At 54.2% G+C, this 55,958-nt stretch carries 58 protein-coding genes, 1 tRNA gene and 1 pseudogene (2 of these 60 running past the window's edge); 33 read left to right on the top strand and 27 right to left on the bottom strand.

Annotated features, from left to right (window positions below):
- Positions 1-607 carry the 3' portion of a DAK2 domain-containing protein gene (locus tag H8693_RS07695; RefSeq protein WP_249280489.1) on the top strand. Its footprint begins 8 nt before the window's first position, so the window shows 607 of its 615 coding nt (coding positions 9-615); its start codon lies beyond the left edge, outside the window; its stop codon occupies positions 605-607.
- Between the two features lie 185 nt (positions 608-792).
- Here the strand turns inward: H8693_RS07695 and H8693_RS07690 are convergent, their stop codons facing one another.
- A complete protein-coding gene (locus H8693_RS07690) occupies positions 793-1,152 on the bottom strand; it encodes a helix-turn-helix domain-containing protein (protein ID WP_249280488.1) in 360 nt (119 codons plus the stop codon).
- Between the two features lie 140 nt (positions 1,153-1,292).
- Here H8693_RS07690 and H8693_RS07685 point away from each other — a divergent pair, with 140 nt between their 5' ends.
- Positions 1,293-2,390 carry an NADH:flavin oxidoreductase gene (locus H8693_RS07685; RefSeq protein ID WP_249280487.1) on the top strand — a complete coding sequence of 366 codons (1,098 nt, stop codon included), beginning with the start codon at positions 1,293-1,295 and terminating at the stop codon, positions 2,388-2,390.
- Between the two features lie 789 nt (positions 2,391-3,179).
- On the opposite strand, the gene H8693_RS07680 is transcribed toward H8693_RS07685, so the two are convergent.
- Positions 3,180-4,451 (bottom strand): DNA polymerase Y family protein, encoded by a 1,272-nt coding sequence (locus H8693_RS07680; protein WP_249280486.1) that lies wholly within the window; start codon positions 4,449-4,451, stop codon positions 3,180-3,182.
- Positions 4,452-4,460: 9 nt separating this feature from the next.
- Entirely contained in the window at positions 4,461-6,464 is a 2,004-nt protein-coding gene (locus H8693_RS07675) for a hypothetical protein (RefSeq protein ID WP_249280485.1), read from the bottom strand.
- Positions 6,465-6,918: 454 nt separating this feature from the next.
- Between H8693_RS07675 and H8693_RS07670 the strand changes: the two genes are divergently transcribed.
- From H8693_RS07670 to H8693_RS07660, 3 genes are read left to right on the top strand one after another with little or no spacing between them, the layout of a single operon-like run.
- Positions 6,919-7,674, top strand: coding sequence for a DUF5131 family protein (locus H8693_RS07670; protein ID WP_249280484.1), 756 nt, complete (start codon positions 6,919-6,921; stop codon positions 7,672-7,674).
- Positions 7,662-8,090: an acyl-CoA thioesterase gene (locus tag H8693_RS07665; RefSeq protein WP_178619914.1), complete on the top strand. Its 429-nt coding sequence runs from the start codon at positions 7,662-7,664 to the stop codon at positions 8,088-8,090. Before H8693_RS07670 ends, H8693_RS07665 begins: the two co-directional genes overlap by 13 nt.
- A gap of 19 nt (positions 8,091-8,109) precedes the next feature.
- Complete coding sequence (locus H8693_RS07660; protein ID WP_249280483.1) at positions 8,110-8,472, top strand: SdpI family protein; 363 nt, start codon at positions 8,110-8,112, stop codon at positions 8,470-8,472.
- Positions 8,473-8,799: 327 nt separating this feature from the next.
- Here H8693_RS07660 and H8693_RS10815 read toward each other — a convergent pair.
- Together H8693_RS10815 and H8693_RS07655 are read right to left on the bottom strand one after the other, a co-directional pair.
- Positions 8,800-8,889 (bottom strand): annotated as a pseudogene (locus tag H8693_RS10815) (Maff2 family mobile element protein); the annotation flags it as partial.
- A gap of 21 nt (positions 8,890-8,910) precedes the next feature.
- Positions 8,911-10,527 (bottom strand): recombinase family protein, encoded by a 1,617-nt coding sequence (locus H8693_RS07655; protein WP_118101863.1) that lies wholly within the window; start codon positions 10,525-10,527, stop codon positions 8,911-8,913.
- Between the two features lie 252 nt (positions 10,528-10,779).
- Between H8693_RS07655 and H8693_RS07650 the strand changes: the two genes are divergently transcribed.
- Positions 10,780-11,148: a DUF4180 domain-containing protein gene (locus H8693_RS07650; RefSeq protein ID WP_087988644.1), complete on the top strand. Its 369-nt coding sequence runs from the start codon at positions 10,780-10,782 to the stop codon at positions 11,146-11,148.
- A 90-nt stretch (positions 11,149-11,238) separates the two neighbouring features.
- Here H8693_RS07650 and H8693_RS07645 read toward each other — a convergent pair whose 3' ends face one another.
- The 11 genes from H8693_RS07645 to H8693_RS07595 all read right to left on the bottom strand — a co-directional run bounded on the left by H8693_RS07645 (position 11,239) and on the right by H8693_RS07595 (position 20,674).
- Positions 11,239-11,433 carry a transposon-encoded TnpW family protein gene (locus H8693_RS07645; RefSeq protein WP_087988643.1) on the bottom strand — a complete coding sequence of 65 codons (195 nt, stop codon included), beginning with the start codon at positions 11,431-11,433 and terminating at the stop codon, positions 11,239-11,241.
- Positions 11,434-11,445: 12 nt separating this feature from the next.
- Positions 11,446-12,279 carry an ATP-binding protein gene (locus H8693_RS07640; protein ID WP_087988642.1) on the bottom strand — a complete coding sequence of 278 codons (834 nt, stop codon included), beginning with the start codon at positions 12,277-12,279 and terminating at the stop codon, positions 11,446-11,448.
- Positions 12,276-13,037: a replication initiator protein A gene (locus tag H8693_RS07635; protein WP_087988641.1), complete on the bottom strand. Its 762-nt coding sequence runs from the start codon at positions 13,035-13,037 to the stop codon at positions 12,276-12,278. The genes H8693_RS07640 and H8693_RS07635 overlap by 4 nt, the downstream gene beginning before the upstream one ends.
- Complete coding sequence (locus tag H8693_RS07630) at positions 13,034-13,195, bottom strand: hypothetical protein (protein WP_195494817.1); 162 nt, start codon at positions 13,193-13,195, stop codon at positions 13,034-13,036. Before H8693_RS07630 ends, H8693_RS07635 begins: the two co-directional genes overlap by 4 nt.
- A gap of 274 nt (positions 13,196-13,469) precedes the next feature.
- On the bottom strand, positions 13,470-15,083 hold the full coding sequence (locus tag H8693_RS07625; protein WP_136890944.1) for a relaxase/mobilization nuclease domain-containing protein: 1,614 nt from the start codon (positions 15,081-15,083) through the stop codon (positions 13,470-13,472).
- A complete protein-coding gene (locus H8693_RS07620) occupies positions 15,055-15,456 on the bottom strand; it encodes a plasmid mobilization protein (protein WP_008980720.1) in 402 nt (133 codons plus the stop codon). The genes H8693_RS07625 and H8693_RS07620 overlap by 29 nt, the downstream gene beginning before the upstream one ends.
- 550 nt (positions 15,457-16,006) lie before the next feature.
- Positions 16,007-16,219 (bottom strand): helix-turn-helix domain-containing protein, encoded by a 213-nt coding sequence (locus H8693_RS07615; protein ID WP_002586615.1) that lies wholly within the window; start codon positions 16,217-16,219, stop codon positions 16,007-16,009.
- Complete coding sequence (locus H8693_RS07610; RefSeq protein ID WP_002586616.1) at positions 16,212-16,634, bottom strand: sigma-70 RNA polymerase sigma factor region 4 domain-containing protein; 423 nt, start codon at positions 16,632-16,634, stop codon at positions 16,212-16,214. Before H8693_RS07610 ends, H8693_RS07615 begins: the two co-directional genes overlap by 8 nt.
- A gap of 171 nt (positions 16,635-16,805) precedes the next feature.
- Positions 16,806-17,573 (bottom strand): class I SAM-dependent methyltransferase, encoded by a 768-nt coding sequence (locus H8693_RS07605; protein WP_002586626.1) that lies wholly within the window; start codon positions 17,571-17,573, stop codon positions 16,806-16,808.
- A 50-nt stretch (positions 17,574-17,623) separates the two neighbouring features.
- Positions 17,624-19,543, bottom strand: coding sequence for a tetracycline resistance ribosomal protection protein Tet(W) (gene tet(W) / locus H8693_RS07600; protein ID WP_002586627.1), 1,920 nt, complete (start codon positions 19,541-19,543; stop codon positions 17,624-17,626).
- Between the two features lie 711 nt (positions 19,544-20,254).
- Positions 20,255-20,674: an RrF2 family transcriptional regulator gene (locus H8693_RS07595; RefSeq protein WP_249280482.1), complete on the bottom strand. Its 420-nt coding sequence runs from the start codon at positions 20,672-20,674 to the stop codon at positions 20,255-20,257.
- 390 nt (positions 20,675-21,064) lie between these two features.
- Here H8693_RS07595 and H8693_RS07590 point away from each other — a divergent pair, with 390 nt between their 5' ends.
- The 5 genes from H8693_RS07590 (at position 21,065) to H8693_RS07570 (ending at position 25,899) form a co-directional block, all read left to right on the top strand.
- The gene (locus tag H8693_RS07590; RefSeq protein ID WP_249280481.1) at positions 21,065-22,360 is read left to right on the top strand and encodes an O-acetylhomoserine aminocarboxypropyltransferase/cysteine synthase family protein; all 1,296 of its coding nucleotides are present in this window, start codon (positions 21,065-21,067) and stop codon (positions 22,358-22,360) included.
- 15 nt (positions 22,361-22,375) lie between these two features.
- A complete protein-coding gene (cysK, locus tag H8693_RS07585) occupies positions 22,376-23,308 on the top strand; it encodes a cysteine synthase A (RefSeq protein WP_249280480.1) in 933 nt (310 codons plus the stop codon).
- A 142-nt stretch (positions 23,309-23,450) separates the two neighbouring features.
- Positions 23,451-24,254, top strand: a complete 804-nt coding sequence (locus tag H8693_RS07580) for an inositol monophosphatase family protein (protein ID WP_249280479.1) — start codon at positions 23,451-23,453, stop codon at positions 24,252-24,254.
- On the top strand, positions 24,251-24,538 hold the full coding sequence (locus H8693_RS07575) for a Dabb family protein (RefSeq protein ID WP_178621605.1): 288 nt from the start codon (positions 24,251-24,253) through the stop codon (positions 24,536-24,538). Before H8693_RS07580 ends, H8693_RS07575 begins: the two co-directional genes overlap by 4 nt.
- Positions 24,539-24,786: 248 nt before the next feature.
- Positions 24,787-25,899: an EVE domain-containing protein gene (locus tag H8693_RS07570; RefSeq protein WP_178621607.1), complete on the top strand. Its 1,113-nt coding sequence runs from the start codon at positions 24,787-24,789 to the stop codon at positions 25,897-25,899.
- Between the two features lie 789 nt (positions 25,900-26,688).
- Here H8693_RS07570 and H8693_RS07565 read toward each other — a convergent pair.
- A tRNA-Leu gene (locus tag H8693_RS07565) sits at positions 26,689-26,777 on the bottom strand.
- Between the two features lie 138 nt (positions 26,778-26,915).
- A complete protein-coding gene (locus H8693_RS07560) occupies positions 26,916-27,131 on the bottom strand; it encodes a hypothetical protein (RefSeq protein WP_178619207.1) in 216 nt (71 codons plus the stop codon).
- Between the two features lie 361 nt (positions 27,132-27,492).
- Here H8693_RS07560 and mreB point away from each other — a divergent pair, with 361 nt between their 5' ends.
- Positions 27,493-28,542, top strand: coding sequence for a rod shape-determining protein (gene mreB / locus H8693_RS07555; protein ID WP_178619209.1), 1,050 nt, complete (start codon positions 27,493-27,495; stop codon positions 28,540-28,542).
- A gap of 520 nt (positions 28,543-29,062) precedes the next feature.
- Here the strand turns inward: mreB and H8693_RS07550 are convergent.
- The 3 genes from H8693_RS07550 to H8693_RS07540 all read right to left on the bottom strand — a co-directional run bounded on the left by H8693_RS07550 (position 29,063) and on the right by H8693_RS07540 (position 30,930).
- On the bottom strand, positions 29,063-29,794 hold the full coding sequence (locus tag H8693_RS07550; protein ID WP_249280478.1) for a class I SAM-dependent methyltransferase: 732 nt from the start codon (positions 29,792-29,794) through the stop codon (positions 29,063-29,065).
- 78 nt (positions 29,795-29,872) lie between these two features.
- Positions 29,873-30,199: an AzlD domain-containing protein gene (locus tag H8693_RS07545; RefSeq protein WP_249280477.1), complete on the bottom strand. Its 327-nt coding sequence runs from the start codon at positions 30,197-30,199 to the stop codon at positions 29,873-29,875.
- A complete protein-coding gene (locus H8693_RS07540) occupies positions 30,199-30,930 on the bottom strand; it encodes an AzlC family ABC transporter permease (protein ID WP_249280476.1) in 732 nt (243 codons plus the stop codon). Before H8693_RS07540 ends, H8693_RS07545 begins: the two co-directional genes overlap by 1 nt.
- A gap of 231 nt (positions 30,931-31,161) precedes the next feature.
- Here H8693_RS07540 and rpsF point away from each other — a divergent pair, with 231 nt between their 5' ends.
- The 10 genes from rpsF to H8693_RS07490 all read left to right on the top strand — a co-directional run bounded on the left by rpsF (position 31,162) and on the right by H8693_RS07490 (position 39,656).
- Positions 31,162-31,452 carry a 30S ribosomal protein S6 gene (rpsF, locus tag H8693_RS07535; RefSeq protein WP_178619222.1) on the top strand — a complete coding sequence of 97 codons (291 nt, stop codon included), beginning with the start codon at positions 31,162-31,164 and terminating at the stop codon, positions 31,450-31,452.
- 12 nt (positions 31,453-31,464) lie between these two features.
- On the top strand, positions 31,465-31,899 hold the full coding sequence (locus tag H8693_RS07530) for a single-stranded DNA-binding protein (protein ID WP_178619226.1): 435 nt from the start codon (positions 31,465-31,467) through the stop codon (positions 31,897-31,899).
- Between the two features lie 51 nt (positions 31,900-31,950).
- Complete coding sequence (rpsR, locus tag H8693_RS07525) at positions 31,951-32,184, top strand: 30S ribosomal protein S18 (protein WP_178619256.1); 234 nt, start codon at positions 31,951-31,953, stop codon at positions 32,182-32,184.
- Positions 32,185-32,737: 553 nt separating this feature from the next.
- On the top strand, positions 32,738-33,862 hold the full coding sequence (locus H8693_RS07520; protein ID WP_249280474.1) for a DUF2232 domain-containing protein: 1,125 nt from the start codon (positions 32,738-32,740) through the stop codon (positions 33,860-33,862).
- Complete coding sequence (locus H8693_RS07515; RefSeq protein WP_249280473.1) at positions 33,855-35,822, top strand: DHH family phosphoesterase; 1,968 nt, start codon at positions 33,855-33,857, stop codon at positions 35,820-35,822. Before H8693_RS07520 ends, H8693_RS07515 begins: the two co-directional genes overlap by 8 nt.
- A gap of 14 nt (positions 35,823-35,836) precedes the next feature.
- Positions 35,837-36,280 (top strand): 50S ribosomal protein L9, encoded by a 444-nt coding sequence (gene rplI / locus H8693_RS07510; RefSeq protein ID WP_178619235.1) that lies wholly within the window; start codon positions 35,837-35,839, stop codon positions 36,278-36,280.
- A gap of 19 nt (positions 36,281-36,299) precedes the next feature.
- Positions 36,300-37,637, top strand: a complete 1,338-nt coding sequence (gene dnaB, locus H8693_RS07505; RefSeq protein ID WP_249280472.1) for a replicative DNA helicase — start codon at positions 36,300-36,302, stop codon at positions 37,635-37,637.
- Positions 37,638-37,649: 12 nt separating this feature from the next.
- Complete coding sequence (locus H8693_RS07500; protein WP_249280471.1) at positions 37,650-38,150, top strand: GNAT family N-acetyltransferase; 501 nt, start codon at positions 37,650-37,652, stop codon at positions 38,148-38,150.
- A 1-nt stretch (position 38,151) separates the two neighbouring features.
- Entirely contained in the window at positions 38,152-39,069 is a 918-nt protein-coding gene (locus H8693_RS07495) for a pseudouridine synthase (RefSeq protein WP_249280470.1), read from the top strand.
- A gap of 59 nt (positions 39,070-39,128) precedes the next feature.
- A complete protein-coding gene (locus H8693_RS07490) occupies positions 39,129-39,656 on the top strand; it encodes a GNAT family N-acetyltransferase (protein WP_249280469.1) in 528 nt (175 codons plus the stop codon).
- 318 nt (positions 39,657-39,974) lie between these two features.
- Here the strand turns inward: H8693_RS07490 and H8693_RS07485 are convergent, their stop codons facing one another.
- Entirely contained in the window at positions 39,975-40,853 is an 879-nt protein-coding gene (locus H8693_RS07485) for a substrate-binding periplasmic protein (protein ID WP_249280468.1), read from the bottom strand.
- Between the two features lie 137 nt (positions 40,854-40,990).
- Here H8693_RS07485 and H8693_RS07480 point away from each other — a divergent pair, with 137 nt between their 5' ends.
- From H8693_RS07480 to H8693_RS07430, 11 genes are all read left to right on the top strand, one after another.
- Positions 40,991-41,557 carry a TetR/AcrR family transcriptional regulator gene (locus tag H8693_RS07480; protein ID WP_249280467.1) on the top strand — a complete coding sequence of 189 codons (567 nt, stop codon included), beginning with the start codon at positions 40,991-40,993 and terminating at the stop codon, positions 41,555-41,557.
- 55 nt (positions 41,558-41,612) lie between these two features.
- Positions 41,613-42,338, top strand: a complete 726-nt coding sequence (locus H8693_RS07475; protein WP_249280466.1) for an SGNH/GDSL hydrolase family protein — start codon at positions 41,613-41,615, stop codon at positions 42,336-42,338.
- A gap of 451 nt (positions 42,339-42,789) precedes the next feature.
- Complete coding sequence (gene spoIIID, locus H8693_RS07470) at positions 42,790-43,047, top strand: sporulation transcriptional regulator SpoIIID (protein ID WP_178620142.1); 258 nt, start codon at positions 42,790-42,792, stop codon at positions 43,045-43,047.
- 156 nt (positions 43,048-43,203) lie between these two features.
- Entirely contained in the window at positions 43,204-44,139 is a 936-nt protein-coding gene (locus H8693_RS07465; RefSeq protein ID WP_249280465.1) for a sugar kinase, read from the top strand.
- Between the two features lie 21 nt (positions 44,140-44,160).
- Positions 44,161-45,096, top strand: a complete 936-nt coding sequence (locus H8693_RS07460) for an acetamidase/formamidase family protein (RefSeq protein ID WP_249280464.1) — start codon at positions 44,161-44,163, stop codon at positions 45,094-45,096.
- Positions 45,097-45,124: 28 nt separating this feature from the next.
- On the top strand, positions 45,125-46,564 hold the full coding sequence (gene gnd, locus H8693_RS07455) for a decarboxylating NADP(+)-dependent phosphogluconate dehydrogenase (protein ID WP_249280463.1): 1,440 nt from the start codon (positions 45,125-45,127) through the stop codon (positions 46,562-46,564).
- Between the two features lie 86 nt (positions 46,565-46,650).
- Complete coding sequence (locus tag H8693_RS07450; RefSeq protein WP_249280462.1) at positions 46,651-47,475, top strand: 4Fe-4S binding protein; 825 nt, start codon at positions 46,651-46,653, stop codon at positions 47,473-47,475.
- A gap of 635 nt (positions 47,476-48,110) precedes the next feature.
- A complete protein-coding gene (locus H8693_RS07445; RefSeq protein WP_249280461.1) occupies positions 48,111-48,569 on the top strand; it encodes a TspO/MBR family protein in 459 nt (152 codons plus the stop codon).
- A 187-nt stretch (positions 48,570-48,756) separates the two neighbouring features.
- Positions 48,757-49,341, top strand: a complete 585-nt coding sequence (locus tag H8693_RS07440) for an ECF transporter S component (protein WP_178620491.1) — start codon at positions 48,757-48,759, stop codon at positions 49,339-49,341.
- A gap of 14 nt (positions 49,342-49,355) precedes the next feature.
- Positions 49,356-50,153 carry a type III pantothenate kinase gene (locus H8693_RS07435; RefSeq protein ID WP_178620494.1) on the top strand — a complete coding sequence of 266 codons (798 nt, stop codon included), beginning with the start codon at positions 49,356-49,358 and terminating at the stop codon, positions 50,151-50,153.
- A complete protein-coding gene (locus H8693_RS07430) occupies positions 50,150-51,418 on the top strand; it encodes a homoserine dehydrogenase (protein ID WP_178620497.1) in 1,269 nt (422 codons plus the stop codon). The genes H8693_RS07435 and H8693_RS07430 overlap by 4 nt, the downstream gene beginning before the upstream one ends.
- A 382-nt stretch (positions 51,419-51,800) precedes the next feature.
- Here the strand turns inward: H8693_RS07430 and tadA are convergent, their stop codons facing one another.
- The 5 genes in view from tadA to H8693_RS07405 are tightly spaced (at most 15 nt apart) and all read right to left on the bottom strand, a layout consistent with a single transcriptional unit that may run on beyond the window.
- Positions 51,801-52,259, bottom strand: coding sequence for a tRNA adenosine(34) deaminase TadA (gene tadA, locus H8693_RS07425; RefSeq protein WP_249280460.1), 459 nt, complete (start codon positions 52,257-52,259; stop codon positions 51,801-51,803).
- On the bottom strand, positions 52,256-52,693 hold the full coding sequence (locus tag H8693_RS07420) for a hypothetical protein (RefSeq protein WP_249280459.1): 438 nt from the start codon (positions 52,691-52,693) through the stop codon (positions 52,256-52,258). The genes tadA and H8693_RS07420 overlap by 4 nt, the downstream gene beginning before the upstream one ends.
- Entirely contained in the window at positions 52,694-54,679 is a 1,986-nt protein-coding gene (locus H8693_RS07415) for a fructose-1,6-bisphosphatase (RefSeq protein WP_249280458.1), read from the bottom strand. It lies immediately after the preceding gene.
- A 12-nt stretch (positions 54,680-54,691) separates the two neighbouring features.
- On the bottom strand, positions 54,692-55,492 hold the full coding sequence (locus H8693_RS07410) for an HAD-IIA family hydrolase (RefSeq protein ID WP_249280457.1): 801 nt from the start codon (positions 55,490-55,492) through the stop codon (positions 54,692-54,694).
- A 15-nt stretch (positions 55,493-55,507) separates the two neighbouring features.
- Positions 55,508-55,958 carry the 3' portion of a hypothetical protein gene (locus H8693_RS07405; protein ID WP_249280456.1) on the bottom strand. The gene runs 161 nt beyond the window's last position, so 451 of the gene's 612 nt are visible here — the last part of the coding sequence; the start codon falls outside the window, past its right edge; the stop codon is at positions 55,508-55,510.

Below are 55,958 nucleotides of genomic sequence, written 5' to 3'. Positions count from 1 at the left end.
GGCAAAAGAAGTAAAGGAATTTCTCGAAAAGCTGGCGGGCCTGCTCCATGAAAACGTGGAGGAGCTGGCGCGGCTGGATGGGCAGTCGGGCGACGGCGATCTGGGTGCCAGCATGGACAGCGCCGCCGGTGCCATGGCGGAAACGGCCCGGGCAGAGGCCGGGGCGGATCTGGGAATGCTTCTCATGAAGGTGGCCATGGCCTGCAATAAAGCGGCTCCCTCCACCATGGGGACGTTGGTTTCCAGCGGCATTATGGCGGTTGCCAAGGCATGGAAGGGCAAGGAGCAGGTGGGCGACGCCGAGCTGGCGGCAGTTCCCCGGCAGTTTGCCGATGCCATGATGGCCCGGGGCAAGGCCCAGGTGGGAGATAAGACAATTTTGGATGCTCTGGTGCCTATGGCGGAAGCCGTGGAAACGGAATTTGCCCAAAGCGGCGATCTGGCGGCGGCTTTTGCCGCCGGGGCGGAGGCTGCCCAAAAGGGAGCCCAGGCGACCTGCGGCATGCTGGCAAAAACTGGACGCGCCCGTTGGATCGGTGAACGGGCCCGGGAGAATATGGACGGCGGCGCGGCACTATGCGCCCTGGTGGCGCGGGGCATTCTTTGAGCGGCCTGCCAAAAGCAAAACTAAACCCGGCGCATCTTTGGGATTTCGCCGGGTTTTTGCTAAATAAAAATACCGCATGCGGAGCGCAGCGCGCCAGAAGAGAAGGTATGGCTTTCTCACGCTAATACGGCCTTATGCGGCTTAAGGGGTGAAAGAGAACCTTGTGCATGGAGCATAGATGCCTCTCATTTTTCCGGACGGCGCGTCAGCGGCAGAATATCGTTGACCATGCGAAAAACGCACTCGGCCTCGGCATCCGTAAGCAGGTCGATGGTATCCTTTAACACCTGGCGCTTAGCCTGGCTGGCAAGATCAGCTGCGTCGCCAAACAGGAGCGTATCCAACGGAACAACCAGGGCGACGCTCAGCCGATAGGCGGCCTGCAGGCTGGCCATTTTCTTCCCGGATTCCAGATCGCAGAGATAGGTACGGGAAAGATTTGCCAGTTCGGCAAGCGTTTCTGTGGTATAGCCACGGAGCTTTCGATATTGATGTACGTTCTTTCCAAAGTTTGGGAAGTTTTGGTTTTTCTGATTATCTGGCAACGTTTGATCCCCGCGTTCCAATAAATACTATGGTATTATGTTTTATTATACGCGAACCCATACAATTTCATATCATCTGAAAGACCAATAAAAATAAGGTCTTATAGAGAAAATTGTTTTAAACAAAGAGGAGGATAAAAATGCAGGGGAAAGAAAGAGATGCACAAATGGAAACACTGTTTTCACCGTTTCGTCTAAAGGGTCTGGAGCTGAAGAACCGGATTTGCGTGCCGCCCCTGGTCTGCTATACCTGGAGCGATGACACAGGGCGGGTCAGCGAAAAGAATATTGCCCATTACCGGGCCATTGCCCAGGGCGGCCCCGGCCTGATTATCCAGGAGGCCACCTGCATCAGCCGGGAAGGCCGCCTCAGCGGGGACCAGCTGGGCATTTGGGAGGACGGACAGATAGAGGGCCTGAAAAAAATCGTGGATGCTGCGCATAATGAAGGCTGCCCGATTTTTATCCAGCTGCACCATGCCGGGATTATGAGCATTGGGGAGGAAAATCTCTGCCCCAGTGACTATTCCTGCGAGAAGAACGGAAAAGCAAAAATAGGGCGGGCCATGACCGAAGAGGAGATTCAACAGGTAAAACAACAGTTTGTAGAGGCGGGACGGCGCGCCTTTGCCGCCGGATATGACGGCATTGAGATTCACGGCTGTCATCAATATCTGCTTTGCCAGTTTTTCAACACCCGGATCAACCGGCGGCAGGACGCCTATGGAAGAGAACCAAGCCGCCTGGCTTTGGAGGTATACCGCGGCATCCGGGCGGCGACATCGCCGGACTATATCATCGGGATCCGCCTGGGAGCCTTTGAGCCAACGCTGGCCGACGGCATCGCCCATGCCCGGGAGATGGAGGCGGCCGGTTTGGACTTTTTGGATATTTCCTATGGCTTCAACGGCGAGGATGAACCGGCTGCACCGCCGGATTTCCCCTATAAGGACGTGATCTATGGCGCAGGCGAAATCAAAAAGCAGGTGGGGATTCCCGTGTTTGCCGTGAACAGCATCCGTTCGGCAGAGGACGCGGAAGGCGTGCTCCGGGAAACCGGCGTGGATATGGTGGATATCGGCCGGGGCGTGCTGGTGAACTATGATTGGGCAAAGGACGCCGCAGCCGGCCGGGATACCGGGCGCTGCCTGGACTGCAAAGCCTGCCAGTGGCGGATCAATCCGGCCAAATGCCCGGGGCGGATTCTCCATGAACGCCGCCGAACGGAAAAGGGATGACCTGCAAAGGGAAAGGGAGTTTTATCCGGATGAACAGAACAGGGAATTTACGCCATTTCCTTTTCCATCTATCCCAGCGCGAGCCGCGAACACCGGGGCGGCACCAACGTATGTGAATTTTCCGTGTTCTATAACACGAAAAAGAGAATATGCGGCGGCCTTTCCCGAGGATGAAAGGAGGCGCGCTGGAACTGCGCGCGCCGGAAATGGCTGGGGGAAACATTCCTCATGGATTCTAAAGAAGGAGACGAACTGAGCAGCTGTTTCAATGGTACCGGGAAAAGGAAATTGCCGGTATTGGCCGGGAAGAGACGGATTGCCAGGATGCGAATGGCCCATATATCGGCGAATGGCCGGTGGGAGAGATTGAGCTGGGACGGCCGGCGCCAATATCGCCCGCCGTCTCCAGACCGCGGGCTTCATCCGGGAGTATTTTGGAGAAAATGTTCCCATTCTGATTCATGATCTGGAATATTCCTGGTTTGATCTGGAGGCCACTCGCTTTGTCAATCCAGAAGGGCAAGCGGAGGCATTTCTGGAATTTTGGGAAGCGTAACGAAAAAAATAAAACAAAACACCCGCGGCAGACATTTTTCTGCGCAGCGGGTGTTTTGTTGGAGCGGCGACGCCGGGGGACGCAGAGAGGGCAAAGGCACTGCAAGAAGGAACAAACCAAATCCAGGAGAGAGGATGTTGGGGAGGAAAGGCGGCGGATGGGAAGGAAACGCTGCGTGTTTCTTTATATACTCGCTGGCTTTTTGCCCTTTTCAGGCATGGCGGCGGACGGAGCTATGACTCTGTGTTGCCGGGCTCCTGCCTTTCCAGGGAACCTTTCCGTCCGGAAAGCGCGGTATCGATGCCCAAGTCGTTGTGCAGGATAGACGCCCGGGTGACGCAGTCCGCCCCAAAACGGCGGCGCAGATCCTCCACCATCAGCTCCAGGCTTTCCCGTTTTTTCAGCTCTTCCGGAGCCTGGGGCTCAAAAAGGGAGAGCTGCCCCCAGCCGGCTTCTTCCGCCGGAGCGAGCTGGGCGCCGGTGAGGGAGAGCATGCGGATGGGCTTATCCAAATCCCAGGAGGAGGACAAAAGCGAGAGAGCCGCATCAAACAAGTCCTTTTGAAGATAGGTGGGATGAGGCAGGGGCCGCTGGCGGGAGATGGTGCGGAAATCCGGGTCCCGGATCTGCAGCTGGAGCGTGCGGCACTTGAGGCCATGGCGGATCAGGCGGGAGGAAACCTTGTCTGACAGGGCCGTGAGTGCGATGCGGATATCATAAAGCCCCTGAAGGTTGCGCCGGAAGGTGATGCTGTTTCCGATGGTCTTGATGGGGTCCCGCTCCCCCCAATGCTTGACCGGCGTATCGTCGATGCCGTGGGCATAGTCCCAGAGAGTTCCGCCGGTTTTTCCGAGAAGCTCCACAAGCTGCTCCCGGGGATAGCCCGCCAGCTGGCCAATGGTGGCGATGCCCAGCCGGGCAAAGACCCTGCGGGCGGCCCGGCCGGCAAACAACAGGGCGGAAACCGGAAGCGGATAGATCCGCTCCTTGAAATTCTCCCGGGTAAAGAGAGTGGTGGCATCCGGTTTTTTATAGTCGCTGCCCATTTTGGCAAGGACTTTGTTGAAGCTCACCCCCACGGAGATGGTGACGCCGGTTTCCTGCCGCACAGCTGCGCGCAGTTCATCGGCCAGCTCCTGCCCGGTTTTTTTGAAATAGGGGAGGCTGCCCGTCACATCCAGCCAGGATTCGTCGATGCTGAAAGGCTCTACCTGGTCAGTATAGCGGCAATAGATGGCGTTGATCTGCCGGGAGAGCCGGGCATAGAGCTCATGATGGGCAGGAAGAAGGATGAGCCCCGGGCATTTGCCCTGCGCCCGGCCGATGGTTTCCGCCGTCACCACGCCAAAGGCCTTGGCCGCCTCGTTTTTTGCCAGAATGATCCCGTGGCGGTTTTCCGGGTTGCCGCAGACGGCCACAGGCTTGTCCCGCAGATCCGGCCGGGAGAGAAGCTCGGCGGAGGCATAGAAGCTGTTGCAGTCGCAATGAAAGATTGTCCGGTCCATAGGCGCTCCCTATTCCTCGTCCCGGGCCATTTGCTGCATGGCGGCTTCCAGCTCGCGGGCGATGCGCAGCTTTTCTTCCCGGGGCGGGGAATCCGGCTGATAGCGGATTCCCTCGCCGATGGTGAAGGTGCGCCGCCGTTTATCCGCAAAGATGGGATAGAAAGTAGGGCATTTGCCGGTTTTGCGGTAATACATGCGCCCGATATGGGCAAATCCCGTGAAAAAGGAGCCGACATCCCCTTCGGCATAGCGATGGTCCTCGGTGGCCGAGGGGTTTTCCGGGAAGAGAAGGATGTTGTCCTGGGATTCCATGGCATCCACACTCAGCTGGAAGGTCCGGCCCAGTCCTTTGATATTATCCCGGGCCACGGGAATGGGATCAAAGGCAAGAAGCGCCCAGCGCACGACGCCGGCCACCAGCTTGGTAAGCCCCATGCGCAGGCATTTGGGCAGAAAAGTCATGTGGGAGAAGGTTCCCTCATACATATGCGGAACGATTTTGTCCTTTGCCAGCATGCGCTCATCTACCCAGGGGCGGAAATAATAGGGCAGATATAAAACGGCGACGATAGGCCCATAGATCTCACCGTGATTGCAGACGAAGATGGCGGGAAACTCCTCTTCGGCGACATGCTCCCGCCCCAGAACCTTGTGATAGAGGAAGGGACGCAGCACCACCATCAAAATGCGGACGCCGAACCGCTTGCGGTATTTGGAGACCAGAATGGATTTCAGGGTATTTTTCAGCGCGGGATTCTTTTTTTTGGCGCTGGCCAGCTCCTGCAGGCGCTGCTGGTTGCGGCGGTCCATGGTCTGGCGCAGGGCAAATACGATGCTCACCATCATAAAGACCAGGGGGAGGTCGGTGACCGTGCTGCGGATATAGCGGCTGGTTTCCGGGCCGAATTGGGGCAGGAAGAAGTTCCATGCCGTGAGAAAGGCCAACAGGATGATGGAGGAGATGAGCAGCGCCAGATTCTGAACGGTAATGGTGGAGCGGGTCAGGACAGCATCGGGGATTTCCTCGTCGATGAGAACCGAAATCAGCTTGAATTCCCGGCCCAGCGAGGTGAGAACGGCGTGCATGCAGGCCAGGCCCACACCCCAAAATAGGCTCCATGCGGCGCTCAGAAGGGCGTCCTCAGTCTGGAACAGCATGACCGAGGAAAAGATCCACATGGCCGCGCCGCCGATAAATACGCCGATGCGTGCCCCCTGGCTGGAACGGACAAGCAGGCGATGGGCAAAATAGGTGGCGATACAGACAAAGAGAATCCAGGCGAGAATGATGAAAAAGACGTTGAAGCCCAGATTGGCTGCAAAGCCGAACATATAGAAAATATAGAATAAAAGCCCAAGATAAAAGGCGATATAGCAATAGAGGGCCATGCCGGAATAGACGCGGAAGGAGGAAATGCCATGGAGAACCTCCATATCTTTCGCGGGGGAATAGATATGCGGCTTTTGGGACTGCTGATAGACAAGGGCCACGCCCGTCCCGGCCACCGTCAGCAGGATGATGGCGAGATCGGTGCCCGAAAAGAACAGGAGAGAGGGAAAGAGGAATATGGAGAAAAAGCCCAGATGGATGGCGGTCATTTTCTTCAGCCGCTGGGTCCAGGAACCCGTGATCTGGCAGCGGGCGACATCCGTCACCACCGAGCGCAGGGCCAGAAGAAAGACGAAAAACACCATGACCAGGCTCTGAGAACTGTGCATGATAAAGGGATAGAGAATAAGCAGGCACACGTTGAGCGCCAGCGCCAGGACAAACAAAATGCCCATGGAAGCCTTGGTGGAACGTTTCAGATAGGAGATGGAGTGGCGGGAGGCCATTTGAGAAAAGACCATCCAAAAGATCGCGGCGATATAGACCGCGGCGCCGAAGAGGGGATTGCCCAGGAGAACATAGCTCATATACATGGAGAGCAGCAGATAGACCACGTCCAGCAGACGATAACTGGCGCCATAGTTGAAGAGATTGAGCTGGATGCGGTGTTGGGTATTCTGCATGGGAAACCTCCTTCTGAAATGTTTTTCAATACTATCATACCATTTTTTTCGGTGTGTTTCCAGCACGGAAAGGCTGTGGAAGCGGAATTGTAATTTCCGGGGGATGCTGTTACAATGAAAAAAAGAGAGAACATCCCGGGGGAGAGCATCGATGGCGGGCGGAGTGAGCCGGCTGCCCGGCAAGCCGCCTCGCGAAGATATAACGGAAAAAACTGCCGGGCAGAGGGATTCCCTGAGATTGCACATTCCCGAAGGGTTTGCAGCGGCGGCCTGGCGGAAGAGATATGTGCCGGGCCGATGGCGGAGGGATACCAGGGATGCGCTGCGGCGGATCATGAAAGAAAAGTGCGGGCGCCGGCGGGCAGCGAGAGCGGATACTCTGGCGAAAGATGGGCCGGATGGCGCAGAAATGCGTTTTTTCGGCCGAAAAGCAGAAATTTCAGGAGGAAATGAGATGCCGGCAGGAGAGGGCTGGAACCCCTGGCACGGCTGTCACAAGCTGAGTCCAGGCTGTCAAAACTGTTATATGCATCGCCGGGATGCCTCGGTGGGGCGGGACGGCGACCAGGTATATAAAACCACGGCCTTTGACCTGCCCATCCGCCGCCGGCGGGACGGCAGCTATCGCCTCCGGGGGCCGGGAGAGGTTTTCACCTGCGGAACCTCGGATTTCTTTTTGGAAGAGGCGGATGCGTGGCGGGCCGAGGCATGGAGCTTTATCCGGCAGCGCCGTGATCTGCGCTTTCTCATCATTACCAAGCGGATCGAGCGGTTCCGGGTCCAGCTTCCGGAGGACTGGGGAGCGGGATACGAAAACGTGCGCATTGGATGCACTGTGGAAAACCAGGATCGGGCGGATGCCCGCCTGCCGATTTTTCTGGAAATGCCCATCCGCCGCCGGGTTATCATTTGCGAACCGCTTTTGGAACCGGTCAATCTTTTGCCCTATCTGGATGAAAGGGTGGAGGAAGTGGTGGCGGGCGGCGAATCCGGGTATACGGCGCGCACCTGCCGCTATGAATGGATTTTGGGGCTGCATCGCCAATGCCTGGAGCGCCGCGTTTCCTTCTGGTTCAAACAGACGGGAACGCATTTTGTGAAGGATGGGCGCTGCTATACCATCGCCAAACGGCTGCAGCATGCGCAGGCCCGCAAGGCAGGGCTGAATTTTCAGGCGGAAAAGGAGGAAACGGACACATGGGAACCGTGAGCAAAAGCAGAATTGTTGTCCGCTATGCGGAGACGGATCAGATGGGGATTGCCCATCACGCCAACTATCCGGTCTGGTTTGAAGTGGCCCGGACGGATCTTATCAAGACCATTGGGATAACGTATACTGAACTGGAGGAGATGGGGGCGATGCTGCCCCTTGTGGCGCTGGAATGCCGCTATATCCGTCCGGCAAAATATGAGGATGCGCTGGTGGTGGAGGCGTTTTTGACGCATATCTCCGCTGCGAAAATGGTCATTGGCTATCGCGTGCTGCGGGAAGGGGAGGAACATCCCCTCTGCACGGGAAGCACTACCCACGCCATAGTGAACAGGGAACTGCGCCCCATGAATTTCAAGAGATTTGCCCCGGAGATTTTTGAAAAAATGCTGGCGGGCGTTGTGACGCCGCAATGATATTTCAGGAGACAAAAAAATGGGTTTTTGGGTTTTTATGCTATGCATGGCCCTGTTGACTCCGCTGCTTCTGCTGGTGTTTGGATGGGTTTTTCAGAAGCATCCGCCCCGGAGGATCAACGGATTGTATGGATACCGGACGGCCCGTTCCATGAAAAGCCAGGAACTCTGGGATTTTGCCCAGCGGCTTTGCGGAAAGCTGTGGTGGCGGCTGGGTTGGGGGCTTCTCCTCCTCTCGGCCGCTGTCATGCTGTTGCTGCTGGGGCGGGAGACGGCGGCGGTGGGCATTGGCGGGGCCGTGCTGCTGGGAGTACAGATTCTGGCGATGCTGGGTTCGATCGTCCCGGTGGAAAGGGCGCTGAAACACAAGGACCAAGGCTGACTGCACCGCACCGCAAAAACACATCCGGAGGGATGTGTTTTTTTGTTTTGGAGGATCTCATATAAATCCCAGGCTGGGCGCTGCAGACGCGCAGAAGAACAATGCCGGCGGCCTAAAAGCAAGGGGAAACAGGGGAAGGCAGCCGGCGGGCCCGGAGAATGGAACAAAATAATAGGCACAGTCTTCAAAAACCTGCGCACAGAGGTTCCGGTGGAGAGAATGCAAGATCGGCTTCCGGTTATTTGGCTGGGAAAACATCTTCCGCGAGAGGGGCTGTGGGCTCTCGGAATCCGGGCTGAGCGACGGAAAGCGGAGGGGGTGGAAGGGCTGATCCCTGCCGGAAAATTTTGCTAATGTGTGATAAAGAAGCATTAGAAGTGTAAAAAATTTTGCCGTTCCTATCCGGCACTTGGCCATTGTGTCGGATAGGTCGGGCGGTTATTCGGGCAAGTCAATCTTGCCGACAAAGCTGTAATAAATCTCAATGTCCTGCCTGCGGGTGCCGTTCTCGTCGTAACTGCACTCATGCACCACGATTTTCTCTACCATTTCCCGCAACAGGGTGGGGGTCAGTTCTTCAAAGGCAAGGTGCTTGCGGACAATGCCCATGAATTTCTCGGCGTTGACGGTGGCGGCCTGCGACTTGTCCAGTTCAGCTTGCAGGGCTGCGGCTCTCTTTTTCAGTTCAGCTTGCTCGGCTTCATAATCAGCCGACAGTTCCATGAAACGCTCGTCGCTGATTTTGCCGTTTACATTGTCCTCATACAGCCGCTTGATAATCCGGCTCACTTCGGCAATGCGTTCCTGTGCCTGTTCAAGCTGCTTGGTGGCTGCGGCGGTCTTTCGCTTGCCGCCGATCTCGTTCTGCTGGACAAGCAGTTTCACAAACCGGCTCTCATGCTTGGCTGCGTATTCGGTCACTTGCCGAAGATTTGCCAGGACACCGGCGGTCAACAGGTCGGTGCGGATAAAGTGCGCCGTACAGTCGCGGGTGCGCTTCTTGTAGCTGCCGCAGATGTAACAGTCCTGCTTGCGGTCTTTGTTCTGATACCGCTGCTGATACAGCACATGGCCGCAGTCGGCGCAGAATAAAATCCCAGAGAACAGCCCCACTTCATCATAGCGGTTCGGGCGTTTGCGCTGCTTGCGTAACTCCTGCACACGCTCCCATGTTTCCATGTCGATCAGCGGCTCATGGTGGTTCTCAAAAATGGCCTGCTTCTCAATGGGGTTCTCTACGCTGTGCTTGACCTTGTAAGAGGGCTTTTCCGTCTTGAAGTTTACCAGACAGCCGGTGTACTCCCGATTTTCAAGGATATGCACGACGGTGTTTGTCGCCCACTTGCACTCATAGCCGGGGTGGTAACGGCGGGTGCTGCCTGTCCGCTGATATTCCAGCGTCCCCGGCGTGGGGATTTGCTGCTCCGTCAGCATACGGGCAATCTTGGTCGGGCCGTTCCCGGCAAGGCAAAGCTGGTAAATCTGCTGTACCACCGGGGCGGCTTCCTCGTCTATGATGAAGTTTTCGTCCTCGTCCATCACATAGCCGTAAACCGGCTTGCTGGTAACGGGCTTGCCGCTCATGCCTTTTGACCTTTTTACTGCCTTGATTTTCTTGCTCGTATCTCTCACCAGCCATTCGTTGAACAGATTTCGCAGCGGGGTAAAATCGTTGTCCATGCCGCCGTTTGCGCTGTCCACATTATCGTTGACAGCGATAAAACGCACACCCTTTTGAGGGAACAGCATTTCCGTGTAAAACCCCACTTGCAGGTAGTTTCGCCCCAGCCTTGACATATCCTTGACGATAACGGTTCCCACTTTTCCGGCTTCAATGTCTGCAAGCATAGACTGAAAGCCCGGTCTTTGGAAATTTGCCCCGGAATAACCGTCGTCGGTGTACCAGCGCAGATTGGTAAAGCCGTTCTGTTTTGCGTAGGCTTCGAGTATCCTTTTTTGGTTCGATATGGAATTGCTCTCTCCTTGCAGTTCATCGTCTTTGGATAATCTCGGATAAAGGGCGGTAATCAGGTTTTGGGTGGCTTGTCTTAACATAAAATCCTCCGTTTCCGACAGCCAGCCCCACTATTCCGTATTTTTATCATACCACATGGGGCGGCTGTCTGTATAGCGGCAAAAGTGTAAAATCTGCTTCTTTATAGTTTATAAAAAAGAGCGTTCTTTTCATAGGGATTATCATGAAAAACGGTAATTGAAAATCCCTTTACTTCATGCTATAATACGAAAAGCGTTACCAGCGACGATAATGCGGGATTTTGTCTGCAATTCATTGAAGGAGGTACAGGCATGAAGTTTGAAAAAATTGATTGTGGCAACGGAATTGCGGTTGCCGTATCAAGTGACAGCATGATTATTACTGATGTCGATTCTGCGCTTGATTTGCTTATGTCTGCCAAATACGAAGCAGGCACAAAGTATATTGTCGTGGATAAAAAGAACATCATTGAAGATTTCTTCATTTTGAGCAGCGGCTTGGCGGGAGAAATTCTTCAAAAGTTTATCAATTACGGTGGAAAAATCGCTATATACGGGGATTTTTCACATTACACCAGCAAGCCGCTGAAAGACTTTATCTTTGAAAGCAATAAAGGGAAAGATGTGTTCTTTGTTGCAACAAAGGAAGAAGCAATTCAAAAAATAAGTCAAAGCATTTAGTGGATAAAATCCCCATATCGGATAGTTGTGTATTAACCCAACGCGAAAGCGGCCATGTCAAAGCATGGCCGCTTTTTCCATGCCCCCGGCTCATGCCGGATAAGTCGGCTTCTGTGTAGCAGCGGCTTCGGCTTGCAGCACTTTTTCCATTTTGTCGATGGCAGTTTCGGTGCTGTCCTGCTTGAAATAGCCGGACACCACAAGGACAGAGTTGCCCATGCGGATTTTCGTCACGCAGTCGGGGCGGCGGGGATTGGTTTTTGTGGTCTGTTCGTAATCTGCCATAGGCTACTCCTTTCACTCATTCATCAGATTTTTCAGCCGTTCCAGCTTGGCTTGTGCGGTTTCCCTGCGGAAGTTGCCGCCCGTAAAACGGACAGGGGCGCACATTTCCAGCAGCCGGTCATAGATACGGGCATAGGCGGTGTCGGTTGGGTTCTGGATTTGCTGCAAGGTCAGGTTGGTGGTGACGATCAGCGGCCTGCGGCTGCGGTATCGGCTGTCTATCACGCTGTAAACCTGTTCCAGCCCGTAGGCGGTGTCACGCTCCATGCCAAAATCATCAAGGATAAGCAGCGGATAGCGGCAAAGCCGGGAAATGTATTCGTTCCTGCCCTCGAAGCTGGCGGCAAGGTCATTGAGGATAGCGGCAAAGTTCGTCATGCGGACAGGGATTTTCTGCTCCATCAGGGCGTTTGCGATACAGCCCGCAAGGTAGCTTTTGCCGGTTCCCACACCGCCCCAAAAGAGATAACCGATGTTCTCGGCCTGCATGGTGTCCCAATGCTCCGCATAGAACCGGGCAACGGCGGTCTGGGGGTTCCTGCCGTTGTCGTTTTCAAAAGTCCAGTCCCGCATGGCGGTATCGGAAAATCCCCGGCGTTTCAAGTCCTCTACGGTGTCAAGGTGTCTGCGCTGCTGTTCGGCGGCTTCACGCTCAATCCGCTGCGCCCTCTGGCAGTCGCACTCTGCCGGGTGGCGGTCAAGCCCGAAAAGCGTCTTGCCCTCTGGGAAATAGGCTTCTTTGGGCTTGCGGCATTTTCCGCAGTACAGCAAACCGTCCTCGCCTGTGTAGTCGCCGCTGTCCGGCTCGGTATCCGGCAGCAGATTGATATTCTCGATTTTGTTCATAAACTTTCTCCCTCCTTGCAGGTGTAGTCCGGGACACCCTGTTTCGGGGCGTCCTTTTTGTCATTCTCTGCCCATATCCGCAGGGCGGCGGCATAGTTCTGGTAGGTTCTCCCGTTGGCGGCAAGGTAGCGGCTCATTTCCTCAATGAGCCGTTCCAGTCTGTCCGGGAACTCGGCTTTCAGTTCTGCATACTCGGCTTCGGTCAGAAAAACATTCTCATATCTGCCAAACGGTTTGTGCGGCTCTCCACTCACTCCCATTGTTTGGTTTTCTATCAGGTTGTTTATAGTAAGGTTGTTAGGGGTCGGTTTTCCGACCGTCATAAGGTCGCTTTTCCGACCATCAGTAGGTCGGTTTTCCGCACTTATGAGGGTCGCTTTTCCGACTGTCATAGGGTCGGAAATCCGAACTAATGGCGGCAGCTTCACATACAGGCGGTTGGCTGCGGAAAATCCCGCCCGTTTCCGTTCCAGAAGTCCGGCTGCGTCCAGTTCGTTCAAGGCGGCTTTGATGGCGGTCTGCCCCTTATCCAGCATTTCGGCAATCTCCGCTATGGGATAGACAATGAATGTCCTGCCCTGATCGTCCTGCCAGCCGTTCCGCTGTGACAGGGTGGTGCGGTCTAACAGCAGCGCATAGAGCAGCTTGGCGGTCTGGGAAATGTCCATTTTCAGCAGGAACCGGGGATATGGCAGGTAGGGCGGCAAGCCTGTGTCCAGCCCTACATAAATGGTTTCCTGCGTGTTGTCCGGCTTCATGGCTTCGCCCGCTTGGAGCGAAACGGCGGGCACTCGATGATCATAGCCCGGAAACTCTGCTTGCAGGTGCGGCGGCACTTGCGGCAAAGAGGATTGTAGGTGATACGGTTGCGCTCATTGAGGAAGAACGCCCATTCTTCCTTGCGCTTCTTGCTCATTCTCGGCATGGCGGCTCCTTTCTGCCGTTTCTATCGATGTAACCGGATAGGCGGCGTTTGGTGTATGATTTCGGTGTCATTTTCGGGGATTTTCCTCTCTGTATGCCCCTTGAAAAAGGCAGGTGGTATTGCGGATAGGGTCAGATATAGGGAACGCTTTTGTGCGGTTTCGGTATCATTTCGGGGTGGAGTTCAGTGGTCAATTTCCCATAGCAAAGGGGTGTCCAAAATGGAACCCCCTTTCCGGGTAGGGGTGGAACAAAACGGAACACCCTTACCGCTCCCAATCCCGACGCACCTCTTTTGTCCGTTCCTGCCGGAGCATGGCGGCAAGGTTGGATTTGACCTTTTGCAGCTCGGCGGCTCTGGCTTTCTGCTCCCGGTACTCGGTGTAAATCCCGTTTTTCTCGGAAATCAGGGCTTCATTTTCCGCTTGCAGCTTGGAAACGGCGGGCAGCTTCTTTAAGCCCTGTTGCCGAAAATACCGCACCGCCGCTTCATACAGCGTCAGGTCTGCATGAAACGCTTCCCGGTATCGTTCCGGCTTCTTGGCAGTTTTCAGCCCGTCATGGGCGGGCTTGGTTCTGCGGTAAACGCTGATCTGGTGCATGAGTTCCTTGTTGGCGGTGATTCTGGATTCCAGTTCTTTCAGCTTTTCTCCGGCGGCGTGCTGCCCGGAAATGGCGGCTTCCAAAGCTGTGTCCACTTCTTCGGGGCTGGCAAAACCATGCTCGGAAAGGAAATTCATGGTCTTTGCCATCTGTTTGAGGTTAAAGGTTTTTGCCCAACGCTCATAACCGATACCTTTTCCCTCGGCTCGCTTGGCGGCTATATCTACAAGCCGCTGCGGGCTGTCAGGGTTCGGGGTGATTTGGGCGGGTTTTGTCCGCTGTATGCCCTTAGTAAGCTGCGGCTGGTGTTCCTGTCTGTCCTGCATCTTTGCGGCTGCTCTATGGGCGTTCTGCTGGAAAACAGCAAGGACAGCGGCCTTGTCGAAGTCCGTCCCCAGCTTCCGGGCGGTGATGGGCTTTGTTCTGTCCGGCGTGAGATAGGACAGCCGCCCCCGGCTCTCCTTAACGGTCACGCCCTCCCGCAACAGGAGAGCGGAAAACTCGTCAAAGCTGGCGGCGGTGGCAAGGGCTTGGCGTATGGTCTGCCGCAAACGGCCTTTGTCGGTTTCAAACTTGGTCTGTCGGGGTGCGATACCCTCGGCAAGCAGCACAGCGTTTTCCTTGTCCAGCTTGGCTTGCCCCTTGCGCTTCGCCCAGTATTCACGCTCGGTCACTTTGTTTCGGCTGCCGTTCAAGAGGTCGATCTGGTAAAGCCCCTCCCGGTGGCACATCTCCATGACTTCGCTGCGGAAATACCGCATGGCGGCTGCGGTACAGCGGTGCTTGTTCCCGGCTCTGGTGTCGCTTGCCCTGTCCATGTAGGGCTTGCGCTCCACCTCGGCAATCCGCAGACTGTTGATGACAATATGCACATGGATATTGCCGCTATGGTTGTGCCCGTCCGGGTGGGTACAGACAAGGGCTTGGTGTCCGGGAAAATGCTCTTTGCAGTAGGCCAGCCCCAACGCCTGCGCCCGGTCTACGGTCAGGCCATTGTCGGCTGCGTCCCGTGGGTCAAAGCTGATGATATAGTGGTGGCTCTTGATGTCCTCCCGTTTGCTGTTCTTGCCGTACCGCAGATTTGCCCGGATACATGACAGGGCAAAATCTTCCTCCCCGCAGTTCAGCGTGTCCAGCCGGTAGTCCTGCCGGGGAATGAGCCGCCCGGCTTCATCAAGGGTGGGTTTCATGGTAAACTCGTCATGCTCAAAGGTGAGATAGGCTTCGGCGGCTCCGTAGTCGGCATTTTTAGAGCTGATATGCTTGATCGTTGCCATAGGCTTCACCTATCACTTTCAGCACCTCGAATTTGAGGGCGGCAAGGTCGGAAACAGCGGCTCTCACCTCACTGGACAGGGCGTTGTAGGGTGCGCCGTATTCGTTGAGATACCGGGCGATCTGGTTCAGGTTGCTGCCGATTTTCCCGTACTGCGCCACAAGGGAAGATATGGCGGTGAGCATTTCTTCGCTGTGGGCAGTCACCCGGATAACAGGAGAAATCCGGCTGTAAAAAACGGCTTGCCGGATATACTCGGACTGGCTCATGGAGAGGGCGGCGCATTTGTCCTCAAAGGCTCTGCGCTCGTCCTCGGTCAGACGGGTCTTGACAACACATTTCCGCTTGGGGGTGTTGTAGGTTTTGTGTGGCATGGTGGCTCAACTCCTTTCAAACTGCAACGGACAATTTTTATCTAAAACACAAGTATTGGGGCAAGTTTTTTCAGCGGCGCAAGCCGCAAAAGGCGGGTTTGGGGTGGCAACCCCAACAAGTATCTGACCGGGGGACAAATGAGCGAAAAGCGAAATTTGGTACACTGGTCGATACTTGCTCTCCGTGACTGCAAACTTTCTCTCACTTCCGTCCGCCACTTTTTTGGAAAACTGCAACCACAAAAGTTTGTTTCTCTTTTTCTGCTACTACTAATCCTGTAAAGGGCATTCCTGCCCGCTTTCGCTAAAATGACACCGGACGCAGTGGTTTCTACCCGGTGTTGGAGAAATCCTTTCTCTTTGCCCTCTACTACGGGTAAATGCTCCAAATGCCAAACACCAGGGCAGAAAAATTCCCTCCTCGCTTACTACTACAACCGGCAGGGGGCAAAATGGCCGGGAGCGGAGCCGGACAACAAAAAAAGCAGTAAATCTTTTTCAAGACTTACTGCTTTCGCTGGCCGCGTCGGTGGCGGCTGGTATTCAGTTTTTATGACTTGTCCGGTGGTTCGTCAAGCCGGAACTTGAATTGACAGTCAATTAACCGCTGCTTTACATAGTCCTCCACCTCGGCGTTGACCTGCCCGTTCACTTTTGAGAAATAGCGGATATATCCGGCGTAGTGGAGCAGGACAGCGTTCACGGCTTCTGGGTCGCCCTCACGGGCTTTGAGGATTGTTTCATAGGGGAGAAGTCTACTCATACCGGCTCACCCCCATTTCTTCGCGTAGCCGCTGCAAGGCAAGCTGGATATGCCGCCCCGCTGTGCTGCGTGACCGGCCAATACACGCGCCGATCACGCGCTGCGGCTGGCGCAGAAAGTAATAGCGCAGGATTTCTTCCCGCGTCTGCTCCGGCAAAACAGAGATCGCGTCGGCAAGGGCGGCGTTGCAGAGCAGGACGGTCTGACCGCAGACGGTAAATGGGTATTCCTCGTCCGGCTCCGACGCGGCAAACTGGACAAACTTCTCGTTCATCAGATAGTCAAGGGAAACTTGCCGTTCCCATTGCCGTTTAAGCTTCAAAATCTTGTCCAAGGCGGCACAGCGGATAACAGTCTTGCAAAAGGCGTTGTACCTGCGCTGGATATATTCTTGATAGGCTATCTGGTCGGTCATGGAAATTCCCCTTTCTGAATAATAGTGCGGGGCGGTGGCACTTCTTGCTGTCGCCCCTTGATTGCCTACCAGCAAAGGCGGGCGGGGCTGTCAACGGCTGCGCATATGCGCCGTTCATCTTGACCGTTGACTGGCTCGGCTGGGTTTGCTATTTACCCGACAAACTTGAATTTATTTTAAGCTATCACGTTTTACCTTCTTAAGCCTTACTATCATTACCATAGGAATTTCTTTGTTGGTTTTAAAACATTCTTCATAAAATCCATCAATGACAAATCCAGCTCTAAAACAAAGGTTAAAAATATCTTGTATGGAACGATGATAATAAATCTGCTCTTTCGGTTGCCCTTCAATCGCTATATCATAGTAACTGTGCGGTGTCATATATTTTTCAGTCAACGTGACAAAACAAGGGTGTTGCGTTGCAAAGACAAAAATTCCGCTTTCCTGCAACAGTTCATAAACAGCCATAAGAAGTGGTTCAATATCCGTAATATCCATAATTGCCATATTAGAAACTGCTTTCGTAAAGGCTCGATTTCTTTTTAATTCTAATATACTTTTTCTATCGGTCGCATCCGCCACACAAAATTCAATTTGTTTTGCATATTGTGATTGCCGTCTTTTAGCCAATTCTATCATTTTTTTGCTGTAATCAAAAGCGACAACCGAAGCGCCTCTTTGTGCAAGATACGAAGAATAATTTCCATTGCCACACGCAATATCCAAAATGTAATCCGCAGGATTAGGAGATAGAAGTTCCGTTACTTTGGGACGCACTACCTCTCTGTGAAATTCATTAGATTCGTCACCCATTGCATTATCCCAAAATTGTGCGTTCTCCTCCCAGATTTTTTTACTTTCCTCTGTTCCCATGTTCTCTCCCACTCCCCAAATTTGCTTTTTTGCTTCCATTAAATCTTCCTTACTATATTCCATTGTTACCCTCCATAACTTCTGATTGTTGCCGTCTTGACGATTATGTATCTTTACATTACCTTCTGAAACATATGGCGCACCTTGTCCAGGCGGCTGTTTGGACGGCGGGGCTGGATGACCGGCTGACCGACAGCGGCCTGATATCCTTTCAGCTCTGTAAGGCATACGCTCCGCCCGTTGGTGTAAAAGGCCAGATCAGTACGGTATGCCTGTATACAGCGGGCGGGAATCTCGCCAGTAAAGACAACTTCATCCTTTTTTACCTGGGCCGTTTCGATGGTGGCACAGTATTTCGGTGCATCATGATAAGCCCTGGAAAGGTATTCCTGGGGCGCATAGAGGATGAAGGAGAGATAAGGTTCCAGCAGCTGCGTCCCCGATTCCTTCAATGCCTGTTCCAATACAATCGGGGCCAATGAGCGGAAGTCCGCCGGCGTGCTGACCGGACTGTAATAAAGCCCGTATTCAAAGCAAATCTTACAGTCCGTTACGTTCCAGCCGAACAAGCCCTGCTCCAGCCCGTAACGGATACCATCCCTGACAGCGTTTTGAAAACTCTGGTTCAAGTATCCCAGCGAAACCCGGCTCTCGTATTGTACACCGGAGCCAAGCGAGAGTGGTGTAACAGACAGTCCTATGGATGCCCAAAACGGGTTGGGCGGCACCTCGATATGGATGGTGTGGCTGGCTGCTTTGAGCGGCCGCTCCATATAAATGACGGAGGGTTCCTTTACCACTGTTTCAAGCTTGTATTTTTCCGACAGCAAAGCGGAAACAACCTCCAACTGCACCCGGCCCAAAAAAGAAAGAATGATCTCATGGGTGATGGAATCCACTTCGCAACGCAAAAGCGGGTCAGTATCCGCAAGTTGCGTAAGAGCGTCCAGCAGCCGTTCTCTTTGCGCTGCCGTTTTCGGCGCAATCGTCGTCCGCAGCATGGGGAGGGGGTCCTCGCGCCACCTTTTACGAGGGAGCCGGGTTTGGTCCCCTAATACATCGTTTAACCTCACGCTGTCGCTGGGAAGGATAACAATTTCACCCTGATAAGCGGTGTCTGTCCGAACAATTTCCCCTTTGGATGGAATACGCATCTCTGTGATTTTCAGCTTTTCTCTCCCGGCCAGGGCCACCGTATCCCGCAGGCGCAGCGTTCCGCTGTATAACCGTAGATAGACACGCCGCTGGCCGCAATCGGTGTACTCAACCTTGAAAACGCTGCCGCATAGGGCGGCGCCCCCCTGTTCCCCAATCGGTTGGAACAGCCCTGTCACCGCATCCATCAACGGTTGAATGCCAAGGCCATTTTTGGCGCTGCCATGATAGACTGGGAACAGGGAGGCGTCTTGAACCCGCTGCTGTTCCTCCCGCGCAAGTTTTTCCCGGCTGATTGGTTCTCCTGCGATATACTTTTCCAATAATTCATCGTTATTTTCGATGACCGCATCCCATGCTTCTATGTCGGTATTTTCCTCCAGGACTATTTCCGGGGACAGCGACACCGTCTGCTTGATGATAATATCGGCGGAGAGCTTATCCCGAACAGACTGAACCACGCTCTGCAAATCAACGCCAGCCTGGTCGATCTTGTTGATAAAGATAACGGTGGGAATGTTCATTTTCCGCAGGGCATGGAACAGAATACGGGTCTGGGCCTGCACGCCATCTTTAGCGGAGATCACCAAGATGGCCCCATCTAAAACAGCCAAAGAGCGGTACACCTCCGCCAAAAAATCCATGTGGCCGGGCGTATCCACAATGTTAACTTTACATCTGTGCCACTGGAAGGAAGTGACTGCCGCTTGAATGGTAATCCCACGCTGCCGCTCCAAAAACATGGTGTCCGTCCTCGTTGTCCCTTTTTCGACGCTCCCCGGTTCTGAAATGGCTCCGCTGGCATATAGCAGGCTCTCCGTCAAGGTCGTCTTTCCAGCGTCTACATGGGCAAGAATTCCAATATTGATTATTTTCATGTGATTGTCCTCCCTTTACAGCCCCAAAGGGCATAAAAATCCCCAGCAGTAAAATACTTTTACCACTGGGGATTATAAGTTGCGGACATACACATATACAGCATACACCTGTTTGTGATTGCTGTTTTTGGGGATATGTCAAAATTGATAAGGCAAAAGTATTCTTAAATTGGGTACAAAAAACTAAGCCCCTACAAAAGGAGCTATCATAATCCTTTGTTCCCACTATTTGATTATAGTTTTATTTAAGAATACCTTGCCGCATATTTTTTACTCCTTTTCTGGATTAAATCATTGTATCACATCAGTTTTAGGAAAGCAAGTACCTAAAAGAAATTTTTCTTCCCCTTATATGTAACAATCATACCGGCTTCCTAGCGTTCAGAATGTTTTCTGCTGTCTGCTGTGGTGTTTGGTTGGAATTGTCCAACCAAAAGCCGATCCGTGGTGTTGTCTGCATTTTACTAAATACAAATTCAATGTATACAGAAAGATATAAGGAGTGGGAGGGATTCCGCCGTAGTTGGCATTGTAGGAAAATCCAAAAGTTTAGATTTTCCCACAATGCTTATCTTTTGGTCTTTGGTTCGGAATAGTGTAGTGCTGGCGGTCTATCTCTTGTTTTCGGTTGCTTGCTTCCTTACCGTACATGAGCATTTATTCACGGCAGATAACAGAAACTTTCCGGCACAGCCGATCCGTGCGCCCCGGTTATTCCGGCTCCTCTGGCGGCTTCTCCGCCAGATCGGCGAGGGTAATGGAATAGAAAAAGTCATGCACAAGGGTGTCAAAACGCGTCCACATGGGCAGGGTTTTGCATGTTTCCTTTCGGGGGCAGGGCTCGGCTGCGGCTTCCAGACAGGCCACCGGCGCCAGCGTGCCCTCCGTCAGCTCCAAAATTTCTCCAACGGTATATTCCTCCGCCCGGCGCGTCAGGCGGTATCCGCCGCCTTTCCCACGCAACCCCTTGAGCAGCTTTTTCTGAACCAGAATTTTCAGAATGCTTTCCAGATATTTTTTGGATATCCCCTGGCGGGCGGCGATTGCATCCAGAGGGATGAAGGCTTCGGGAGCCTGTTCCGCCAGATCGATCATCACCCGCAGGGCGTATCTTCCCTTCGTTGAAATCATATGTATATCTCCTATTCTATAAACCTATTATACCGCGGGGTAATAGGTTTTTTCAAGATGCGGAAAAATTTTTCCACAAAAAACCTATAAACCTATTGACAAGATAGGTTTATGGGCATATGATATTCCCATAAGGTTAAAAGACCAGAATGTGAGGAGGCGAAGAAAATGACCGCGAGAAACATTGCCCTTTGGAATTCCATGATGTGTTGCTGCCGAATGCGTTTCTCCCGGGCATATTCCATGGCCAGGCGCTTTTGCCTGTTTTCGGCCGCGCCTGTAATATGCGCCTGAACAATGCGCATGCGCCGTCTGCCCGGGAGCTTTGGAGAAGCCCCGGTTTTTTTATTGGAAAAATGGAAAGAATATGAGAAAAGAGAGGAAAGAGAAATGAGCAATTATAAATTTGAAACCCTGCAGCTGCACGTTGGACAGGAAGAGGCAGATCCGGCAACCGACGCCCGGGCGGTCCCCATCTATCAGACGACCTCCTATGTATTTAAAAATTCCGCTCATGCAGCGGCCCGTTTTGGATTGGCCGATGCGGGGAATATTTATGGCCGCCTAACGAACTCGACGCAGGACGTCCTGGAAAAGAGGCTGGCGGCGCTGGAAGGCGGCTCGGCGGCGCTGGCGCTGGCCTCCGGGGCGGCTGCCATCACTTATACCATCGAGGCGCTGGCGGCAGACGGCGGCCACATCGTCTCTCAAAAGACGATTTACGGCGGGAGCTATAACCTGCTGGCCCATACGCTTCCCCACTATGGCATTACGGCTACCTTCGTGGACGCCCATAATCTGGCGGAGGTAGAGGGCGCGATTCAAGAGAACACCCGGGCCATCTATTTGGAAACCCTGGGCAATCCCAACAGCGATATCCCGGATATCGACGCAATCGCTGCCATTGCTCACCGCCACGGCCTGCCTCTCGTTATCGACAACACCTTTGGAACGCCCTATCTCATCCGGCCAATTGAACATGGCGCAGATATCGTGGTGCATTCGGCGACCAAATTCATCGGCGGCCATGGAACGACGCTGGGCGGGATTATCGTGGATTCCGGAAGGTTCGACTGGAAAGCCAGCGGGAGATATCCGGCCATTGCCGAGCCCAATCCCAGCTATCACGGCGTTTCCTTTGCTGATGCGGCAGGCCCGGCGGCCTTTGTCACCTATATCCGCGCCATTCTGCTCCGGGATACCGGCGCGGCAATCTCCCCCTTTCATGCGTTCCTGCTGCTGCAGGGCGTGGAGACGCTGTCTCTCCGGCTGGACCGCCATGCGGAGAACACAAAAAAGGTAGTGGAATACCTGCGCGAGCATCCGCTGGTGGAAAAGGTGAACCATCCATCTCTGCCGGAGCACCCCGACCACGCGCTCTATCAGAAATATTTTCCCAACGGCGGCGCATCCATCTTCACCTTTGAAATCAAGGGCGGTCAGACAGAGGCCCATGCGTTTATCGATCATCTGAAAATCTTCTCTCTGCTGGCCAATGTGGCGGATGTGAAGAGCCTGGTCATCCATCCGGCCACGACGACGCATTCCCAGCTGACCGGAGAGGAGCTGGCGGCGCAGGGGATCCGGCCCAACACCATCCGCCTCTCCATCGGAACCGAGCATATCGACGACATCCTGGCGGATCTGGATCTGGGATTTGCCGCCGTCCAAAATCTTTTGAAATAACAGGAGGAAATCATTATGGCACGCATTTACACTTCGGCTGACCAGTTAATAGGAAACACGCCCCTTTTGGAGCTTACGCATATCGAAAGGGAACGGGGTTTAAAGGCCCGGATTCTGGCGAAGCTGGAATATTTCAATCCCGCAGGATCCGTCAAGGACCGCATCGCCAGGGCGATGATCGATGCGGCGGAGGCATCGGGCCGGCTGCGCCCGGGCAGCGTTATCATCGAGCCGACTTCGGGCAACACCGGCATTGGCCTGGCGGCGGTGGCGGCCGCAAAGGGATACCGTATTCTCATCGTCATGCCGGAAACCATGTCGGTGGAACGGCGCCAGCTGATGAAGGCCTATGGGGCCGAACTGGTGCTGACAGACGGCGCAAAAGGGATGAAGGGGGCCATTGAAAAGGCCGGGGAACTGGCGAAGGGGATTCCGGGCAGTTTTGTTCCGGGGCAGTTTGTCAATCCGGCCAATCCCAAGGCGCATTTTGAACACACCGGCCCGGAGATCTATGCGGATACCGACGGCAAGGTGGATATCTTTGTGGCGGGCGTAGGCACCGGGGGCACCATTACGGGCGTTGGAGAATACCTGAAATCCAAAAATCCCGCGGTGAAAATCGTCGCGGTGGAGCCGGCGGATTCCCCCGTGCTTTCCGGGGGTGCGGCGGGCCCGCATAAGATTCAGGGCATTGGCGCGGGGTTTGTGCCCGACGTGCTGGATACAAAAGTCTATGACGAGATCCTCACTGTGACCAACCAGGACGCCTTTGCCGCCGGAAAGGAAATCGGGCGCAGAGAGGGCGTGCTGGTGGGGATTTCTTCGGGCGCAGCCGTGCATGCCGCCATCCAGTTGGCGAACCGGGAAGAAAATGCGGGAAAGACCATTGTCGTCCTGCTGCCGGATACCGGCGACCGTTATCTGTCCACGTCGCTCTTTGCAGATTAAAACCGCATTCTTTCTCTCTGAAAAGCAGAAACGTCTGCCCTTTCCCCTTTCTTCGCTGCGCGGCAAAAAATGCTGGACGCGGCGGGGAAAGGGGTCTATAATAAGGGCGGAAAGAGTGGGGCCGGAATAGATAGGAGCAAACATGGAATTAAAAGAAATCGCAGAAAAGATGCAGGAGGTTGCCCGGGGCGCCGGGCGGCTGATTACCGAGGCGAAACACCCGGAGGTCTTTGTAAAGGAGGGACACGCCAACTTTGTCACCAGCATGGACCTGGCTTCCCAAAAGTATATTATTGAAGGGCTTGCCGGCCTGCTTCCCGGGGCGAATTTCTTTGCCGAGGAGAGCGAGCAGAATCGCTTGAAGCCCGGATACAACTGGATTATCGATCCTATCGACGGCACCACAAACTATATGCTGGGATATAAGCATTCCTGCATTTCCATCGGTCTGGTACAGGATGGCCGGGGCGTTGCAGGCGTGGTCTATAATCCCTATCTGGAGGAAATGTATGTGGGGATCGAGAATCAGGGCGCTTTTCTGAACGGACAGCCCATTCATGCCGCCAATCGCGGGATGGAGGACGCCGTCATCCTCTTTGGCACGGCTACCTATTACCAGGAGCTGGCAGATCTGACCTTTGCCGCGGCCAAGGCTGTGTTTGACCGCTGCGCGGATGTGCGCCGGTCGGGATCGGCGGCCCTGGATATCTGCTATACGGCCTGCGGCAAATGCGACGCCTATTTTGAGATCCGCATTCAGCCCTGGGATTATGCGGCGGCATCGGTGGTCGCCCGGGAAGCGGGCTGTGCTGTCACCGGCCTGCAGGGCAGTGACATCCGCTATGACAACCCGGTGGGTGTGCTCACCGGCAATCCCGCTATATGCAGGGAGATTTATAGAATTGTAGATGAGCAGGCAGCGCGCCTGAAAGGAGAGAGAAAATGATCCGGCATATCGTGATGTGGAAATTCAAAGAGGGAGAAGAAGAGAACATGATGCGTTTTCGGGAGCGCCTGCTGGCGCTGGGAAAGGAGCTTCCGGAGGTGCGTTCCATGGAAGTGGGGATCAACATCCGCCCCTCGGAGCGCAGCTACGACGCAGTGTTGGTGAGCGAATTTGCCTCCATGGAGGATCTGGCCAGCTATCAGCAAAACCCCCGGCATCTGGAGATTTCCGCCTTCTGCAAATCCATCCGCACGGCCAGCGCGGCGGTGGATTATGAGGTTTAGACAGATAGGAAAAGGCTGCGCCGGAGGCGATAAAAAATTTATGGGAATTACAGCGGCAGAGTATTAGGATACTGCCGCATTTTTTTGTAAAAAAATGGGAAAATCTATTCATAATGTGGTATAATAAACCAAAATTGATGGGATTTCTCATGATTTTGTCGTTGGACGTGCAGACGGAGGGATGAGATGCGGCCGTTTTGCGCCTGTACGCAAAAAAGTGAAGCGTTTTGTTTGAAAAAGGAGGAAAAATGGCCTATTATATCGGTTTGTTTTCGCCGGATACATATGATGCATTCGGAAAATCTGCGCGGAATATTTCGGGATTTCGGAACCGGCAAAAGGGAACGGCTGCTTCTGTTAAAATAGGAGATAAGCTTATCTGCTATATGACGAAGCTTTCCCGTTGGGTGGGGATACTTGAAGTGACGAGCGAATTTTTTGTGGATAATACACCCATATTTGTTCCTGCAAAAGATCCGTTTGAGGTGCGCTTTCAGGTAAAGCCGCTCTGTTGGCTGGAACCGGAAAATGCTATCCCGATTGGCGAAAGTAAAATCTGGGAACATTTGTCTTTTACAAAAAATCTGGCGCCGGGAAGCTCCGGATGGACGGGGATGGTGCGGGCGAGCCTGCGGGAGCTGAAAGATGCAGATGGCCGGTACTTGGAAAAGGTCCTTATGGAGCAGAAAGAAATCCTGAAGCGATATGCGCTTACAGAACAGGATGAGAAAAAATTGAGGCTCTCCGTTGTAAAAACCCAGGACAGCCAGGTCGCCGTTACGATTCCGGAGAACGAGTCTTCGGTGGGGACGGGAAGGCAACAAAAGGCGGAACAGAGAGAGTCCATCAGAATACAGGCGCTGCTGGCAATGATCGGTGAGCGCATGCGGTTTGATATCTGGCTGCCCAAAGCGGACCGGCAGAGAGTTTTGGAGATATGGAAGCCAGCGGAGCAAAGCCTTTTGGAGCAGCTTCCGATGAATTATAATGAAGCTACACTGAGCACGATTGAAAATATTGACGTGCTCTGGATCCATAGGCGGTCGATCAAGCGCGCTTTTGAAGTGGAACACACGACCTCAATTTATTCGGGGATCTTGAGAATGGCAGATCTCATGGCGTTGCAGCCGGATCTCAATATCAAGGCGCATATTGTGGCACCGGCGGAACGAAAAGCAAAAGTGTTAATGGAGATTTCCAGGCCAGTTTTTGCCTTTCTGGAAAATGGGCCTTTGGCGGAGTCCTGTACCTATCTTTCCTATGACGCGGTGAAAGAATTATCTGAGGAAAACCGGCTGCAGTATATGAGCGACAGGGTAATTGAAGAATACGAAGAATATGCGGGAGAAGCAGACATCTGATCCGGAGCTGTTCTGAAGCCCTTTCAAGAGAAAAACGAGTAAAAAAAGGCCGCCCGGTTACCTAGGCGGCCTTTTTAGGATATGTTACAGCTGCATGCAGATAGCGGCTGTGATAAAATCTAAGGAGTCTGTCTCCAGCTTGCCCAAATGCCATCCGGATTACGCGGGTCGTAAATATCCGGAGCAGGCAGAGAAACTGATTTTGTATAGAAAGAAGCAATTCATTTGCAGTAATAAATTATAAACTTTGCAAGAGTCCGTGCGTCTCAAAAGCCCAAAGACTGTGAATAGACGATGGGAATGGAATCCGGGCAACGGAAGGGCCGATGTTTTTTTGGAACAAAAAAGCAAAACAGACTTTGCTCCGATGGGGCAACCGATCAAAAATAAACTTTTGTTTTATAAATCACATGTGCCCGCAAGACGTGCATCCATAAAAAAGTGGTAGGCAAGCAAAGATTTTTTGAAGAAAACGCAGCCGGATTTTTTGCGAAAAAGGGGCGACAATAGGACAAACAGCCCCCCAAACATACCGGGGACATTGGTACTGCGTTATTTTTGGCTATAATGTGAATTGATCTGCCAAATTTAAACTTCTTGCTTGCAACAAATTATGCCAAAGGCACATACCCACAAGAAGGTGGCAGCAACAACAAACTGCCGCGGTGGCGGGTACAACCGAACAGGTAAATTGAGCGAGTTTTCTCGCGGAATAAGGACAGCAACAGAGCGTATGCAAAAGCCCCGTTTTTAGCGGGGCTTTCAAGGACAGCGCAGTTTGCTGTGGCGTGGTGCCGAAGACCGGGATCGAACCGGTACGAAGTTTAACCCTCGCAGGATTTTAAGTCCTGTGCGTCTGCCAGTTCCGCCACTTCGGCTTGGATTTTAGCTCTGTTTCTATGTAGTTACCACGAATTATTATAACGACAGGAAGTGAAAAAGTCAAGGATCTCCCCGCATTTCCGCTGCTTTACTGGATATAAAAAAGCCCGCCCCAAAGGGCGGGCTGGAAAGGCTCAGCAGCAGCCCGAAACCCGGCGGATGCAGTCTGCCGAAATCTGCGGGGGCAGGCTCATGGTCATGGCACCGCTGTATTCCACGAGGATGCGTTCTCCCGCCCGAAAACGGCAGGCGTTGGCCGCAAAGACGACGACATCCTGGCCGGTGGAGCAGTCCTGAACCAATAAGCTGCAGTTGTTGTAGATCTCTATTACCATTGCATACATTGTCATAAAAGCATGCCCTCCATTCTTCTGATACAATACAGACTATGATATATAGAAGAAAAAGGTGCAGCGGGGAGGGGATCTCCAGAAATATTTTCTCCATGGTTACAATTCCTGTTTATTGGAAAGAATAGTTGGGAGACGGACAGGAATCCTCATCAGGGAAAGGTGAGAGATCGTAAAAAAATTGTTAACTCGAGAGAAACGCGAAAATATCCTTGAAAAACACGGAAAAATGTATTATCATGATATGTGTACGGCCTTGGGAATACTTTTCCATGCGGTTGGCGGGAAAATGTTGGCAGAAAATGTGCCGGAAAAGGACAAGCACAGGCCGGAATCGCTAAAGAAGGTATAGGAGATACATATGGGTTGGTTTGATTATAACGATGTGGGAATAGATTTGGGCACAGCCAGTGTCCTGGTATATGTAAAGGGCAAGGGGATCGTCATGCGCGAACCTTCGGTTGTGGCCGTGGAGCGGCAGAGCGGGAAAATGATGGCTATTGGCGAAGAGGCGCGGATCATGCTGGGCCGGACGCCGGGCAACATTGTGGCAGTGCGCCCCCTGCGGGATGGCGTTATCTCGAATTTCCACGACACCGAGCGGATGCTGCGCTATTTCCTGCGCAAGGTCATCGGGCGCAAGTTGTTTTTCAAGCCCCGGGTCGTTGTCTGCGTGCCCAGCGGCGTAACCGAAGTGGAAAAACGTTCGGTTATTGAGGCAACAGAGGAGGCCGGAGCACGCAACACCTGCCTCATCGAAGAGCCGATTGCGGCGGCCATCGGCGCTGGCATCGATATCGGCGAGCCTGTCGGCCATATGGTTCTGGACATCGGCGGCGGCACGACGGATATTGCCGTGATTTCTCTTGGCGGAGCGGTTCTCAGCGATTCCATCAAGATTGCAGGCGACAAGTTTGACGAAGCTATGGTGCGCTATGTCAAAAAGAAATATAATATGCTTATCGGTGAGCGGACGGCAGAAGAAGTAAAAATCAATATCGGTTCGGCATTCCCGCGGCGGGAAGAAGCCTATATGGAAATCACCGGCCGGAACCTGATTTCTGGTCTGCCCAAGACCATCACCCTGAGCTCCAACGAGACCATTGAGGCTTTCCAGGAGCCCTTAAACAGCATCATGGAAACGGTTCATGGCGTGCTGGAACGGACGCCTCCGGAGCTGGCTTCGGATATCGCGGAAAACGGCATCTGCATGACAGGCGGCGGTGCGCTGCTCTATGGCCTGGAACGGCTTCTGACCGAGCGGTGCAAGATTCCCTGCTATGTGGCAGAGGACGCCATCTCCTGCGTGGCTATCGGAACCGGAAAGGCGTTGGAGATCGAAAACCTGGATCAGTTCAGCCAGTATTCCATCTATGATTATAAGCGCGGCAATTACTACGATAACTACTAAGCCGCAGACGAGGAAACAAAAGGCCGCAGGCATCTGCGGCCTTATTTTTGTGGAACGGCATGAACCAAAGGCCAATGAAAGACGGCGGCGAAGTGAGAAGCCCCGTTTGGCGGAAAACGGCGCGCCGGAAAGCCCTCTGCGAAAAAACAGAAAATCGACCGCTGCTTATGACAGGCCCTTTTGGAAAATACAGTGAAAAAATAAATCCCCTAGACGGGGAAGCGAAAACGGCAAAAGCAAAGCCGCCAATATAGCCGGAGCGCGCATACAAAGGCTGGGGAAACAACAGCGCTCCCTTATAGGGGAAACGGATGACAAATCTTTAAAAAACGAAAAAACCGCGCTTTCTGTTACGAACGGAGGGGATACAGGAAGGAGAGAAGGAAAGGTTTTTTTGTGAAAAACAGTACACAATAATGGATTTGGGACGTTGATACGTCCGGCTTGCCGGCGCATTCCCCATTTCTTTTCCCGATGCGGCGGATAATCCGGCCGGATTCCGGAATGTGTACATTTATCGTTATACCTTGCGGGCCGAAACCAGAAGCATCAGGGGGCGGCGCATCTCATCCCGCATGCCGGGAAGATCCAGCATCTCCTTCGGCGGCTGGGGCTCGACAACATGTTGAAGAATAAAACCGATTTCCAAAAGCGTGTTCAGATAGGTCGTCAGCGTCCGATGGTATTTTGTGACCTGCTCCCCCAAAAAGACGGCGTCCCGCTTCCCTTCATAATAATAACGGTCCACGGGAAAATGAAGGATGCTGCCGTCGGCGCCGTAATACCAGTCCTGGGACCCATATGCCGTGAAAACAGGATGCTCCACCGAGAACACGAAACTGCCCCCTTTTTTCAGCCATTGAAAGATGTTTGCCGCCATGCCCTGGAAATCCTTCACATAGTGAAAGGCCAGAGAGCTCAGGATCACATCAAAAGAGCCGGGCGGGAATGCCGCGTCCTCCATGGCGATGCAGCGGTATTCGATATGGAAATCCGCATTTTTGCGGCGCGCTGACTCCAGCATTTTGTGGGAAATATCCGTTCCCAGCACATATTGGGCGCCTTGTTCGGCGGCATATTTACAGTGCCAGCCATAGCCGCATCCCAGATCCAGAACCCGCTTCCCCCGGAAGTCCGGAAGGAGCTTTTTCAGCTCTGGCCATTCGCCGGCGCCCGCCAGTCCCTGCTGGGAACGCATCATTTCTGCGTATTTTTGAAAAAAGGATTCGTCATCGTATCGGTTTTCTTTCATTTTATATTCCTTTGATGAGACGGGCGGGGAAAGGCCGGAGGTGTTTCGGCTTTGCCAATTTCTCCGGCTTATGACTTTTTACATCACGCCTGCCATCGTGAGAAGCTGTTCGCAGATCCAGACGGCGGCCGTTCCGCCAATGGCCACCACCAGAAGCCCCTGCTTTTTATAGGAGAGAAACAGGGCGACCAGCGTGCCGAAAACGGCGGAATAGAGGCTGGCTGTTGAATACAGGACTTCGGGAAAGACCATGGCGGCCAGAACGCCATAGGGCATATAGTTCAGGAAGGACTTGAAATACACGTTGTTGATCTTTTTGCGAAAGACCGTGATGGGAATGACGCGGGGCAGATAGGTCACAAGAGCCATCACCCCAATAGCCAGAAGAAGACGTCCAAGCTCCATTATTTATCCGCCTCCTCTTCTTTGTCTTCCTGCATGGGAAAGAGGAAGGTGCCGATGAGGGCGGAGACCAGCCCGCTGATGATGATGACCCATCCCGAGCTGAGCCCGGAGAGGAAGGGGACATAGCGGAACAGACAGCTCAGACACACCGCTGTGAGGATGACGAGGGCGACCGGGCGGCTGCTCCGGGCCGGGGGAATGATGATAGCGATAAACATGGCATAGAGGGCGATCCCCAAAGCACTCAAAAGCGAAGCAGGCAGAAGGGAGCTTGCCAGAGCGCCCAGAACCGTTCCGCCCACCCATCCGGAATAGGAGGAGAGGATCAGACCCGCCAGATATTTGCCGCCCAGAAGAGATTCCTTCTGGATGGCGACGGCAAAGATTTCGTCGGTGATGCCAAAGGCAATGGCCATTCGCTTTCCCAGCCCCATGCCCGGCTCCAACCGCTGGGATAGGGAAAGGGACATGAGAAGATACCGCAGGTTGATGATGAGAAGGGTAAAGGCGATCTCGGCAAAGGAGGCCATGGCGGCGATGAGATCGATGCCGGCGAACTGGCCGGTTCCTGTAAAATTCGTGACGGAGATGAGGATGGGGGACCAGGCAGGCAGACCCTTTTCCACGGCCAGAATCCCAAAGGCAAAGGCCACGGAGATATATCCAAGGGCGATGGGAAGCCCGTCCCGCAGCCCCCGGGAAAAGGTCAGATATCGGTTGGAAGAAAGCATAAAGGCACCTCTTTTCGTGATCGGCAGCCGCGGCATCCCCAAAATCCACGCAAAACCGCTAAAAATTATGGTAGCACAGTTTGCCGGGTTCGTCCAGAAAAAAGATGCGGCCCGGGGCGCGGGAGAAAACCCGAAAAACCGCTTGCATAGGGGGAGAAAGGGTGCTATAATAAATAAGCATCCTTGCGCCGGCGGACCGGCGCCAATAGACCAAAGGGAGGTGAAAGAGAAATGAACAACTATGAAGCGCTGTATGTTTTGAAGCCCGATATGGAGGACGAAGCAAGAGCGGAGCTCATTTCGAAATTCTCCGGCATCATCACGGAAGACGGCGGTGAGATCGAGGGAATCGACGAATGGGGCAAGCGGCGGCTGGCATATCCCATCGATTATATCAACGATGGATATTATGTCCTGGTGAATTTCAAGGCCAAGCCCGAGCTGCCCGCCGAGCTGGAGAGAAATTTCAAAATTTCGGAATTCGTAATGCGTTACATGGTCATCCGCAAGGATGAACAGTAAAGGTGGATAAGAATGAATAAAGTTTTTATCGTTGGAAGATTGACAAGAGACCCGGAGCACCGCACGACGCCCAACGGCATCTCGGTGACGACCTTTTCCGTGGCGGTGACGCGGCGGATGAACCGGGAGGAGTCGGATTTTCTGAATGTTGTGACATGGCGCGGCCTGGCGGATAACTGCGGGAAATATCTCGTGAAAGGCCAGCAGGTGGCGGTTTGCGGCGAGCTTCGGACCCGGAGCTATGACGCCAAAGACGGCACAAAACGCTATGTGACCGAGATTCAGGCCGATGATGTTGAATTCCTGGCCAAGCCAGGCGCCGGCGGTTCCGGCGGCGGTGGGGGAAGGGATGCCTATGCGCCCCATGCACCGGCGGAAAGCGAAAGCAATATGTTTGCTTCGGAAATGAACGACGTTCTGGTGGATGATGAGGAACTTCCGTTCTAAGCGGAAGAACCCGAATTTTTAAGGAGGATGAAATAAGCTATGGAAGACAGAATGGCGAGAAGACCTCGCGGCCGCCGGCCGAGAAAAAAGGTCTGCGCATTTTGTGCGGAAAAGGCGACAAGCATAGATTATAAAGATGTTGCGAAGCTCAAGCGGTTTATCTCCGAGCGGGGCAAAATTGCTCCCCGGCGGGCCACGGGCGTTTGCGCAAAGCATCAGAGAGAGCTTGCCGTTGCCATCAAGCGCGCAAGAGTCATGGCTCTGCTGCCCTATGTTGCGGACTAAACAGACGTCTGCCCGGCAGCGGGGGTCAAAAGACCGTGTTGCTATGCCGCCTTTTTTAAGGCGGCTATTTTTGTAACCGTGGCGGCGGATGAAGTCCTTTTTGGGGAGCAGGGGGATTTTTTAAGGATAGGCGACGCAAGCGTCTGGAAAAGAGACTGTGTATATAGAGGGAATGCTGGACCAAAATTCTTTTGAAAGGGGCAACGCCGCTTCCTATCTGCTCGCAGAAAGAATGAAAAAGACAGCGGGCCGAAGCGGTTTTCATATGGACGAAGGCGTTTCACAAAGAATGGGCGGCTTTGCGCTGTGGAAGGAAACGATAAAAACGACAAGATGGTGCCGGCAAAGGGCCCGGGGTGTGTAAGCAGCCGAATGCTGTTGCTGAAAAAGAGCCTGTGATCCGGGGTGGGTTTTCTCCGGGAGCGAAATTTTGGAGATAAGGACGGCGGCGCCAAAGGCTCCCCGGCTCTGAAGAAAGTATGCGCAGAAGCCGGGAGAGAAACCGTTGCGGGCGCCGGGAGAATTGTGCTATGATAGAAGCGGTGAAATAGAGATGGAAACCATGCAGGCCCCCGGACGGGGGCGACAGTCAAAATTAGGATGGGAGCTGCTCATTGCGGCGGCTGTGCTTGTTGCACTTCTTTTTTTGTTGGGCAACATGGCAGCCCTCATGGGGCTTGCGGGCGAAAACACGGTCAGCGTCGCCCTATGCGCCCTTGTGTGCCTGCCCATGCCGGCAATTTATGTGGGTGCGAAACGGGGCTGGACCTGGGGATTGGGCTTTTGCCTGTTTGGCGCAGGAGCTGGCTGGCTCATCCTGGGGCAAGCGGGGCTTTTGCTGTTTGGCGCGCTGCTCCCCATAATTTTGATTGGCAGCATTGTAATTCATAAAAAAATGGGGGCGTATGACAGCCTGGTGCTCTCCTGCGGCGGGGCCTTGCTTACTGTGGCCTTGGCGGCGGGGTATATCTATCTCAAAACCGGCCTGGACCCGCTCACTTATCTGTTTGAGACCATGAAAACGGCGATGGAAACCGATGCAAACGTGGCGGCCGCTTTTTATTGGACGTTCCGCTTTGTGGATGTCCAGAGCGGCGTGGCTTCCATAGACCAGGTATTGGCGGAGATGGGGCAGGTGACGGTGCAGCAGATGCGGGAGTATGTCACGGCACAGCCCCAGCAGGAAATGCTGCGGCAGATCATTGCTCAGACCATCCCCACATCGGCGGTCAGCTATATCCTATATAGCGGCGTCGGCGGCTTTCTCATTCCCCGCTATCTTGTCAAACGGACGGGCGGCGAAGTGGGGAAAATGCCGCCCTTTTCCCATTTCCTCCTGCCCAAAACTTCGGGAATCTATCTTATCATTACGTTTGTCCTGGCCATGCTCCCCGGGCTGCTGAACCTGCCGCAGCTTGAGGTGGCGGGCAACGTGCTTTTGCAGTTTGTCTATATCATCTTCAGCATTCAGGGACTGGCCCTGATCGACTATCTGCTGCGGCCGCGCATTCGTTCCACGCCGGGGCGAGTGGCGATTCTGGTGGTGATCTGGATCGTCGTCCCCGCGCTCACCCAGGATCTGATGCTTCTCATGTGGGTGGGGCTGATGGAACAGCTCGTTCGCCTGCGGGAAAAGATGGATGCGGCGCAGCAAAACGGAGGAAAGCCAAATGCGTAGGAAAACAGTGCTGGGAGAGGCCTTCATGACGTCGGCGGCCCTCTTTGTCCTCATGGCGCTGGCGTTTGTCGGCTCCCTGATGGAGGAGCCGCTGGTCCGTGCGATTACTGTGGGGGCGGCGGCCATCTGCGGATGCGCCTGCTTTCTCTATTATCTGCATTGGAAGAACAGCGCCGTGCGCAAGGCGGCAAAGATTCTTGAAAAAGAGACTGTATTCGATAAATATATCAATTCCACCTCGATCCCCACGGCGATTTTGGACGCCTCCGGCCGCGTTTACTGGCGAAATCCGGCCTTTGCCGTGCTGGTGGGGGTAAACTGCGAGGGAGCGAATGCCTATAAGCTCCTGCCGGACCTGGAAAAGCCGGACAAATCCAAGTGTATGGAAATCGGGCATGTGGTCTATAAAAAGGAGATCACGCCCATCCATTTTGAGAAAGATGATTTTCTTCTGCTCCGTCTTATCGACGAGAAAAAGACGGTTAAAACCGTCAACGCCAACCGGGCGATGCTGCCGGTGATGTGTTTTATTGAGATCGATAATTATAACGGTATGACAGCGGGAATGCCACTGGCGGAAATTTCCGAGATCAACGCCCAAATCGACGGGCTGGTTTCCAGCTTTGCCGAAGAGCTGCAGGGCATGATTATCAAATATACGGGATATAAATATCTCGTCTGCTTTGAAAACAAATATTTGCGGATTGCCAAGGAAAACCGCTTTGACCTTTTGGATAAGGTGCGGCAGATCGAAACATCCGCCGGGCTCAATCCTACCCTGAGCATCGCCGTGGGCGCCGGGAAGAATCCCCAGCAGTCTGGCGTGTTCGCGGAAAAGGCTATGGAGCTGGCCATCGGACGGGGCGGCGACCAGGCGGTAGTCAAGGACGCGGAGGGCTATGCCTTCTATGGCGGCATCCAGCATGCCGTGGAGGTCAAGAGCCGGGTGCGCTCCCGGACGGTGAGCAAGGCGCTCCGAAACCTGATGGAGCAGTGCGAGGATGTGTATATCATGGGCCATGAGGTGCCGGATATGGACTGCCTGGGGGCGGCGCTGGGCCTTGTGGCATGCGCTCGGGTTCTGGATAAGCCCACCTATATCATTTTGGACCGGCCCAACGCAGCCATTGCCTCCCTGCTGGAGGAAATGAAAAAGGTGCCGGATTACCGGGAGATGATTGTCACGCCGGCCCGGGCGCATCTCATGATGAGCAGCCGCTCCATGCTGGTGGTTGTGGATACCCAGATTGCCGGGCACACCATCGCCCCCAGTCTCTTTGAACTGACGGATACCGTGGTAGTCATCGATCACCATTTGAAGGGGACGGATTGCATCGAGGGAGCGGTTTTGTTCTATCATGAGCCCTATGCCTCCTCTACGGCTGAGATGGTCACGGAGATCGATCAGTATTTTTCCGAGCGGGTCAAGCTCAAAAGCCTGGAGGCCGAGGCCCTCATGGCGGGAATTACCATCGATACCAAGGGCTTTTCCTTCAAGACGGGAGTGCGCACCTTTGAAGCTGCATCGTATCTGCGGCGTGTGGGGGCCAACACGACATCCATCCGGCATCTGTTCCAGGACGATATGGAGACGTATCTGGCCCGGGCAGGCGTCGTGAAAAATGCAGAGGTCCGCGATGGGGTGGCCATTGCGGTCTGCCCGCGGGACAGCAAAAACCCGCAGCTGCTGGCAGCGCAGGCGGCGGATTCCCTCATCGGGATCCAGGGCATCGGCGCATCCTTTGTTCTGGCTGAGACGGGGCAGAGTGTGAATATATCCGGCCGTTCCTTTGGCGTCATCAACGTGCAGATGATTTTGGAGAAAATGGGCGGCGGCGGCCATGCCACCATCGCGGGGGCGCAGATCCGCGGGAAATCGGTGGCAGAGATACAGGCCGAGCTTTGGAAAAACATCCGGGAATATATGGATAACCACGAGGAAGAACTGAAAAGGCATTAAGGAGGTTTTAAACCATGAAAGTAATTTTGAATGCAGACGTGAAGGGCAAGGGCAAAAAGGGCGAGATCGTCAATGTGAGCGATGGCTATGCCCGCAACTTCCTGTTCCCCAAAAAGCTGGCGACGGAAGCGACGGCGGCCAACCTGAACGCGGCGAAGATCGCGGAGGACGCCAAAAAGCACCGCCGGGATGTGGAAAAGCAGGAAGCCATCGAGCTGGGCAAAAAGCTGGAAGCGGCGGAACTCACCGTCAAGGGCAAGTGCGGCGAGGGAACGCGCCTGTTTGGCTCCATTACGTCGGCGGAAATTGCCGATGCCATCAAAGAGGCCCATGGTGTGGAAGTGGATAAGAAAAAAATCGTCCTTTCCGAACCCATCAAGGAGCTGGGAAGCTACACCGTGCAGGTGAAGGTATATGCGGAGATTGCGGTCTCCGTGAAGGTCAACGTGGTGAAATAGCCAAAAAGAGGAGAAGAGCATGCCGGAGGTATTAAAGCGCGTCCCTCCCCACAGCATGGAGGCCGAGCAGTCGATCCTGGGTTCCATGATGCTGTCGGAGGGCTGCGTTTTGCAGGCCGTGGAGCGGTTGCAGGAGCGGGATTTTTATACGGAAAGCCACCGGAGAATTTTCCGGGCGATGGTGGATCTGACGGCTCTCAGCAAGCCGGTGGACCTGGTGACAGTCACGGAGCGGCTGGAGCAGGGACGGACGCTCAGCGTGGAAGAGCTGACCTATCTTTCGGATCTGACCCAGAGAGTCCCCTCCACCAAGAATCTGGATTCCTATATCGATATTGTCAAGGAGAAGGGGCAGCTGCGCCGCCTGCTGGATGCCTGCGGGGAAATTGCCGATCTATCCTATAAGGGCGAGGAATCCGCCGCGGATATTCTGAACACGGCGGGCGACCTCATCTATAAAATTGCAGACGAGCGGGGCGAGCGATCCCTCATGCATATCCGCCAGGCATTGGTGGAGAGCTATGAGATGATCAGCAAGGCGGCAAAATCCAAGGACGGCCTCATGGGCGTGGCCACGGGATTTCCCATCATGGACAAGACGCTTTCCGGCCTGCAGCCTTCGCAGCTCATCGTCGTGGCAGGCCGCCCGGGCATGGGCAAAACCAGCTTTGCCCTCAATATCGCCGAGCATGTCGCCACCCGGGAGCACCGCCCGGTGGTCATCTTCTCTCTGGAAATGAGCAGCGACCAGCTGGCCATGCGGCTATTATGCTCGGGGGCCCAGGTGGATTCCCAGAAGGCCCGCATCGGCGTGCTCACGGAAAAGGATTTCTATAACCTGGCGGATGCCATGGTGCCGCTGGAGGAATCGCCCATCTATATCGACGACACCCCCACGGCCGGTCCCACGGAGATCATCGCCAAGGTGCGCCGCCTGCGCCAGCAGATCGGCGATTTGGGCCTCATCGTCATCGACTATCTGCAGCTCATGAGCAGCGGACGGAACATCGAAAACCGGCAGCAGGAGATCTCCACCATCACCCGGACGCTCAAGATCGTCGCCAAGGAGCTGCAGGTGCCGGTGTTGCTGCTCTCTCAGCTCTCCCGTGCCAGCGAAAAGCGGGAAAACAAACGGCCCATGCTATCCGACCTGCGGGAATCCGGCGCCATTGAACAGGATGCGGACGTGGTCATCTTCCTGCATCGGGAGGATTACTACAGCGAGGACGAAAACGACAAGGGGCGCGCCAGCATTATCATCGCCAAGCAGCGCTCCGGCCCGACCCGCTCTATCGACGTCATGTGGCGGGGTGAGCAGACCAAATATTATGAAATCGATACACAGCACGAGGAATAGAGGTGTTCTATTATGATTCAGGGAACCTGGCTTATGCAGGGGGAGGATCTGTCCGTTCCCATGGAGATTCGCAAAAAGGTCTTTGTGGAGGAGCAGCATGTCGATCCGGCGCATGAACAGGATGCGTTTGACGCTCAAGCCATGCATGTTGTCATGTGGGATGTGAATCCCAAAACCGATGAAAAAAGGCCGGTGGGAACCGGGCGGATCTACTATGGAGACGAAGGATTTATGATGGGGCGCATCTGCGTGCTGCCCGAATACCGGGGGCAGCGTGTGGGCGATCTCATGACCCGGCTCATGCTCTGGAAGGCCAGCCAGTTTGCGGAGCAGATTACCATTCATGCCCAGACAGCGGTGAAGGGGTTTTATGCCCGCTATGGCTTCCGGCAGACCGGCGAAGCGTTTATGGAAGAAGGCATCGAGCATATCCGGATGCAGGTAAAAAAAGCGGAGATTACTTTCCCGAGCGAGTGCGGGGAGGACTGCGCAAAGCGGATGGTGGAAAAATAGCATGCAGAAATGGACAGTGAACGAGGCACAGGAAGGGGAAACGATTACCGGGCTTCTGCTGGGCCGGTTTCCCGAGCTTCGTTTGGAGGAAGCACAGCGGATTTTGAAAAAGGGCGGCGTCAAGGTAGACGGCGTACGAATGAAAAAGGATGTTCCCCTGGTGGCCGGGGATGTGATTGAGGTCTATCCCGACGGGGATCTGGCGGCTTTCGCTCCCGAGGCGGAGGTGGTTTATGAAGATGAAAACCTCATGATTTTCAACAAACCCGCGGGCATCCAGTGTGTCTCGGATAAGATGGACGGCAAGCCGACCCTGTATTCCCTGGCGGTGGATTATATGCGTTCCACGGGGGAATATGAGGTAAACAGTTTAAGCGTGCCCTATATCTGCCACCGACTGGATATCGATACCGGCGGCCTGGTCATCGTCGCCAAGAACCAGCTATATTTTGAGGAGCTGTTTGAGGCGCTCAAGCAGCGCCGCATCCGCCGGTTCTATAAGGCGGTGGTCTGCGGCTCCGTCGGACGGCACAGCCAGGCCACACTCCACGACTATATGACTATGGATGACGGCAGAGGGAAGGTGTTTCACAGCCCGGGAAAAAATACCGCTCCTATTGCCACGCGGTATTCCCTAGTGAAAACCAACGGGGAGCTTTCGCTTTTGGATGTGGAGCTGGTGACGGCGCGGCCGCATCAGGCGCGGGCGCATCTGGCCAGCGCGGGGTTTCCGGTTTTGGGAGACGAGGTCTATGGAAACCGGCGCATGAACAAGAAATATGACGCCCGCTATGAGGCGCTTTGGGCGGATAAGATCATTTTTGAAACCGGAACCAACAACCTGCTGGAATATCTCAATAAAAAAGAGGTTTCCACGCAAAATATCGTCTTCCCCTATGTCGACTGGGGCGAGGAATAGGAACATCATAAAAAATCGGGGAGAAAACGGCCTTTCTTCCCATTTTTTTGGAGGAAAATATGGATGTAAGCAGCGGATTCGTCATTCGGCAGGAAACGCCGGAGGATTACGAAGCAGTATATGAGTTGGTTCGTTCCGCCTTTTTGACGGCAGAGCACCGGGATGGAAATGAGCAGGATCTGGTTGTGGCCCTGCGAAAAGGAGAGGCATTTATTCCGCAGCTTTCCCTGGTGGCGCAGGAAGGGGAAGAGATCCTGGGATATGTTTTGTTTACACGGGCCTGGGCAGGAGAAAAGCCTCTGCTGGCGCTCGCCCCGCTGGCTGTTTCACCCAAAAGGCAGCGGCAGGGGATCGGCAGTGCGCTTGTCCGGGAAGGGCACCGCATTGCCCGGGAACTGGGCTATGGCTATGCCGCCGTGTTGGGAAGCACGGAATACTATGCCCGATTTGGCTATGCTGCCGCCGGACGGCATGGCATTCAGGTTCCCCCGGAAATTCCTCCGGAGAATTTTATGGCGATTCGCCTGCGGGAGGATGCGGGCCCCATAGAGGGAACTATCGTCTACGCCCGGGAATTTGGAATATAACGGCAAAGAAAAAGCACAGGTTGGGAAAAACCTGTGCTTTTTTGAATAACATCTGCAAAAGATGCCTTGGGCAAGCTGCCCCCTCCGCCTCCAGGGCCGCGGGCGCTGTTTCATATTCAACCGGAATTGCAATCCGCCAGCCTTGCCGGCTCTTGCTACATTGCATATGGAACCGAAGTATAATAAAAAAGGAGGCTCTGTTTTTCTGCCATGCGCCAAAAGATGCGGGAATGTGCCGGGGAAAAACGCCGGGCTGACCCCACGGCTTTGGTAGTGCTGCAATTAAAAAAAGGGGGGCGGAAAGGCCCCCTTTGCATATTATGTTTTCGGCTCATATTCTGTAATTCCCCATTTTGCCATGAGAGCATCCAGGGAGCCATCATTGCGCATTTTCTGGAGTTGCTCATTGAACACCGTAATGACATCGCGGTTTCCGCTCCAGGCAATGGCGCAGTAATTTGTGGATGTGATGGCCGGTTCGGCCATGGAAAGCTGCCCTTCATAGGGAAGCATCTTATAGCGGGAGACGATGAGTGCCGCGCTGTTGCCGGAAAGCACTTCCTGAATGCCATCGGGATATGCGGAGCAGGAATAGACATCGACTTCAAACTTTTCTTCCGCGAGAGCGTCGGTGACAGAGGATTTGGAGATTTCAGAGGTCATGATGCTGACCTTTTTTCCCTGAATGCCCGAAAGGGATGTGATGTCGCCTCCCGGTGCGACGAAAGCATAAACACCATCCCGGAAATACCCATTGGAGACAGCCAGCCCCTGGGTTTTGATGACATCCCGGGTGAACATGCCAAAGGCGATGTCGATCTCGCCTTCCCGGAGTAAATAGGACGCCTGCTGAGCGTCGATGGCGACATAGACCCGGGGCACATCCGGATAGAGTGCGGAGAGGACGGCGTCGGCCACATCCCGCTCAAAGCCGGCCAGCTCTCCATTTTCGTCGATATAGGAGAATTTGGCGTTGCCTGCTGCCATCCCAACGACGATCTGCTGTTTTTGATAAAAAGCCGTATCCTGCGGCGTAACCCGTCGGCTGTTCTGATAGATGATGAGTCCGGCGATGAGGGCAATCAAAAGCGCGCCGCCGATGATCCAGTATTTCATGGTGAACCGGTTGAACAGAACCTGCAGCCAGGGACGGGCCGGGCGCTGGGAATACCGCCTGCGGCGGCTAAAGGGTCGCATCGCATTTTCTCCTTTCCCGTATATTTACAAATAGTTTACCATGGATTCGCCTTTTAGGCAAATGAATGGGTTGCCTTTCTCTGCCGGATATGATACACTAACCATATCGGATGACTGTCCGAGAAATTGGAGGAAATATGGCTAAGAAATTACAGGGAAAATTTGATGATAACCGGCAGGCAATTTTGAAGGCAACCACCCGGCTGTTTGCGAAAAAGGGCGTGATGGGAACGAGCTTTTCGGATATAGCCAAAGAGGTGAAGCTCTCTAAAGGCACGGTGAGCTACTATTTCCCCTCAAAAGAGCATCTGGTCTATGAGGTCAATGAATTCAATCTGAGCGATATCACCTCCCTGGTGTTCAAGTGGCTCGAAGAGCTCCAGGAGGGAGATGCCGCGGAGCAGGCCATAGAAAGGCTGATGGAGATGCTGGCGGGCAATGGGGAGAGCCTGTCCTTGGAGCTTTGCATGATGTTTGAATGCATGCATGATGTTTTTGGTTTAAAAAAGCGCGTGGTGGAAAAACTATATGAATGGCAGACGATGATAAAAATCGGCCTGATGAAAACCGGCCTTTCGGGCCGGGAGCTGGAGCGGCGGACGGTTCTGGGATGCACTCTTCTGGAAAGCCTGATCGTACGGACGGCTCTGCAGCTTTCGCCTCAGCCCATAGAGTATATATATGACAATACACCGGGAAATTAGCAAGATTTTATCGAACGGATGTACGACTTCACCGCAGCGGAAAGGGGTGGAAAATATGGATGTGAAATCGATTTTGGTTGTGGGAGATTCGCTCTCCAAGGGCGTTATCTTTGATTCCATCAAAAAGCGGTATTGCTTTGCCAAGGATGGGTTTGTGAGCGCCATGCAGAAGCTGCTCATCCCCAAAATTTACAATACGGCCAAATTTGGGGCGACCATCGCCTATGGCGAAACGCTGCTGGTTCCCAAAATGCGGGAACTGGAGCCGGAAGTAGTGTTGATCGAGTTCGGCGGAAACGACTGTGATTTCGATTGGGAAGCTATTGCGAAAAATCCGTTTCTGGATCACCAGCCCAAAACCGGCTATGCGGAATTTGTCCGGCGGCTCACGGAAATGGTGGTTCAGGTGCAGGAGTTTGGAAAAACGCCGCTGCTCATGACGCTTCCGCCCCTAAACGCCCCCGGCTATTTCAACTGGTTCACCGGCGGGGATGCGGAAAAAGGGGCTTCCATTTTAAAATGGCTGGGGGATGTGACCCGGATCTACTGGTGGCATGAGAGGTATTCCTGCGCGATCGAGCGGGTGGCCCGGCAGACCGGAGCGAGCCTCATCGACGTCCGAAGCGAGTTTCTCACCCAGGAGGATTTTCGGGAATATCTCTGCGTGGACGGCATCCATCCTAACCATGAGGGGCACCATCTGATTGCCGGCTCGATCCGGGAATTTATCCAAAATAAGCAGGCGAGCGACCTGTTGGTTCCCGAGATCTGCCTGGCTTAGGAAGCGTTGTGCGGCATGGCGAAAGCCATGCCGTTTTTTTGTCCAAAATATAAGGCTAAGGCCATGCAGCGGCAGATAGAAACCCCATATCTTTGCTGTATCTGCATTTCTGAGCTTTTCGCAGCATAGCGATGCGCCTGCCGGGATATCCGCACAATCCGAACGGGCACTGCTTTGCATTTTTTTCTGCGATGGGAAGATGGGGTATGCGAAAAAGAGCGACGGGAAGAGGGGCGATGTGCTTGGGATAAACCCGGCGCATAGGAGGTGGCTGCCTCTTCGGGGCTTCGGGCGTGGAGATTTGCGCCGGGCGGCAAGGCTGCCTGGCGTATATTTTGCCGCCCAGAGGAAAACGGAGGAGAGCACTTTTGCCAAAACCGGCGCTTTCCCTCCGGCATAATTTTTTATCTGCCCACATAGATATGTACAAACCATTGGGGGGTACGATTCTATGAAAGCATATATCGAAAGCCGCGTGCTGGCCATTGCCAACTATATCCTGTCCACCGAGGCGACCGTGCGGCAGGCCGCCAGGGAATTCCGCATTTCCAAATCCACCGTGCATAAGGACGTAACCGAGCGGATCGCGGAGCTGAACCCCTGCCTGGCAAAACAGGTGAAGCATGTGCTGAAAAAGAACATGGATGAACGCCATATCCGCGGCGGTCTGGCCACCAAGCGAAAATACAGCCGTGCTCATTCCGGCTGAGCCATAAAAACCCGCCGCCAAACCTTGCAACCCGGCGCGCTTTATGATAAAGTAACAGGGAAAGGAAAAGGGGCTTTTTGCGGCCTTTTTTGCCGGACGAGAGCATACAGAGATACTTTCACACAAGAAAAATTATAAACATACGGAGGAAAAATCATGGCAGAGGTTTTGTTGATGGGCGAAGTCATGGCGCTTATGACGGCGGATAAGGTGGGGGCGTTGGAGGACGCGGAAAACTTCACCAAATCCCTGGCCGGAGCGGAACTCAATGTCTGCCTGGGCTTGACGCGGCTCGGACATACATCGTCCTATATCACCAAACTGGGCAAGGACTGTTTTGGCCGCTATATCTATAATTCCCTGGAAAAAGAGGGCATCGACCGCTCGCATATCACCTTTGACGAAGGACATCCGACCGGAATGGTTTTCAAGAATAAGGTGGCGGAAGGAGATCCCGAGATCCAGTATTTCCGCAAGGGAAGCGCGGCTTCGGCTATCACTCCCGAGGATCTGGGAACCATCGATTTCACGGGAGTAAAGCAGATTCACGTCACCGGCGTGCTGCCAGCCACCTCCCAAACCGCCCGGGCCACGACCTATAGCCTGGTGAAGCAGGCCAAGGCGGCGGGGGTGTATATCTCCTTTGATCCCAACCTGCGTTATCAGCTCTGGGAGAGCCGGGAAGTGATGATCCAGACCATCAACGATCTGGCGTCCTATGCCGATCTGGTGCTCCCGGGCATCAGCGAGGGGAAGGCGCTCATGGGCAGCGAGGACCCGGAAAAAATTGCGGATTTCTATCAGGAATTGGGCGCAAAGACTGTCATCATCAAGCTGGGCAGCAAAGGCGCGTTTGTCCGCGATGGAAGCGAGAGCAGCACCGTTCCCGGCTATAAGGTCGAAAAGGTTGTGGATACCGTGGGCGCGGGCGACGGCTTTGCCGTGGGCGTCATCAGCGCGCGGCTGGAGGGCCTCTCCATGAAGGAAGCGGCGCAGCGGGGCAACGCCATCGGCGCTCTGCAGATTATGGTGCCGGGAGATAACGAGGGCTTGCCCAACCGGGAACAGCTCAAGGCGTTCATGGAAAAATAACGGACAGGCAAAGGAGAAACAATGGCAAAGCATATCATAAAACCCTGCCGGGAGACCCTGCACGGGACGCTCGGCGGCAATATTCCTCCGGCGATTCGCATCCAGCCGGGGGACAGCATCGAATTTTCCGCCCTGGAGGCAGATTGGCGGACAGGCCGCTGCACGGAACCCAAAACCGAGAGCGGGGTATTCTTTCCCCGGGATCGGGAGACCGACTGTGGACAAGCCCTCTGCGGGCCGGTCTATGTGGAGGGAGCCAAGCCGGGCATGACCCTGGCCGTTTCCGTCAATGAACTGGTTCCCGGCGATTGGGGCTGGAGCCGTGTGGGTTTGGGTGATCCGGATCATTTAAAGCGCATCCGCTGCGAAGAAGGGGAGTATTTCCTCACCTGGGAGATCGACCGCAAAAAGCGCATCTGCACCAGCAATGAGGGACATAAGGTCCCCATGCGGCCCTTCATGGGCATCTATGCTGTGGCGCCGGCGGGCAATGAGGGGATCACTACCCATTATCCCGGCCCCTATGGCGGAAATATGGACTGCAAAGCGCTGACCCAGGGGAGCATCCTCTATTTTCCCGTGTTTCAGGAAGGGGCGCTGTTCTCCACGGGCGATGGACATGCCGCCCAGGGCGACGGGGAAATGGGCTGCACGGCCATCGAATGCCCCTATGATAAAATTCTTCTGAGTTTTGAAGTGATCGATAGACAGGTAATTTCGTCGCCGGTAGCGCGCACGCCCGAGGGATGGGTCACTTTTGGATATGCCGAAGATCTGACCGACGCTACCTATATGGCGCTGGACAACATGGTGAAGCTCCTGATGGAGCTTTATGGTTTCCATTACCGGGAAGCCCTCACTGTTGCCAGCATCTCTGTGGATATGCGGGTGACGCAGATTGTGAACGGAATTCGGGGCGCGCATGCCGTGCTGCCCTATGGAAGCATCATTGTCTAATATTTTTATGTTTTAGGAGGAAATACAAATGGCACAAATTGGTCTGGTTGGACTGGCGGTTATGGGAGCCAATCTGGCGCTGAATATCGAGAGCCGCGGCTATTCCGTGGCGGTATATAACCGCACCTATGCCGCGACAGAAAAGTTCATGAGCATCTATGGCGAGGGACGCAAGCTGGAGGCGGCAAAGACGCCCGAAGAACTGATCGCCAAGATCGATAAGCCCCGGACGATCATCATGATGATCAAGGCGGGTGCTCCTGTGGATGCGCTCATCGATACGCTGATCCCCCTGCTGGACAAGGGCGACACGCTGATTGACGGCGGCAACGCCAACTTCCATGACACCGTGCGCCGCAGCAAGAAAATGGCGGAGCATGGCCTGATGTATATCGGCATGGGCGTCTCCGGCGGCGAGGAGGGCGCGCTTCACGGCCCCAGCCTGATGCCCGGCGGCGATTACAAGGCATGGGAAAACGTGGGCCAGCTTTTGATGGACATTTCTGCAAAAGCTCCCAACGGCGAGCCCTGCTGCGCCTATCTGGGAACAGACGGCGCGGGGCATTTCACCAAGACCGTGCATAACGGCATCGAATATGGCGACATGGAACTGCTCTGCGAAACCTATCAGTTCATGCGCAACGCCACGGACATGACCTGCGACCAGATGGGCGATGTATTCGCCAAGTGGAACGAGGGGATGCTGGGCGGCTATCTCACCACCATCACTTCGGAAATTCTCAAATTCAAAGAAAACGGCGAGGCGCTGGTTCCCAGGATCCTGGACGTTGCGGGCCAGAAGGGCACCGGCAAGTGGACGGTGATTGAGGCGCTGAATGTGGGCGTGCCCTCCACGGTTGTGGGCGAGGCGCTGTTCTCCCGGTTCCTGACCACCAAAAAGGCGGAGCGCGTGGAGGCCAGCAAGATTTTTGACGGCCCGGAAGCCATGGAAAATGTGGATGCGGCGTTTGTGGAGAAGCTGGGCGAGGCGCTGCTGGCGGCCAAAATCATTCTCTATGCGCAGGGCTGCGCCATCCTCATCGACTGCACCAAGGAATATGGCTGGAAGATGCACATCCCCACCATCGCCCGCCTCTGGCGCGGCGGCTGCATCATCCGCTCGAACATGCTGGAGGATATCGTGGAGGCATTTGAGACGAATCCCGATCTGCCCAACATGATGATTGCGCCCAAGTTCCGGGAGATCCTGAAGAAGAACATCCCGAGCCTGCGGGAAGTGGTGGCCGAGGGAGCCAAACGCGGCATTGCGTTGCCCGCGATGGCGTCCGCCCTGGCCTATTTCGACGGCTATCGCTGCGCCAAGCTGCCTGCCAACCTGCTCCAGGCCCAGCGGGATTATTTCGGCGCCCACACCTATCTTTTGGAGGACGACCAGGAGTCCGGTCCGCGCCACACCAACTGGACGGGGGAAGGCGGCGAGATCAGCTCGGGAGTCTATAATGTGTAATTTCCGGTGAAAACCGGCAAAACCCCGCAGAGCCTGCGGGGTTTTTTGTCAGGAAAACCGGCCGCATCTGAGCGAGAGGAGAGATAATGAAAAAATATCTGGGTCCGATTCTTTTTTTCGCCGTGTTTGAGGCTGTTGCCGTCACACTCTGGCTGACGATGGATCATCTGTTTTATCTTTTCAATTTCACCTATATCGGCGGCAGCGTTGCCCTGGGGTTGGTTCTCTATATCCGAAAATGGAAATATGCAAGGCTCATGGTGCAGCTGGCCGTGGGGCTTTATATGCTTATATACCTGGGGATTCTCTCCCGGGAGAACATGCAGATCGAAGGCTTCTGGTATTATCTGTTCCTTGGTGTGTTCGAGGCGGCTACCATTCATTATGTCGTGGCAAAAATCGCAGGTCCGCTGCTCTTTGGGCGGGGCTGGTGCGGCTATGCCTGCTGGACGGCGATGATTCTCGATCTTTTGCCCTATAAAACTCCCTGCGGGCCGCGGCGAAAGCTGGGATATATCCGGTATATTACCTTTGGCATCTCGCTGCTGTTTGTGGGCGGGCTGTTCCTGCTGCATGTCCCGGATCTGGAAAAGGTTATGTTTTGGAGCTTTTTCATCGGAAATGCCCTGTATTACGGCGTTGGCATTGCGCTGGCCTGCGCTTTCAAAGATAACCGGGCTTTCTGCAAATATATCTGCCCCATTACAGTGTTTTTAAAGCCGGCCAGCTACTTTTCCCTGTCACGGGTGAAAAATGATACGGAAAAATGCGTATCCTGCGGCAAGTGCAAAACCGTCTGCCCCATGGATGTGGACATGACGGATAACGCGCGCCGCCGGAAAAACGGCACCGAATGTATCCTATGCCTCAAGTGCGTGGAGGCCTGCCCCAAGCATTCGCTGCATATATAAAAGGATGCCCTTCTTTCTTTAAAAAGAAAGAAGCAAAGAAATTTTACGACTTGGCTTTGCTGTCCGCGGCTATGGAGAGAGCCAAGAGTGCATGCAGAGAAGGACTGACATGGGCTGCCGCGAAAAGAAGGAAGCAGAGGAATTCCACGGCCTAGTTTGCTGCCTGCGAAAATGGAGAGAGCCAAGAGTGCATGCAGAATAGGGCTGGCGCAGCATGACTCAAAAGAAACAGATAAAAATCACGGTTTGCGTTTCCGCTCCCGCAACCAGGGGCGCAGGGTCAAAGGTGCGGAGGGGAAAACCACGGCATGAAGAAAAGAGCCGGGACTGTGATCCGGTAAGGAAAAAAGGCGCGTAAAAATAGAAATCTTTAAGACCCATAAAAAGGCGGAAAAGCTACGCCTTTTTATTATTCCCTTTTTAGAGCTGCGAACGCCGGCCGGGCCTTTTGATCTTTTCTTCCGCAAACTGCGCCGGTGCCCGCACAACTGGCCGGCGTTTTAGTATTGCAGGAAAGCTTCCCAGGCAAATAAAACAATACAAGCAAAGAAAGATGGCCCTTTTCAGCGGGAAACGGGCATTTTTCTTCTAAATTCTGCCGCCTTCCCATAAAAATAGAGGAAGGAGGCGGAATTATGAAGAAAAAAGTGATTCTATACAGTATTTTTGCCATCGTTTTCAGCTTTGCCATGGAGGCTTTGGGCGGCGCATTCTATCTCCTGCGCGACCCGGCGGTGGATTCCTTTGCGGCGAGCCCGCTGACGCCGCCGCCCATTGTATTTCCCATCGCATGGACCATTCTTTATGGCCTGCTGGCGGCGTCCTTTGCGCTGATTCTAATCCGCAGCGATGGAAAAGAAGGGCTGCTCTATCTTTTAAACGGCGTACTCAGCGTGCTTTGGACGTATATCTATTTTGGAAAGGCGAACCCGGGCGGGGCGCTGATTCTGCTGGTGGTTTTGATTGCTCTTACGCTCTATATGTTTTACCGCGCCTATCAAACCGATAGGCTGGCGGCCTGCCTTTTGCTGCCCTATCTCCTATGGCTGGCTTTCGCCACTGTGCTCACCTATGATCTGGCGCTGCTCAACTGATTTTTTCCGGGGAACGATTGCGAAGCGGGAAATAGTTTAGTATAATAGGGTATAACTATGTCGGGTATCCATCGCATGGACATGGGCGGGGGGAATCCTTCCAACGGCACTGCCTGCAGGCCGGATGGAGCAAAGGGGAGGCCCCGCGCCGGAAAGCCAAATCGGAGCCTGAACGGAGGACAATTAAATGAAGAAAAGCAATGTTGGAAAGCTGGCCCTGGCGGGCGTGCTGGCGGCGGTGACGTTTCTTTTGGGCCTGACGCCCATCGGGATCATCCCCATTCCGCCGGCTAATGTGACGCTCATGTGCCTGCCGGTAATTATCGGAACGCTCACCACATCCCTGGGCCTGGGCATGGTGCTGGGATTGGTGTTTGGGATTACCAGCGTGATCCGAGCGTTTACAGCGCCGTCGGTGCTGGTAGTGCCCCTTCTGGGGGCGAGCCCGGCGTTGGTGGTGGTGATGTCGGTGGTTTCCCGGCTGTTGATTCCTGTGGCGGCCTATTATGTGCATAAATGGATCTCGCGCCATGGGAAATGGGAAAAAACTTCCGTGGGAGTGGCGGCGGCGGCCGGTTCGCTCATCAATACGGTTTTTTATCTGGGGCTGATGCTTGTTTTCTATAGCATAACCGGGCTGGATTCTGCGGCGGTTTTGGGAACGATTGCCGGCGTGGGGGCGCTGAACGGCTCTTTGGAGGCGGTGGCGGCTGTGCTCATCTGCACGCCTGTGGTTCTGGCTGTGAATAAAGTACGCAAAAAAGAAAAATAAAGGCGGAAACGACCATGCTGATTGTGATGGACATCGGAAATACGAATACAAAATGCGGGCTCTATCGGGGCGGAGAGCTCAGGCACTCCTGGCGCATTGCCACAAAGACCGATTTAAGCTCGGACGAGCTTGGCATTCAGATGATGTCCTTTTTCGACTATCTGCATATCTCCCCGGAGGAGGTCTGCGGAATCATGATTTCTTCGGTAATCCCCTCCATCAACTATACGGTGGAGCATATGTGCCGGATCTATTTTCATCAAAAGCCCCATTTTGTGGAGCCGGGCATTAAAACGGGCATCAATATCCTCTATGACCCCCCAAAAGAGCTGGGGTCGGACCGGATTGTCAACGCTGTGGCGGCCTATGAAAAATATGGCGGCCCCTGCATCACGGTGGACTTTGGAACGGCGACTTCCTTCGGAGCAATTTCCGAAAAAGGCGAGTTCTTGGGCGGCGCGATCTGCCCCGGCATCAAGACATCTGCCGAAGCGCTCACAGTCAACACGGCCAAGCTCCCCCGGGTGGAGCTTTTGAAGCCCAAAACCGCCATTAACCGGAACACGGTAAACGGCATGCAGGCAGGGATTATCTATGGCTATGTGGGGCAGGTGGATTATATCCTGCGCAAGATGAAAAAGGAGCTGGGCGGAAAGGCAAAGGTCATCGCAACCGGCGGCCTGGCCAACGTCATTGCGGCGGAAACCGAGATGATTGACGTGATCGATAATCTCCTGACCTTGCAGGGGTTGTACTTGATTTATAAGAAAAATATCGGCGAGAGCACCGAAGAGGGGGCGAAAGAAGAATGAAAAACGTAAAAATCGGCATTATGGGCATGGGCACCGTAGGCTCAGGCGTATACCGCGTCGTGGAGCAGGAGGGCAACTATATCGCCCATAAGGAAGGCATGCGGCTGGAAGTGAAAAAGGTTCTGGCCTTGCAGTATTCCATCGATATTCCGGAAGAGAAGAAGGCGGCCAGCGTGGACGAGCTGGCAAACGACCCGGAGATTTCCATTGTCGTGGAAGTGATGGGCGGCATTGAGCCGGCAAAGAGCTTCATCACCAAGATGCTGGAGGCGGGTAAAACCGTCGTGACGGCCAATAAAGAGCTGATTGCTAAGCATTGGCCGGAGCTGGAAAAGGTGGCCAAAGAGCATAATGTGGGACTGTATTTTGAGGCCAGCGTGGGCGGCGGCATTCCGATTCTCCGCGCGGTTTCGGATTCCCTCCAGGCCAATACCATTACGTCGGTCCTGGGCATTATCAATGGAACCACCAACTATATCCTGACCAAAATGTGCGACGAAGGCGGCGACTTTGAAGAGGTGCTGCGGGAAGCCCAGCGGCTGGGCTATGCCGAGGCCAACCCCACCAACGATGTGGATGGGTTTGACGCCATGTATAAGCTCTCGATTCTGGCATCTATGGCGTTCCATGTCCGGCTGCCCATCGATCATATCTATCGGGAAGGCATCCGGGGCATCAGCAAGACGGATATCGCCTGCGCCAAGGAACTGGGCTATGAGGTCAAGCTGCTTGCCATTGCCAAGCGGGAGGGCGAACTGGTGCAGATGCGCGTGCATCCCACCATGGTGAAAACCAGCCATCCGCTGGCCAATATCAAGGATTCCTTTAACGCCATTCTGCTCCATGGAAGCGCCGTGGACGACGTTATGTTCTATGGCCGGGGCGCCGGGGATTTCCCCACGGCCAGCGCCATCCTTTCGGATGTGATCTGCGCGGCCAAGACAGCGGAACACAAATATATGACCTTTATGAACGATGAGGTGCGGATCTCCCCCACCCTTTGCTTTGAAAATAACTGGACGACCCGTTTCTTCATCCGCATGAACGTGGAGGATAAGCCGGGCATGCTCTCCAAGATCACAAAGGTGTTGGGCGACAGCGATGTGAGCCTGCATTCAGTCATGCAGAAAGGGCAGGTTGGAAGTGTGGCAACCATTATCTTTGTCACTCATGAGGCCAAGGAGTTGTATGTCAAGAAGGCATTGGAGGAGATTCAGGAGAAAAATCTGGCAGAGGTCTGCAGCCTGATCCGCGTTGAAGACTAATAGCGGGATAATATGAAAAAAGAAGAGGATGGGAGGCTCCCGTCCTCTTTTTTTTGCATTCCACGGACTCGCCTTTCCGCAAAAATTTCGGAGCTCCGGAAGTTTTTCAAAGGGCAGAACCCTTCAGAAGATAATGAACGGAAGCCACCCGAAATGGAAAAAGGAAAGAGGGAATACTTGTCTGCAAATTTTGAATTTGTGTTTTCAAAATAAAATTTGTGAAGAGAATCGGTGAAGGTATGGAGAAGCAATGGGTACCGAAAGTTTCCCCCCCTGCGGATGCGGGAGCATCCGCCCAAAAAGTTTTGGGGTTTGGGGACTTTTTCAAAAGGCCCCAAGGTCTTGCCCCTAAAGATTTCCCTGGAAATAAAAAACGCAGGTGTTACCTGCGTTTTTTTCGTTTGCCCGCGAAATACTCTTTCAGGATCTGCGCACATTCGCCTTCGAGAACGCCGCCCTCCACGGCGAAACGGTGATTCAGGCCGATGGCGTTTAAATCGCAAAGGCTTCCCAGCGCCCCCGCTTTAGGGTCGTAGGCGCCAAAATATACGGCATCCAGCCGGGAATTGACGATGGCCCCGGCGCACATGGGGCATGGCTCGAGGGTGACATAGAGCGTGCAGCCTGTGAGCCGCCAGCCGCCCACTTTTTTTGCGGCCCGGACGATTGCCAACAGCTCCGCATGGGCGCAGGGATTTTTTCCGCTTTCCCGGGTGTTGTGGCCCCGGGCGATGATTTTCCCGTCCTGGACGATGACAGCCCCAACGGGGACTTCATCCTTGCGGCGGGCTGCTTCCGCCTGCTTGAGAGCGGCGCGCATATAGAGTTCATGGGGATTCATACACTGTCCTCCCGGGAAAGCTGGCGTTTATAGGCATTCAGGGCGTTGTTGGCATTGGCATATTCCACCTTGGCCGTGGTGAATGCCTTATCCGCGGCATAGAGATCCCCCGTTTGCTGGGCCTCATAGCAATCCATCAGCAGATTGGCGCTGCGGATGAAGGTATCGTTGATCTCGGTGAGCATGGGGTCGCCGGTGGGGATAGAACGCAGATCCTTGACGATGGCCCGGATCTCTCCCTTGAGCCAGAGGGTGATATGGCCGGCGTCCAGCGCCGCAGCGGCATCGTTGCAGCGGTTTTCAATATCCAGTTCGTCAAAATAGTTCTCATAGAGAACAGCGGCGCTGGGAGCGCAGGCGCCCAGCAACAGCAGGACGGCGAACAGGAGGAAACAACCGTATAGTTTTTGCGGAAATGTCACTTTTTTGCGCATTTAATAGGATTTTTTCGTCCTTTCTGTCAGAATGCCCAAACGATAAGCCGCCAGGAGCTTTTTGAGATCGGCAATTTTATCCTTGATGCTGCGGCCTATATCCGTATCCGAAACATAGACCCGCTCCCGGAAATTTTCGGATATGACTGTGGTGGACTGGATATCCGTATTGTCCCGAATGGCGCTTTCCAGGCTCTCAAAGGGCTGATGGGCTGCGATACGGATGCCATGGGAGCTGAAAAACATGGTGTATCCGGCGATGCCGGTATATTTCTGATAGGCCCGGCAGAAGCCGCCGTCGATGACAATGAGCTTGCCGCCGGCCTTCACCGGCCCTTCCCCCTCCTTCACCTTCACGGGCACATGGCCGTTGATGATGCGGGATTCGGGGAAATCAATGGAGAACTCCCGGAGGATGCGCTCGCAATAGGCCTGATCGTTATAGAGCAGGTAATAGGGGTTTTTCTCCTCTGCCCAGGTGGACGGATCGTCGATGAGCATGCGCTCGAAGGTAGCGATATGATCCCGACCGAAAATGGGAGAATTGCGTCCGCACCATAGGAACCAGAGAAAATCCTGCCCGGCCTCCCGCTCGGGGGAATGCTCCTCGGCGGAATAGCCCTGGCGGGCCAAGGAATCGGCAAAATCGAGAAATTCCTTTCCTGAAAGCTCCTTTCCCTCAAAGGGGAAGGAGAGGAAGCTGCCGTCCGGCGCGGAGGGAATGCAGCCATGGAACAGGAGATTTCCATTGAAGCGCAGATAGATGCTGCCTTCAGCATAGAGAAAGCGGGTGTGCCGCTGGAGCTTTTCGCAGTTCATAAAGGAGGTGATCAGAGCATCCATCACTTCCTGTTCCTCCGATGTGAGACGCGCGGGGTTCACGGGATCAATGGTGGGAAAATCGCTGTCTTTCAAGGGATAGCGTTTCCCGTCAATTTCAATCTCCATGGAGGAATAGTCGATGCGGGTGAGCATGGCGCGGTCGTCCATGCGGTATTCCGGATGCCGGGCAATAACCTGACACTCCAGTTTGAACTGGATGACCATGATGGCCTTGTGCATTTTGGAGATCAGCTCATAGTCCCGGGGCGTATAATGATCCTTGGGGGGCATTTTGGGAGCGAAAACGCCGGCTTCCGCATAGGTATCCGTGGCAAACAGCGCCAAAGGAAGCAGGTTGATGCCATAGGCGTTTTCGATGATATCCAGGTTGCTGTACTGCATGGAATTGTTGAGAACGGTGGCGATGCAGACCGGGCTGCCGGCCGCAGCCCCCATCCAGAGAACATCGTGGTTGCCCCATTCGATATCCACGGAATGATGATCCATCAGCCGATCTAGAATCACGTCCGCATGGGGGCCGCGGTCAAAAATATCGCCGACGATATGCAGACGGTCGACCGCCATGCGCTTAATCAGGTCACACAGGGCGACAATAAACGCCTCTGAACGGTCTACATCGATGATGGAGGCAATGATATTCTCGTAATATTGCTCCTTGTTGCGGTCATATCCGTTGACGTTGAGCAGCTCGTCGATGATATATTCAAAATCCTTGGGAAGCGCCTTGCGCACCTTGGACCGGGTGTATTTGGAGGTGACGGCGCTGCAAACCTCGATGAGCCGATGCAGCGTGACGCGATACCAGTCCGCCATATCGATGCCGGAACGGGCGATCTCATCCAGCTTGCGTTCGGGGTAATAGATGAGAGCCGCGAGGCTCTTGCGTTCCTCCGCGCCCATGGTGTTGGCATAGACCATATCGATCTTTTCCTTGATGACGCCGGAGGCATTGTTCAGGATATGGAGAAAGGCTTCGTCCTCCCCGTGGATATCGCTCATAAAATGCTCGGTGCCCTTGGGCAGGTTCAAGATGGCCTGGAGGTTGATGATCTCCGTGCAGGCGGCCTGGATGTTGGGATATTCCCGGGCCAGCAGGCTCAAATACCGCTTGTCGTCCTTCAGCTCTTGTTTGATGGTCGTCATATGTTTCTCCTTTTATCGAATGGCTTCATATAGCTCCTTGACACTAAAAAGGGTGTAATCCGGCTGAATGGGGGAGGCGTCGATATCCGCCTGGCTGATCTCCCCCGAAAGGACGGCAATGCCCACAATGCCGCCGTTTTTTGCCGTGGCGATGTCGGTATACAGCCGATCCCCCACCATAGCCGTCCGTTCCGGCGGGGTTCCCGCCTTGGCCAAAATATAATCCACAGTTTCCGCAAAGGGTTTGCCCACGAATTTGGGCGCGACGCCGGTGGCATGCTCCAGCATGGCGCAGATCGAGCCGCAGTCGGGGAGAAAGGCCCCGGCCTCCAGGGGACAGACCCGGTCGATGTTGGTGGCGAAAAAGGGAACGCCCGCGGCAATGAGACGGCAGGCAACCGTGGCCTTTTCAAAGGAAAAGGTCGTGTCAAAGCCGATCACCACTGCATCCGCCGAGGGGGTATCCGGAGGAAGCAGGGCGATTCCCTGTTCCCGGAGCTGCTTTGCAAGAGACGGGGTCCCGGCCAGATAGATATGGGGATGGGAAAATTTCTGCTTGAGAAAATGCGCCATCACGTCGCCGGAGGTAACGATCTGTTCCCGCCCGATGCCGGAAAAACCCAGCCGCTGCAGCTTTTCCACATAAGCCTCCGGCGAAGCAGAGGAATTGTTGGTGAAAAAGAAAAAGGGGATGCGCCGGGTCTGAAGAAAAGAGATGAGATCCTTTGCGCCGTCGATGGGCGTTTCCCCCAGGTTGATGGTGCCGTCCATATCAAAAATAAAGCATTGCAGATCGCGAAGTGATGCCGCCATGAAGTCCGCCTCCTCTTAAAGGACATGGAGGAAGGTGCGCTTTTCCTCGGATAAGCCGGGATACTGAATGCGGGCGTCATACATTTCCGCCAGCGCCTCCAGGTTTTTCCGTGTGTTTTCCTCCAGCTCCACGGGATCCAGAATGGTCTGATAATCGTTGGTGATCTCGTCGATGAGGTTTTCGGCGCTGGCGGCGTCCACATTTTTTTCCACCGTCCAGTCCTTATAAGCCTCGTCATCCATGCCCAGGCGTTCCTGCAGGGTATCCGAAAGCTCCTTTTCTTCGGCATAGATATCCGTATCCTGAATCTCTTCCATATGGGAATCGAATTCCTCCTCCCAGAAGCTGCGATCCTCCGCAGCGCCCAGCTTTTCCGCGATATAGGCCAGGATGCGCTGTTCCGCCGCCTCTTCAAACACTTCTTTTTCGGTTTTCAGCGAGGTGCCCTTAACCTCATGGGAAACC

The sequence above is a fragment of the Guopingia tenuis genome (assembly GCF_014384805.1).
GTDB lineage: Bacteria > Bacillota > Clostridia > Christensenellales > Christensenellaceae > Guopingia > Guopingia tenuis.
Note: the sequence above shows the minus strand (reverse complement) of the source record. Positions and strands in the feature narration are given on the sequence as shown.

Coding starts and splice junctions, on each gene's coding strand:
- H8693_RS07515 (WP_249280473.1), top strand. CDS start 33,855: ATGCGTAGGAAAACAGTGCTGGGAGAGGCCTTCATGACGTCGGCGGCC.
- H8693_RS07590 (WP_249280481.1), top strand. CDS start 21,065: ATGAGCAATTATAAATTTGAAACCCTGCAGCTGCACGTTGGACAGGAA.
- H8693_RS07675 (WP_249280485.1), bottom strand. CDS start 6,464: ATGCAGAATACCCAACACCGCATCCAGCTCAATCTCTTCAACTATGGC.
- H8693_RS07665 (WP_178619914.1), top strand. CDS start 7,662: ATGGGAACCGTGAGCAAAAGCAGAATTGTTGTCCGCTATGCGGAGACG.
- H8693_RS07570 (WP_178621607.1), top strand. CDS start 24,787: ATGGCCTATTATATCGGTTTGTTTTCGCCGGATACATATGATGCATTC.
- H8693_RS07480 (WP_249280467.1), top strand. CDS start 40,991: ATGGCTAAGAAATTACAGGGAAAATTTGATGATAACCGGCAGGCAATT.
- H8693_RS07670 (WP_249280484.1), top strand. CDS start 6,919: ATGCCGGCAGGAGAGGGCTGGAACCCCTGGCACGGCTGTCACAAGCTG.
- H8693_RS07685 (WP_249280487.1), top strand. CDS start 1,293: ATGCAGGGGAAAGAAAGAGATGCACAAATGGAAACACTGTTTTCACCG.
- H8693_RS07550 (WP_249280478.1), bottom strand. CDS start 29,794: ATGAAAGAAAACCGATACGATGACGAATCCTTTTTTCAAAAATACGCA.
- H8693_RS07410 (WP_249280457.1), bottom strand. CDS start 55,492: ATGGCGGCATCACTTCGCGATCTGCAATGCTTTATTTTTGATATGGAC.
- H8693_RS07500 (WP_249280471.1), top strand. CDS start 37,650: ATGATTCAGGGAACCTGGCTTATGCAGGGGGAGGATCTGTCCGTTCCC.
- H8693_RS07430 (WP_178620497.1), top strand. CDS start 50,150: ATGAAAAACGTAAAAATCGGCATTATGGGCATGGGCACCGTAGGCTCA.
- cysK (WP_249280480.1), top strand. CDS start 22,376: ATGGCACGCATTTACACTTCGGCTGACCAGTTAATAGGAAACACGCCC.
- H8693_RS07575 (WP_178621605.1), top strand. CDS start 24,251: ATGATCCGGCATATCGTGATGTGGAAATTCAAAGAGGGAGAAGAAGAG.
- H8693_RS07635 (WP_087988641.1), bottom strand. CDS start 13,037: ATGAAGCCGGACAACACGCAGGAAACCATTTATGTAGGGCTGGACACA.
- H8693_RS07645 (WP_087988643.1), bottom strand. CDS start 11,433: ATGGCAGATTACGAACAGACCACAAAAACCAATCCCCGCCGCCCCGAC.
- H8693_RS07545 (WP_249280477.1), bottom strand. CDS start 30,199: ATGGAGCTTGGACGTCTTCTTCTGGCTATTGGGGTGATGGCTCTTGTG.
- H8693_RS07650 (WP_087988644.1), top strand. CDS start 10,780: ATGAAGTTTGAAAAAATTGATTGTGGCAACGGAATTGCGGTTGCCGTA.
- H8693_RS07450 (WP_249280462.1), top strand. CDS start 46,651: ATGAAAAAATATCTGGGTCCGATTCTTTTTTTCGCCGTGTTTGAGGCT.
- mreB (WP_178619209.1), top strand. CDS start 27,493: ATGGGTTGGTTTGATTATAACGATGTGGGAATAGATTTGGGCACAGCC.
- H8693_RS07660 (WP_249280483.1), top strand. CDS start 8,110: ATGGGTTTTTGGGTTTTTATGCTATGCATGGCCCTGTTGACTCCGCTG.
- H8693_RS07540 (WP_249280476.1), bottom strand. CDS start 30,930: ATGCTTTCTTCCAACCGATATCTGACCTTTTCCCGGGGGCTGCGGGAC.
- H8693_RS07475 (WP_249280466.1), top strand. CDS start 41,613: ATGGATGTGAAATCGATTTTGGTTGTGGGAGATTCGCTCTCCAAGGGC.
- H8693_RS07465 (WP_249280465.1), top strand. CDS start 43,204: ATGGCAGAGGTTTTGTTGATGGGCGAAGTCATGGCGCTTATGACGGCG.
- H8693_RS07630 (WP_195494817.1), bottom strand. CDS start 13,195: ATGAGCAAGAAGCGCAAGGAAGAATGGGCGTTCTTCCTCAATGAGCGC.
- H8693_RS07520 (WP_249280474.1), top strand. CDS start 32,738: ATGGAAACCATGCAGGCCCCCGGACGGGGGCGACAGTCAAAATTAGGA.
- H8693_RS07580 (WP_249280479.1), top strand. CDS start 23,451: ATGGAATTAAAAGAAATCGCAGAAAAGATGCAGGAGGTTGCCCGGGGC.
- rpsF (WP_178619222.1), top strand. CDS start 31,162: ATGAACAACTATGAAGCGCTGTATGTTTTGAAGCCCGATATGGAGGAC.
- H8693_RS07445 (WP_249280461.1), top strand. CDS start 48,111: ATGAAGAAAAAAGTGATTCTATACAGTATTTTTGCCATCGTTTTCAGC.
- H8693_RS07610 (WP_002586616.1), bottom strand. CDS start 16,634: ATGACCGACCAGATAGCCTATCAAGAATATATCCAGCGCAGGTACAAC.
- H8693_RS07435 (WP_178620494.1), top strand. CDS start 49,356: ATGCTGATTGTGATGGACATCGGAAATACGAATACAAAATGCGGGCTC.
- H8693_RS07490 (WP_249280469.1), top strand. CDS start 39,129: ATGGATGTAAGCAGCGGATTCGTCATTCGGCAGGAAACGCCGGAGGAT.
- H8693_RS07420 (WP_249280459.1), bottom strand. CDS start 52,693: ATGCGCAAAAAAGTGACATTTCCGCAAAAACTATACGGTTGTTTCCTC.
- H8693_RS07485 (WP_249280468.1), bottom strand. CDS start 40,853: ATGCGACCCTTTAGCCGCCGCAGGCGGTATTCCCAGCGCCCGGCCCGT.
- H8693_RS07655 (WP_118101863.1), bottom strand. CDS start 10,527: ATGTTAAGACAAGCCACCCAAAACCTGATTACCGCCCTTTATCCGAGA.
- H8693_RS07640 (WP_087988642.1), bottom strand. CDS start 12,279: ATGAACAAAATCGAGAATATCAATCTGCTGCCGGATACCGAGCCGGAC.
- H8693_RS07620 (WP_008980720.1), bottom strand. CDS start 15,456: ATGCCACACAAAACCTACAACACCCCCAAGCGGAAATGTGTTGTCAAG.
- H8693_RS07605 (WP_002586626.1), bottom strand. CDS start 17,573: ATGGAATATAGTAAGGAAGATTTAATGGAAGCAAAAAAGCAAATTTGG.
- H8693_RS07460 (WP_249280464.1), top strand. CDS start 44,161: ATGGCAAAGCATATCATAAAACCCTGCCGGGAGACCCTGCACGGGACG.
- H8693_RS07680 (WP_249280486.1), bottom strand. CDS start 4,451: ATGGACCGGACAATCTTTCATTGCGACTGCAACAGCTTCTATGCCTCC.
- rpsR (WP_178619256.1), top strand. CDS start 31,951: ATGGCGAGAAGACCTCGCGGCCGCCGGCCGAGAAAAAAGGTCTGCGCA.
- rplI (WP_178619235.1), top strand. CDS start 35,837: ATGAAAGTAATTTTGAATGCAGACGTGAAGGGCAAGGGCAAAAAGGGC.
- H8693_RS07625 (WP_136890944.1), bottom strand. CDS start 15,083: ATGGCAACGATCAAGCATATCAGCTCTAAAAATGCCGACTACGGAGCC.
- H8693_RS07595 (WP_249280482.1), bottom strand. CDS start 20,674: ATGATTTCAACGAAGGGAAGATACGCCCTGCGGGTGATGATCGATCTG.
- dnaB (WP_249280472.1), top strand. CDS start 36,300: ATGCCGGAGGTATTAAAGCGCGTCCCTCCCCACAGCATGGAGGCCGAG.
- H8693_RS07530 (WP_178619226.1), top strand. CDS start 31,465: ATGAATAAAGTTTTTATCGTTGGAAGATTGACAAGAGACCCGGAGCAC.
- H8693_RS07415 (WP_249280458.1), bottom strand. CDS start 54,679: ATGACGACCATCAAACAAGAGCTGAAGGACGACAAGCGGTATTTGAGC.
- H8693_RS07615 (WP_002586615.1), bottom strand. CDS start 16,219: ATGAGTAGACTTCTCCCCTATGAAACAATCCTCAAAGCCCGTGAGGGC.
- H8693_RS07440 (WP_178620491.1), top strand. CDS start 48,757: ATGAAGAAAAGCAATGTTGGAAAGCTGGCCCTGGCGGGCGTGCTGGCG.
- spoIIID (WP_178620142.1), top strand. CDS start 42,790: ATGAAAGCATATATCGAAAGCCGCGTGCTGGCCATTGCCAACTATATC.
- gnd (WP_249280463.1), top strand. CDS start 45,125: ATGGCACAAATTGGTCTGGTTGGACTGGCGGTTATGGGAGCCAATCTG.
- tadA (WP_249280460.1), bottom strand. CDS start 52,259: ATGAATCCCCATGAACTCTATATGCGCGCCGCTCTCAAGCAGGCGGAA.
- H8693_RS07560 (WP_178619207.1), bottom strand. CDS start 27,131: ATGACAATGTATGCAATGGTAATAGAGATCTACAACAACTGCAGCTTA.
- H8693_RS07495 (WP_249280470.1), top strand. CDS start 38,152: ATGCAGAAATGGACAGTGAACGAGGCACAGGAAGGGGAAACGATTACC.